Genomic DNA, 57,671 nt, shown 5'->3' with positions numbered 1-57,671 from the left:
AGAATATTATAAAAGACTGATTGATTTCAAACCTGAAAGCAGACAAGTAATCCTACATCCAAAAGAAGGAGATTATAATTCTCAATACCAGAAAGTTAAAGTATTCTTTCATGGTTTTGAAGGCAAATTAAATGGTAAAATCCATATTAATCAACAAACCATACCGTTAGAAAAAGAAGACTTCAATTTTGTTGATCAAATTTCTAATTTCGATCCATTGCCTGAAAATGAAAGGATAAACTTAAAGGTAAATGATTTGCCTAATGCTATTTTCAATTTGGAAGATGGAAGAATTAATATTGAGTATTAGTCCTTATTTTATAAGTTAATTTTACATGCAGAAAAATATTTTTTTAATCGCAATTGCCCTATTTCTATTTGCTTGCGAATCCGTTCAAGATGATCTTCAAGAGGAAATTATGCTTACATATCCTGAAAAAGCCAAGGATATGAATATTTATGAGGTCAATATCAGACAATATACTCCCGATGGAACAATTAATGCTTTTATTCCTCATATAGACAGATTAAAAAATATGGGAGTCGATATTTTATGGATTATGCCGGTGCAACCGATAGGTGAAAAAAATAGAAAAGAGCCCTTAGGAAGTTATTATTCCATTAAAGACTATACTGCCATCAATCCCAATTTTGGGGAATTAAAGGATTTTAAGAAATTGGTAAGCAAAGCTCATGAAAATGAAATGATTGTTTTATTGGACTGGGTGGCCAATCATACGGCTTATGACCATCATTGGTCTCATGAGCATCCCGAATATTATAATTTAGATTCAATAGGAAATTTGCAATCACCAGTAGCAGATTGGACGGATGTGGCAGATCTTAATTATGAAAATGAAGATTTGCATCAGGCCATGATCAATGAAATGAAATGGTGGGTTACAGAAACAGATATTGATGGTTTTCGGTGTGATATGGCGGGAATGGTTCCCAATGATTTTTGGGAGAAAGCAATAGATAGCTTAGAGGCCACAAAAGATGTTTTTATGTTGGCAGAATGGGAAGAACCTAAGATACATGATGCCGGCTTTGATATGACCTATGGTTGGGAATTTCATCATTTATTAAATGACATAGCTAAAGGAAAAGCCAATGCTGATTCATTTATTTCCTATTTAGAAAAAGATCAAGAGAGATTCGATTCAACAGATTTTAGAATGTATTTTACATCTAATCATGATGAAAATAGCTGGGCTGGAACTGTATTTGAAAGAATGGGAGATGCCTATAAAGCCTTGGCTGTCTTAACCGCAACAGTTCCAGGAATGCCTTTGATCTACAGTGGACAAGAAGCTGGCTTGAATAAAAGACTTTCCTTTTTTGATAAAGATACCATTGACTGGTCAAATCTAGCTTATGAAGATCTTTACAGCCAATTATTGAGGCTGAAAAAAAATAATCCTGCTTTGTGGAATGGTGCTTTTGGTGGAAATTTCCAAGAAATCAATAAAAACCAAAAATCATCTGATATTTTAGCATTTAGCAGAAAAAAAGATGACAATGAGGTATTGGTCATCATGAATTTATCAGATACTACCCAATCATTTGTGATCGATAAAAACTATACGGGAAAGACTTATCAGAAAGCTAATAATAGAGAAGTAACGGTCACCTTTTCTGAAAGTCAAGAACCACTTACCTTTGACCCATGGTCATATATGATTTTAACTCAAAACAGTTTGAAAGATAAATAATGGACAATATATCAATAGCCTCCGAAAAACCTAAGTTAAGTTTTTGGGAAATTTGGAATATGAGTTTTGGTTTTTTAGGTATTCAATTTGGTTTTGCCCTTCAAAATGCCAATGTCAGCCGAATATTTGAAACTTTGGGAGCTGAAAAAGATAGTTTGCCGATTCTATGGTTAGCCGCACCTGTTACAGGGCTAATAGTTCAGCCCATCATTGGATATTATTCCGATAGAACTTGGATTCCAAAATGGGGAAGGCGAAGGCCTTTCTTTGCTATTGGAGCTATTCTAGCCACTATTGCCTTATTTATCATGCCCAATTCTCCTAGTTTATGGATAGCCGCTGGCATGTTGTGGGTAATGGATGGCTCTATAAATGTCAGCATGGAGCCATTTAGGGCATTTGTAGGAGATGTTTTACCCAATGAACAGCGAACCAAGGGGTTTGCTATGCAGGCATTTTTCATCGGTATTGGAGCTGTGATAGCCTCCATCCTTCCCTATGTTTTGACCAATTGGCTAGGTTTTGACAATACCGCCCCTGACAATCAAATCCCTGATTCTGTGAAATGGTCTTTTTATATTGGAGGTATAGCATTTTTTTCTGCTGTCATGTGGACGGTATTCAATTCAAAAGAGTATCCACCAGAGGATATCGAAAAACTCAAATTGGAAAATAGCGAAAGAGGTGTATTTACGGGATTGGCAGAATCTTTCATAGGAATATTTAAAATGCCCAAAACCATGGTACAACTGGCATTTGTTCAATTTTTCTCTTGGTTTGCGCTATTTGCCATGTGGATTTATTCCACTCCTGCCGTAACAGAACATGTTTATGGAACCACGGATACTAAATCTGCCCTTTACAATGAAGGAGCCAATTGGGTGGGGATCATGTTTGGGGTTTATAATGGAGTAGCAGCACTTGCGGCCTTTTTATTGCCCCAATTAGCAAAATATTTCGGAAGAAAAGGCACACATTTAATCGCTTTATTTTGTGGTGCACTAGGATTGATTTCTATATTTTATATCAATGATCCTGATTTATTAGTGTTAAGCATGATCGGAGTTGGTATAGCCTGGGCCAGTATTCTTTCAGTGCCTTATGCCATGTTAAGTAGTGCATTACCTTCTGATAAAATGGGCTACTATATGGGTGTATTTAATTTCTTTATAGTAATACCACAGATTGTGGCGGCAGGTATTTTAGGATTTATATTGAAGAATTTCTTTGATAATGATGCTATTTATGCTTTAATAATTGGAGGAGCTTCGTTATTTCTCGCTGGGATTTTAAGCCTTTTTGTTAATGATAACGATAAAGAAAAAATAAGCTAAAGTCGTATGACAGGAATCAGCTTTTAAAATTGATTTCAAAATCATCTAATCAATACTTTGTCATATTTTTATTTTTATCAAATTAAACCAGCTTTTTAACCCAGGCTTAAATGGTTGGTGTGCCACCAACCATGGGAACTACCTCGGTCGGTGGCACACCGACCGAAATCCATGATGATAATTTAAGTAAAACTTACAAAGAAGGATTAATTTAATCTAAAAACCTGAGTTCGACTTTAAATCCCTGCAAAACATCTTCAAAGCGTCATTTCGGTCCCGATAAATCGGGATTACATTTTAAAAAAAGAAAATTATCCGAAATCTTAAAATAGCTTTTGGAAGGAGATACCGGACAAATTAATACTTTTTGGAGATTTAAGTATTAATTTTCCGGTATGACGGTGCTTCTATTAATCGAACTCAGGTTAAAAATAAGGAGTACATTATACTCTGAAGTTTCGAGATGTATTAAATCCTTACATTTTGATCAAAAATGCTTAGCATTATTTATTAAATTTATATTTTAAGATGTCATCAATATTGACATTTGTGAAATTATTTATTTGATCGAGATGAGGATACAATTATTTCTAATTATTACTATCACTTTTTTTAGTAGCATTTTTGCAAATGCTCAAAATTCCACAAAGCAATTTTGGACGGAAGGTAATGCTACATCTTCTGAAAGACTAATTCCTCTTGAAAAACAAAAATTTTTGAAGTTAGACATCACTCAGTTAAAAACAGTATTAAATCAAAACCCTGAATTAAGCTTTAGCATCCCCTACCCTGACGGAACATTTCACGATTTCAAATTGCAGGAAAGCCCCATTATGGCATCGGCCTTAGCTAAGAAATATCCCACCATTAAAACTTATAGCGGGAGGAATCTTAAAACGGGTGAAACTGTACGCTTAGATATAAGTAAAAAAGGCTTTCACGCCATGGTCTATTCCGACAAAGGAGTATTCTTTATTGATCCAATACAAAATCAGAACCAAGATTACCAAATCTACTACAAAAGGGATTTGAAAAGAGATCCTAAAATAGCAGGATTTGAAGATTTAGATCCCATTATTGTGGATGAAGCTCAATTTCAACGGATGCAATCCATGGTGGAAACAGGAAGCATTCAAAAGCCTTCCGGCACTCAATTAAGAACTTACAGAATAGCGGTGGCCGCTACTGGGGAATATACTCAATTTCATGGGGGTACTGTAGAAGACGGATTGTCTGCCATAGTGACCACTATGAATAGAGTCAACAGCATTTATGAAAAAGAAATTGCAGTTAGGATGGTGTTGGTGGGAAACAATGATGAAATCATTTTTACCGATAGTGATACAGACCCGTTTACTGTTGATGATGTTGGGATATTAATTGATGAAAATCAAGCAGTAATAGACAGTATAATTGGCAATCAGAATTATGATATAGGACATAACTTTTCAACTGCAGCTGGAGGACTTGCCGGATTAGGAGTTGTTTGTAGAAATTCTTCAAAAGGAAAAGGCGTAACAGGAATAAACCAACCCATAGGCGATCCCTTTGATGTAGATTATGTATCACACGAAATTGGTCATCAATTTGGTGCACCACATACTTTTAACGGAACTGTTGGTTCTTGCTCTGGTGATAATAGAAATGCTGACTCTGCCTATGAACCCGGTAGTGGTTCAACTATTATGGCTTATGCCGGAATATGTGGTAGCGATAATATTCAAAATAACAGTGATCCTTATTTTCATACTGCTAGTTTAGATTTCATGAATGCTTATATTCAAGATAATGTAGGGAACAACTGTGCGGCTATTACGGAAACGGGTAACAGCCTTCCGATTGTGGAAGCTGGCCAAGGTGGTTTTACCATTCCTATTAACACCCCTTTTCAGCTTAGTGGTACAGCCTCCGATCCAGATGGTGATCAGCTGACCTATGCTTGGGAACAGTTTGACTTAGGCCCTGCAGGTTCTCCAAATTTACCTGAAGACAATGCACCATTGTTCCGATCTTTTTCGCCTACTGCTGATAGCTTTAGAATCTTCCCGCAAATTTCGGATATCCTTAATGGCACACAGACTAAAGGAGAAATATTACCGGATTATGCAAGAGACTTGAATTTCAGGCTCACAGTAAGAGATAATCAAGTCATTGCTGCGGTTGATTATGATGAAGTCAGCTTTAGTGTAACAGATCAGGCAGGCCCTTTCACGGTAGATTCTATTTCTGGAGATTATAGTGGTTTCAATATTATCACAGTCAATTGGGAAGTAAACAATACCAATATTGATCCTGTAAATGCGGAATTGGTGGATATTTACCTATCTACTGATGGGGGCCAAACCTTTACTGAAAAATTGTTGGAAAATACAGCAAATGACGGTTCAGAACCTATTGAATTACCGAATATCAATACCAATCAGGCAAAAATAAAAGTAGTAGCATCTAATAATATTTTCTTCAATATTAGCCCAGACGTCTTTACTATTTCAGAAACTACTGAACCCACCTTCACTTTGGAAGCTGAACTTGATGGTAATCAGTACTGTCCGGAAGATGAAATTACATTTACCATTAATACGACCTCAATTTTAGAATATGATGAAAGCATTAATTTATCAGTAAGTGACTTGACTGATTTTGAGGTCTCTTTTGATAAAAACCCTCTTACGCCTGGTGAAAGTACCACCTTAAGAATTACCAATACCAACCAAAATACAGGGGAATTTAATTTCACATTGGATGCCAATACTGTGGACAAATCAAAAAGTGAAAATTTGAGCTTTAGTATATCTGCATTTCCAACAACACCCAATATTACTTTTCCTTTAGATGGCGATAATGATATCAATTTAAGCCCAACCATAATTTGGGAAGACAGCAATTTGGAGGCTAGCTATATAATTGAAATTGCTTCAGATAATAACTTTAATAGTCTAGTAGATTCTGTTGAGGTTGTAAATGCAAAAGAGTATAAAGTACAAGAAAACCTGCAAAAACTCACAAGCTATTTTGTCAGAGTAAAGGCCATGAATAATTGTGGGGAAAGTGATTTTTCAAATGTTATTTCTTTTTCAACTGCAGATATTATCTGTGATATATACGAAGCAGGAGATCTACCTCTATCGATTTCATCTGAAAATGCGGATACAATTGAATCTATCATCAATATTCCATACTCAGGAAAAGTTGAATCCATTTCCGTTACCAATTTAGTGGGCACACATTCCTATATTAATGATTTAAGTTTCATATTAGAAAGCCCTAGTGGTACTCAAATCACATTGATTTCAAATATTTGTGATGATCAGGATAATTTTAATGTTTCCTTTAGTGATGAGGCCGCATCTTCAGTTTTACCCTGTCCACCAACCGATGGAGGAACTTATAAGCCTGAGGAAGCCCTCGCTACCCTAGAAGGAGAAAATTCAGAAGGGAATTGGAAACTTATTATCATTGATCGGTTTGCCGCGGATGGCGGAGAATTGGAGTCATGGTCGCTTGATCTGTGCTTATTGGATGTTGTACCACCTGAAATATTAGCGCCCACAAACTTAATTGCAGATGAAAATGTAACCGGAACTATAGAACTATCATGGTCAGATAATTCCGATAATGAGACTAGTTTTATGATTGAAAGATCAACTGATAACAATACCAATTATCAGGAATTCGCAGAGGTTGATTCCAATATCTCAACTTATACTGATACAGATATAGAAGGACAAACGCAATATTTCTATAGAGTGAAGGCAGTCTTGGATATTTTCTCATCAGAATATTCGAATGAGACCAATATTACTACCCAACTTCAGGTTCCTCCTGCACCTTCTACAATATCTGCTTCTAATTTGGAAAGTGGTAATGTGTTAATACAATGGACAGATGATACTGATTTAGAAGAGGGTTATGTACTGGAGAGATCCCTGAATGATAATTCAAACTTTAGTGTTTTGGCCGAATTGGAAGCGAATTCCTTTGATTATGTTGACGAATCAGTAGAAGAAGAAACTGTATATTTCTACAGATTAAAAGGATTTAATGAAAATGGAGATGGCAATTATTCAAGTGAAGTAGAAATTGAAACTTTGATTGGATTTCCACTTGCCCCCACTGATTTGGACTTTGAGCTATTGAATGATAGTACCATAAGGCTCAGTTGGATCGATAATGCCCAAAATGAAAGTTCATATAGAGTCCAAAGATCTGACAACGGAAATGACTATATCTCGGTGGCAGAATTGGAAGCGGATAGTGAAAGATATGAAGAAATTTTAAATTCAGGCAATTACAATTATAGGGTATTGGCCAGAAATTCAAGGGGTAATTCAAATTTTAGCAATGAAATTACTGTTGAAATTGATTTAGAAAATGGGGTACTGGGCGTAGGAGATGAATGGAAATCAAAAATAATTATATTTCCTAATCCTGCTCAACAAATTGTATATCTGAAAAATGAAAGTCAACATACACTTGAAAAAATTCAGATTAGAAATAGCTTAGGACAGATCATTAAAAACATCAATTTTAATGATACAAAGGAATTAGAAATTTCTGTGCGAGATTTAAATAGCGGAATCTATTTCATTTATCTTGAGACCATTGATAATCTACTAATCAAACAATTGATCATCAAATAGATTTATACTTTAGTTTTTAAATCATGAATACTTCAGAGCGTTATTTCGGTAACTCAATTAAAATACCACATGCCCTTCAAACCACATAAAATCTTGATCGAAGATTGCGGGGAGGAGGACAAAAATGCGAGCCAGACGAGGATGTGGGTTGAAGCTTATTTTTGTCTTGAATTTTTGTTTCTTTTTGTTCAAGCAAAAAGAAAAAGTAGAAACTGCAAAATATAATTTGATACATACTTTATTAAATAGCATATAAAACCCCAGATCTTGTCAATATCCTTCGATTTTAGGGTTTTATATATGATTGTAATCTGTAAAAAGACTTTCTAAATTTGTTTAGAAGTAATTTTAGAGTTTTTTTTTAAAATCAAGAGTAGCCTAATTTCCCTTTATAGCCTCTTCCACTTTGAGGAAACAGTAGATTTATTAATTGAACTCTGGTTTTTAACGTAAAAAATATTGAATCTTCTTCAAGCCCTAGGATGAAATTCCTTTAAGGTCTGACTTAAAAAATCTCTATCTAGATGGGTGTAAATCTCTGTAGTGGTGATAGATTCATGCCCCAACATTTCCTGCACTGCCCTTAGATCTGCCCCACCTTCAATCAAATGAGTGGCAAAAGAATGACGGAAAGTATGCGGACTGACTTTTTTTTTCAATCCTGCCATCATCACTTGTTTTTTGATCATGGTGAACACCGAAATTCGGCTTATGGAACCTCCAAAACGATTGAGGAACACAAAATCCTTTGCCTCTGGTTTTGGTTGTTGGTGAACCCTCACTTCATTAATATAAATTTTCAATTGTTTAGACGCAGAATTTCCCATGGGGACCAATCTTTCCTTACTGCCCTTACCGATAATCCGTAAAAAGCCGATATCAAAATAGGTATTGGATATTTTTAAACTCACCAATTCACTTACCCTCAGTCCGGAGGAATACAATACTTCCAGCATAGTCCGGTCTCTTTGACCATTGGGTGTACTTCTATCAATAGAATTTATAATTGCATCGATCTCTTCAAGGCTCAATACATCTGGTAACTTCCGCCCTAATTTGGGCGCTTCTAATAATTCGGCAGGATTTTCAGAAATGATATCCTCAAATAATAAATATTTAAAAAAGCCCTTTATTCCAGACACCACCCGAGCTTGAGTATGAACCGTCATGCCCAATTCATTTACATATTCCAAAAAATCATGTAAATCTGTGGCAGAAACTGTGAGTGGATCCACATTTCGATTGGAGATATCCAAAAACTGTTTTAGCTTTAAGACATCATGTACATAAGCCGCAACTGAGTTGTCAGCTAATGAACGTTCCAATTGCAAATAATTTTTATATTCAGTTAAAAATATGTCCCAAGCCATAATCGAATGTAATGGATAAAAAGAAAATCATTATCATCAATGGTCCAAATTTAAACCTTTTAGGCAAAAGAGAACCGGAAATTTATGGTGCTTCAGGATTTGAGGAGTATTTCTTAGAATTGCAAAAACACAATTCCGATTTGCTAATCGAATACTACCAATCCAATATTGAAGGAAAATTGGTGAATAAAATCCAAGAAACTGAGGGTAAATTTGATGGCATTATTCTCAATGCGGCTGCTTATACCCATACTTCTGTGGCCATCCATGATGCCATTGGAGCCATCTCAGTGCCTGTACTAGAAATTCATATCTCCAATATTTACAAAAGAGAAGAATTTAGACATAAAAGTATTATTTCGTCTAAATGCGTAGGGATGATTTCAGGTCTTGGCCTTAAAGGCTACCAATTGGCACTGGATTACTTTAAAACCATTAAAAGAAAAAAATGAAAATCGCTATAATAGCCCACGATGGAAAAAAGCCCGAAATGGTTTCTTTCCTCAATAAAAATAAAGACAAACTAAAGGAAATAGAACTTGTAGCGACAGGAACTACGGGTAAATATGTTGAAAACACTGGATTAAATGTAGAAAAACTGCTTTCTGGTCCCATTGGCGGGGATGCACAAATAGCCGCACTTTCTGCTGAGAAGAAATTAGAAATGGTACTCTTTTTCAGAGATCCGCTGGGCAAACATCCGCATGAACCTGATGTACAAATGTTAATGCGAATTTGCGATGTCCATAATATTCCCATTGCCACTAATCCGGCTACAGCACAATTATTAATTGATGCCTTTTGGAATAAACAGATGAGGTGATGCATATTTAATATAAACATTCAAAAAAACTAAATACTCCTTTTTGAAGATCTATTCACCTTCCATAAATTACTCCCCCTTGAAGCAAACTACTCCCCTTGATGCAAACTACTCCCCTTGAAAGTGTTTTCACCTTCAAGTTTCAGTGACCTTTCAACGAGTCAATGATAATGTTTGGGTGAATACATCCAAAAGCGGTGCGAGCTTATAGATTGATAACCAGATAATTAATTCCATATATTTCGACCAATGCTATTGCTAAGATTTATAGATTGTATTATATTACCAATAACTATAAACTTTTTACGCTATGGCAGAACGCGAATTTATTCAATCAGGCACAACCGGTCCCCGCTTAAAGTACATTTTCAAAATCTTTAATAGCTATACAAGTGGCTGGATAATTTCCGCTCTTATTTTAACCGCTGCTTATGGCTACTTTTTCCAATACGAATTTTTACAAGAATCGGGTCCAGTAAAATTAGCTCTTACATTAGGTGGCGAATTTCTTCTAGCCCTTCTCATCACGGGCTTGATCACTTTATACATTTATGATAAAAGACAGACTGATACGCCTATACAACGTGTTTTTCCAGTAGTGATTTGGGGTAGAAAATTTTTAGTAAAAGTGGGTCCCCTATTAAGGCAGTATTTATTCTCCAATGACCAAGAAGAAACGCCTTACAATAGAATCACCAGAAATTGGATTTACGCCACTTCTGCAGGAGTGAGCAACACCATCGGCTTTGGAAGTCAAATCGATATGGATAAAGTAGGCACCACGCTTATCATGCCTGCCACTTTTACAAACACTAAGACTAAAACAGGAGATGAAACAGGACACTTTTATAAGAAGGTAATAGGTGAACATACAGGCGTTCAGACTTACACTTTAAATCATTTTGTACACATCAGTGCCATGTCTTACGGAGCACTTTCGTATAATGCACATGCTGCATTAAGTAAAGGAGCTAAAATGGCAGGAATTCTACACAATACAGGGGAAGGAGCATTAGCTCCATGCCATGAATATGGTGGTGCAGATTTAGTCTTCCAGATTGGAACCGCTAAATATGGCATTAGAACAGAAGAAGGGGATATGGATGACAATTTGTTGAAAGAAATGGCCGATCATCCGCAAGTGAAAATGTTTGAAATTAAACTGGCACAAGGAGCTAAACCTGGTAAAGGCGGTATGTTGCTGAAAGAAAAAATTACTGCCGAAATAGCCCAAATAAGAAAAATCCCCATGGGAAAAGATGCCTATGCCCCTGCCCGACATAAAGAATTTTCTGATGTGGCAGGACTTTTTGATTTCATTGATAAAGTAAGAAAAATCACCAACAAACCTGTCGGGATTAAAATGGTAATAGGTCATACCGTAGAGATTGAAGACATCGCCAAAAAAATGAAGGATGAGCCTGGCCGAGGCCCTGATTACATTGTTGTAGATGGTGGGGATGGTGGAACAGGAGCTTCACCACATGTCTTAAGTTCTTATGCTGGATTACCTATGAAGCAAGCTTTGGCAGTAGCCGATTGGGCTTTACGACATCATGGCGTTAGAAATAAAGTAGTGTTGTTTGCCAGCGGTAAAATCGCTACTACCATCGATATTGCCGTTGCCATGGCCTTAGGTGCCGATGCGGTTTACATTGCCAGAGGCTTTATGCTTTCATTAGGCTGCATTCAAGCCTTGGAATGCCATACCAACTCCTGCCCTACTGGCATAGCTACTCAAAACAAAAGATTACAAAAGGCATTGGATATAGAATCGGCAGCCAAAAGAATAGCCACTTATGCCGATGCACTCTATAAAGAAACTCAAATGTTAGCAGAATCATGCGGCTATGAAAGCCCTAATCAAATCACCGCTGATGACATCATGGTAGTCACCTCCCCGGGCCACTTAGATTATTTATCGGAATTGCAAGGCATATCAGCCTTTGAAGCCAGCCAGGAAAGAAGATTGGCCAAAGAAAAAAATATGAGTGTTGGGGAAATGAAGATGAGGCGGGAGGAGGTTTGATGAAATATTATTAAAGTCAGTCTTCAATTTGATCAAATTATCGATTTTCTATGCTTTAGGCTGATTTAGACACAAGCGACACGCGTGCGCTAGCTTTAGGAAGATACACTATTCCTTAAACACAATAAATTAATTGTCTTTTGTCGGCTATGCAAATTCATTAATTACATTGCAATTGGAAATCAAATGAAATTAACAAAGGCAAGCAATATGGAAGAACTATTAAAAAAAGTAGAGACGACAATTGAAACTCATTATTATGGTTTAAAAGCTGATTTTAGTTGTATTTTAGAAAAATCAAAAAGTCTTGATCCAGAATTTATTGAATTCTTTAAATCTCTTTTAACCAACTACTATAAAAACAGAGATGAAAATTCAGACCCACTTATTATCAATGATTATTTGGCAACCCTAAATAAAGACAAACTAAAAAGTCTAAATGATTTTACCATATTTCTTGATTGCTATTTACAACAGAACGACTTCAAGCCAATTAAAAATTCTTTAAATTACAAAAACACAGAATTGTTAAAATTAATATTCAAACTTGAAGAATTAATCAATCCATACATTAGTGATGATCAAAAGGATGTAAAAGAAAGGCTATATATTCTGCGAGATATTATAGAATTTAGAAGTGATTTAAAAAAAGCAATTATAAAAAATTAGTTTCCAAGTGACGTAGTAAAAATTAAGTAAGCCTGAGTAATAAGCTTATTAATTTGTATGATTTGAGTTTATTCAACCTTAATATTATAAGTAAAAACATACATTAGGAAAAGATAGACTGCAATTTGTTTCGTTCAATTATTATTTAATTACTATAATTTTTCTTTAAAAACGAATTAATAACAAGCAAGAATCCAAAAACACCTAACCCAGATGTCAATGCAAATTCATGGTTAAATCTATTTTCAGAATAAACGTATTTTTTGTCACTGCCTCTTTTTTCCTTGTATTCTTCATAACTAATCTCAGTCTGAGATATATTATATACAGCTCTATGATAATAATTTGTTTTTTGAAAGTAATAGCCAATTGATAGCCCAATTAAAATGGATATCCCAGCTGAAAACATTAGCCTTCTTATTAAAAGAATTTTAAAAAATCTATCATTACCCTCTTTCATAATTGCCTTTTTTAAGTTCATCCCAGCTGGCACCCCAACTGGCGCACGCATTTTTGCGTGTGCCTATCTGCAACAAAGCCTATATTTGCTAATTTACAAAATCAATTTCCAAAACACCCTTTCCACCACTATAATCAATAGCACTACTATATTTCCAATGATGAGCCTCATTTACAAAACCTGCAACTACTGGATTCTGATGAATATAATTAACTTTTTGATCGATTACTACATTACTGTACAATTCTATCGGTTTATTATTATGCTGCCACAATTGACTTCCTGTTACATTACTGCTCTTTGAGCCTGCTCTTTTAATCCCGATAATAATCGGGACAGGCTATCCAAAGTATCCACTCCTTACGGCTTTCTTGAATATTTTCTTTTATGGATGCTTGTAATTGCTTAGACGTAAATTCTTTAAACCTTCCTAAAACTCTATCTGGATTATTTTCTTTAGCTCTGAAAATCAAATATAAATGACTTGGTATAATACAATAACAATAAATTTCCATTCCTTTATTTTTTCTACAGTAATCTAGGCTATCAATAAGGATTGAAAAATACTGCTCTCGTACCATCAAATCAATCCAATATACCGTGGCAAAGCTGACAAAATATAAGCCGTCTTTATTGTGGAATTTATACTTTCTACTCATATACAAGCTGGGCTATGGTTGATAATATATTTTCTGACTTTGGTTATAGACACACACGACACGCGTGGGTTCAATGTCGTTAAGTTAAGAGATAACCATAGCACATGAATTAAGGATTAATTAAATATATCTTTCAGTTAAATGTATCAAATTGCTGTTTGCCTTTAGGCCCGAAGGGCTGGTATATCATAAAGTAGGGTGAAGCCCTACATATATGAATAAACAAAGAAAAAGCTCTGAAAGGGCGTAATATTGCGCCCTTTCAGGGCTTTGAAGTCATTTGTATTTTTTTCACAGGGCTTCACCCTGTGTTATAATAGGACGTCCTTTCAGGACTAAAACGACAGAAATATAAGTAGTTTGCTTGATTCAAAAGACAAGACATTATAAAAAGCTTAACTTACTGTCCGGTCAAAGGTAGCAGGTTCAATTATCAGAATGAAATTCGCAAATAATTTTAAACTAAAAATTAATTAAAAGTATTAAGAGAAAAGAGGTGTCTAACTTAGTTGGTAATTAATAGTATTTGCTTGGCTATTGCCAGCAGTAGATTAGAAAGAGGTTTTAAGTGGACTCCATCTCATTTTATCGAAAATTTTAGTTTCAACCATACATTAATACCAAATTCCACTAAATTAATCTTAATTTTAAAATCAAAACTACGATATTACAAAATATTGTTAAAACTATTATAGGGTAATAAATTGATTATCAAAATTATACAAACTATAAAGTACTTTTCTCCTGCTATAAATGGGGCTAAAACTCAATCAAGAATTCTGGTTCTTTTAGTGATTTTATCTTTGTTGAGTAGTAAAGCTTTGGGTCAATTTTACCCCGCAAAATTATATTCACTTCGTGATGGAATGCCAACAAATGCTATTTATGATATCACCCAATCTCCAGATGGAATCATGTGGTTCATGACCTCCAAAGGTATTGTCAATTACAATTCCCTAAATTGGAAACTTTATCCTGATAGCCTAAAACTTCCTAATTCTCCATATTCTTTTATAAAATCGCTTGACGATGGGTCTATTTGGGTGGCCGGACAAAATAGTGACGGCTTTACTGTTCGTTACTTGAAAGATGAGCAATGGCATTCGGTAATTTCTAAAGATATAGAAGGAAAGTTTACTTTTGATGTCAAAATGATTGACAATGGGTATATGATAGTAATAGCTGACCGAAACAAATTGAATCTAATTAATACTTCGGCTGGTACGGTTCAAAAAATATCCCTCTCCGACAAACGCACATACCGGATAAATGCTGTAAGCTTTAAGGAGGAAAGTATATATGTATCAACAAAAGAAGGACTATATGTTTATAATAAATCCTTAAAGCAACATCCAGTTAATGCACTCTTAGACGATAAAAAAGAAATCCTAAAAATTAGCTTTAAAGAAGATGAATTATATCTGTTGGGAAGAAATTGGTTAGGGCTCTATAAAAATAGTGAATTCAAATATTTAAACGAAAACACAGGTGTTAATGAAATTAGTCGTTTTAATAAGCATAACTTAACAATAGACCAGTTTGATAGAATTTTTTTTAGTAGCATGAGTTCTGCTCGGTACTTGGACAAATCATCTGGTAAGAGCGAAATATTATACATTAACGGACGAATTTTTAATGCACAAAGCAATAAAATATTTGTTGATGCTGAAAATAATATATGGGTAGGTGATCACAGAGGGCTTTTTAAATTCAATGTACTAAGATTTCAGAATTACAATCAAAATATCGGCTTAGCCGATGACGAAGTCACCGCCATTTCAAACTATCAAAATCAGCTTGTATTAGCGAATGAGAACCACTTGAATTTTCTAAATCAAGGAAGTATTGAAAAAATTATCACAATTGAACATAACAGTGATTTTAGAATACTAGATCTTGCAAATGATGGAAAAGATAAATTGTATATCGCAGCATATTCAGCCGGTTTAAAAAAGTACGATGGACAAAAAATTACCAATATATCGTTGCCCGATAAAGGTCAAGCCAATTACGTTAACTCAGTAGAATATATCGGTGAGGATCTATTTTTTTCTACAAATCAAGCCTTATACTCCTATAAAAATGAAATTGTTAGAAAAGAAGCAGACCTACCCTACATTAGAAATATTAATTATTTACAGCTCGATTCCATTGCAGCTCTCAATACATCAAATGGACTATTTCTTTACAACCCAAAATCAAAAGAAGTTAAGAAAATTACCTCCGAATCACTTAATTACAACAATGTATATAACATTTGTAAATGGAAAGGCCAGTTTCTAATTGGAACAAGTGGCGGGTTGGGAGTGATCAAAAATAATGAAATTGTGCCCTACTCTTTATCTGATAAATTAAATAGAGTTGCCGTATATGGCCTATTTGTAAGTAAAAATAATGAACTATGGATTGGAACCAATGAAGGAGTATTCATTTGGGATGGGCACAAATTAATCAATTACAATCGTGCCCATGGTCTTATTGGAGATGAAATTAACAGAAATGCTTTCCTTCAATTGAATAATGGAAAGATTTGGATAGGTACTGAATTAGGTGCCTCTGTTTATGATTTTGATAAAGACATCAGCATTGATATTGTTCCAAATCTTAAAATCACAAGTGCCATCACTACGGAAGGAACTAGCTTAAATGAACAGGAGAATATTCTAAACTACGACAATAATACGGTTGAATTCAACTTTATCGGTATCTCCTATTTTGATGAAAATCAGATTAAGTACAGATATAAACTGGAAGGATTTGACAATGATTACATCTTTACAAACCGACTCAATTCTAACTCCATCCGTTACACGAATTTAAGACCAGGAAATTATAGGTTTTTAGTAGAATCCAGCATAGATAACAATACTTGGAGCAAACCACAAGTTATAGATTTTACAATTCAAAAACCATTCTATTCTACTTATTGGTTTCTGCTATTAATAACCATTGCTGTCCTCATTATTCTGTATTCCATCTACAGAATTCGATTCTATTTTATTCTAGAAAACCAGAAAAAACTCAAAAAAGAGGTGGAACTAAGAACAGAAGAAATTCAAAGAATGAATAACGAAATTCAAGCTAAAAATGAGGAATTAATTAATCAAAGCGAACAAATAGCCAACAACAATGAGCGATTAGAGGACATTGTTCAAGATAGAACTCAGAAATTGAAGGAGCAAAATGAAAGATTATCAAAATATGCTTTTATGAATTCGCATGAATTAAGAGGCCCTATATGCAGAATGACTGGACTATTGAATCTATTAAAGCTGACAAAAAATGAGGAACATCATAAAATCTTATTACTGATACAAGAAACAGGATTAGAGCTTGATGCCGTCACAAGGAAAATAAATGAAACACTCGATAATGTTGATCTTAAGGAGTTTTACAAAGCCAACAGTATTGAAATTATTAATGCTGAAATTAGAGAGAAACAGGGAACTAGAAAGGTAAAGGATTGATGCTGGTCTAATGATTTTTCGGTTTGTCCTTATTTTAAATCTAATCCTAATTTGGCTTCATATCTCTCTACAAAAAGTTAGTCTGTTTCAATATTGAAGCACATTTACAAGGTGTTTTCTATTGCCAATATAATATTGCTAAAATGGTCAGACCTAACTATACTTTACAATTTAGCTTCAAGATCTTTAATTATATTTTGATTTTCAATCATCGATTTTTCAATACTAGCTAAGTAGAAACCCATTGACATTCTTAGTTGCGAAAGGATGGGTATAAAATGTGGGTGCTGCATAACTTTCTTAAGTTTTGTTGTATCAACGGTTGTAATGCCTAATAGTGGTGGGAATGTTCTATTTTTAGCATTGAAGACTGTTTCATTTTTAAATATTTCATTTTCTAATAAGAAGAAAGGCCTGCTAAAATGACTAACCAGTTCATTAAACTCATCAGTGGCTTGATTCACTTGTTCCAGTTGTCCGAAATAGCTATTAATTTGTTCTCTCACCAGGTTGTTTCTTAATTTTTCAATGGTGGTTTGGTGATTGTTTTGAGTCACGGGGCTAAATTGAATGTTGCTCACCAAAAAGTCCGTGGTCAATCCTTTAAAATCACCACCGCTTTTATCAATCTTATTTAGCTTAAAATATGTATTCAGATAGGCGGTCCCCCTTTGATGATATTGGCCAAATAATGCGGAATCTCTCTTGAGATCAACTATTATTAATCTATAATTTTCAATTTCTTCCTTTTTAAGCTGACTTTCTCTATTCAAATCATCAATTTTGATTGCTATCAAAATGCCTATGACAACTAAAACAATTTCCCCAATTGCATAAAAAAGATAACTCTTGAATTTTCCCTCACTTAGTAATTTACGCTTTACTTTATTAAAGATCTTAATCACAACAGAATTAATTAAAGAACGAACACACTTTTAAAAATAACGATAGCAAACGCTATATACAAATTACACTTGAAATCAATAAGAAGTTAAGAGGATGGGTTTAAAATGTATAGCTTTTATCTTAGCGAACCGAGCGTTTCTCATCCGCTGGAAAATTCGTGCATAAAAAAACCTCCAACAGAAAAAATAACTGATGGAGGTAAAAAAAAGAGGTCACGAGCGGATTACTCATACCCGCTACCATGCCGCACTACCCCTCGTGAACCAATTCATTGTTAATGAATTGGTTTCGAACCTGCGGTTCTCATCCGCGGGAAAATTAGTGCATAAAAAAACCTCCTGCAGAAAAAATAAACTACAGGAGGTAAAAATAATGAGGTCACGAGCGGATTCGAACCGCTGTAGATGGTTTTGCAGACCACTGCCTAGCCGCTCGGCCACGTGACCTTTTTCGCTATTGCGATTGCAAAAATAGACATATTATTGCGCTTGTCAAATACAGAACCATAATTATTATTAAATAATTTTAGAAAAATCAGGGAGTGAAAAATAATGTTATTATTCACACATCTTTAATCCTTTTAAAAGACCATATTAATTGATACTAAATGAGATCGATTGATGTAGTTTTAGCCTAGACGAAAAATGTTATTAATTTTCAAAATATATAATGTCTAGAAAATTTATATCAATACCCACAGGACATACCTGCTTATAAATAAAAAAAGAGGCTAACTCAATGAGATAGCCTCTTTTACAAATTAAATATTTATGAAATTATTAATTAACATCCCAATATGGGGCAACATTCATTTCATTATTGATACCAGCATTTGAAACAGAATTGCCATTATTACCCAATTCATCAGAAGTATATAGTGCTCTAACTGGAATATAAGATCTAACACCAGCAGCTGGAACCTCCAGTTGCGGATAATCTAATCTTCTCCATTCTGCCCAAGCTTCTAAACCATTAGTGTAAAGCGCTAACCATTTTTGAACACCAATTGATTCTTCCCAGTTAGCAGCATCATAAGGATTAGCAGCTAAATAGTCAGAAATCGCTCCTTCTGAGTCATCAAATCCCCATTGGTTCATTGAAGCAGTAACTGCTTCATTATAGGCTTCCTCAGCAGTACCCGATCCACCAAAATCTCTTTCAATAGCTTCCGCTTCAAAGAATTTAACTTCAGCGTATGTAAGCAAGTAAGCTGGTGCAGTTGCCTCTCTAATTGCTGGATTAGGACGTGAAGCAGTTGCAAATAAATTAAAAGACTCACCATCAGGTAATCCATAAGGAAGGCCAGTATAATCACCTGTGATAGAAGTATCAGCAAAAGCCATTAACCTCGGATCATTTAATTCTTCAAGCTTTTCAACTAATACATCAGAAACAGCAAAATCATCCCTGTTATTGATTGAATTATCTACGAAGAAAGGATTTGCAATTCTTTGATCTGATGCAAAATTGAAAATGAATCCTTCGTCATTGGCTGTGAATACACCTGCATTCAAAGCTTGAGAAACCAATGTAGAAGCCGTTCCAGCATCAACATCAGCAATTCTCATTCCGATCTTCAGTTTCAATGAATTGGCAAAACGAGCCCAAGCCGCCATATCTCCACCGTAGAAAATATCACCTGATGTAAATCCTGGTTCACTAGCTGTAATGCTAGATATAGCCGCATTTAATTCATCAATTAAGCCATTATAAACATCCTGTTGACTATCATAAGCAGGGTTAGCAAACTCATCAGGATTAAAAGCTTCAGAGTAAGGTACATTTACCCAAGTATCGGTCACAATTTGCATGGCCCATACCTTCAAAATGTCCAATACAGCTGTCTGATTGCCTTTAATCGCATCGTTTAAGCCTTCATTTGCTTGAACGATTTCTCTGGCTGCTACCAAGTCATAAAGACTATTAGCATAAAAGCTATTCCATGAGGTGTTAAAAGTACTTACATTCTGATTATAGCGAGAGTCCTCAGCATATTCACCTTGTGAAAAATGTTGAACCATCAACATTCCGAATTCAAAGTTCATAGCCCTACTCCATACTCTGTTCGCCAAGTTAAACTGTGCTTGAGTAAGTAGTGTTGAGGCCGGTACTTCAGTAGGATTATTGGGATCAGTATTGATCTCCTCAAAATCCTGCGTGCACGCTGCTAGTCCCACAAAAAGTGAGACCAACATTATGTATAATTTTGATATATTTTTCATAAAAAGTTATTTTAAATTAATGTCAAAACCTGTTTTAGAATTTGAAGCTTAAGTCAAAACCTAATGATCTTGAAGTAGGTACCTGAGCATTTTCCAATCCTTGGATATTACCTGCACCGTTTACTCCTTGAGGATCTAAGTAAGGCAAGTTGCTGAACAAGATAGCTAAGTTTCTTCCCAAGAATGAGATTCTTGCATCTTTGATAGCCAAATTACCAAATACACTGTTTGGAATGTTATAACCAACAGTTACCTCTCTTAACTTCACAAATGAAGCATCATATACATTTGGTCCTGCTACACTCCAAATTGTTTGGTAATAGGTTTGAGGATCAACAGCAGTTGTGTTAGTCTCACCGGTTTCAGTAACACCGTCAACAACTAAACCATCTTCTCTGATGCTTCCCTCAGCAGTTTCTGGCAACATACCTGAATACTTAGCCCACTGCAATGATGTTGAGTGAATAACACCACCACCTTGGAAGTCAATCAATGCTCCTACTGAGAAGTTTTTATAAGTGAAAGTATTTCTAAATCCACCAGCAAAGTCTGCAATAGTACTTCCTAAAAATTCTCTATCTTGGTTAGCCAAAGGAATACCGTTAGCACCTACAATAGTGTTACCGTCTTCGTCTGTTTGTAAAGTCTGTCCAAATAATGACATATAAGGGAATCCTTTTTGAACCCTAACATCAGCAGCCCATGTTGAACCTGCAATAATGCTTTCAACACCTGCTTCTTCGTTTAACTCCACAACCTCATTATTGAAGGTGGCAAAATTCAAGTTCATATCCCATCTGAAGTCTCCTGACTCAACTGGAGTAGCATTAACCATTACCTCAAATCCACTGTTTCTCATAGAACCAGCATTCAACAATCTGGAAGTAAACCCTGTTGCAGATGATGATGGCACGTTAAAGATTTGGTTAACAGTAGTTCTGTCATAATAAGATACATCAAACCCAACTCTGTTGTTCAAGAAATTCATTTCCAAACCAACTTCAAATTCATTAGTAATCTCTGGCAATAAGTTAGGATTTCTTCTTGAATTTGGCACCGTATATCTTGGGAATGAACCAAAGTTTGGTACTACGTTAGAATAAACATTTCTTAAATTATAAGGGCTCGCATCGTTGGCCGCCTGACCATAACCTGCTCTTAACTTACCAAAAGAAATTACTGAATTATCCGCTAATGCATCCAATTCACTGAATACAAAACTTGTGGAAACTGATGGATACCAGTAGTTGTTATTTTCCTCTGGTAAAGTAGAAGACCAATCACCTCTTAATGCTAAATCAACATATACTGTGTAGAACAATCCTAATGAAGCGGTTGTAAACACACTGTTAATCGCTCTGTCTTCAAAATCGGTATTAATCTGAGGTGAACCTGCCGAGTTAGCAATGTTGTAGAAGTTTGGCAATACCAAACCACCTACTGTCGCAATTCTATTGAAAGTTCTTCCTTGACTCATCAAGTTACCCCCAACCATGGCATTTAATGTGATATCCTCATTGAACTGAGTATCATATAAAATCTTACCTTCTAAATTGGTCTCATTGAAAGTTCTAGTCACCTCATTGTAGCTTGGCTGATTGATACCACCAACAGGAACTCCTTCTCTTGATCTAAAGGTGAAACCATCTCTCATGGCTTTTAAGTTTACACTTAGGCCTTCTGTCAATTCGTAATTTAAATTAAAGTTACCGAAGAAACGGTCTCTTGTATCTTCCTGTAGGTAATTTCTTCTAACCCAATAAGGGTTATCAAAGAATCTAACACTAGGATCAAAGCCTATTAATTCACCAGTATTTGGATCAACTTGTGCTCCAACTGGATTCCAAGTCTGCTGGGTTCCGTCAGTGAAAGTATCATCTTTCAATCTGTCGAAATCCAATTGTGTTTGCCACCATTGGTAGAAACCTTGCATTGGATTAGCATTCGCATAACCAGTAGCATTTCTACCTGAAGCATCTTGTTTAATCAAACTACCTGCAGCAGAAACATTCAACTTATCAGTTAAATTGTAAGAAGAATTAAAACTTACCGTATTTCTTCCTAATTCAGAATTAGGCATCATACCTTTTTGATCCAAATTGGTATAAGATAATCTGAAATCACCTTCATCGTTGGCTCCAGAAACTGCTACCGAGTTGGTAAGCGTTACACCAGTTTCAAAAAACTCTTCATACTTATTTTCAGGTTCAACCCATGGTCTCGTCTCGCCATAATTGGCAGCATCCGGATCCCATGAATCCCAGTGACGTACATTGATGCTTGGATCATATTTTGGTCCCCAAGCGCCATCCTTCGAATATACAGGTGCTAAATAATTAGTCCCGTCTTCTGTAAACTCAACAAAACCTGAAGGTGAACCTGTTGTGGCACCTCCACCATATTTCTGCTGGTGCTCCATTAAAGCCAAAGGATCTTCAAATGTTGCCGATGAATTTACAGAAACACCCAATCCTTTTTTCCTTGAGGCTGATTTAGTAGTAATTAAAATTACACCATTAGAACCCCTAGTTCCATATAATGCAGTGGCTGCAGCACCTTTCAATACTTCCATTGACTCAATGTCATTTGGATTGATATCTGATGCAGCATTACCGTAATCATATGCACCACCGCCAAAACCAGATTGTTGGTTGGCATTTGAATAGTTATCATTGTTGATCGGCATTCCGTCCACTACGAAAAGTGGTTGGTTTTCTCCCAAGAAAGAGTTGGCTCCACGGATAGTGATACGAGATGATCCACCCATTGCACCTTGAGTACCCTGGATCTGAACACCTGCTACTGCACCCTGTAGGGAATTCACGATATTAGTTTCTCTGGATTCAGCCAATTTTTCGCCATCTACTGATTGAGTAGAGTAACCAATTGACCTTTTTTCTCTAGAAACACCTAAAGCCGTTACCACGACTTCTCCTAATTGTTGAACATCAGGCTGAAGGGTTACATCAATCACTGATTGTGAACCGATTGCAACCTCCATTTTTTCAAAACCGATATAAGTAAATACAAGAGTCTCAGCATCTGAAGGTACTGAAAGTTTGTAATTACCGTCTAAGTCGGTTGTAGTACCTAATGTACTACCTTTCACAATTACGTTTACACCTGGTAAGGGACCATCTTCGTCCACTACTTTACCAGAAACCGTTCTGTCCTGTGCCCATGAATAAGAGGCAATCAGGAAGAAACTGAGCATTAGTAATAGTTTCTTCATCATATTATGTTTAGGTTATAAATTTATTAACTCTCTAATATAAAGGATATATATGTTAATTGACAAAAATGATTAAAACAAATCAACTTAAAATTAGCAATTATTTGTTTTGTTAAAATAATTCAAGGTATAATTATATAAGGATTAAACTTATACCCCAAAAAACATACTTATGTGTCTTTTTTATTTAAAACTATCGAAATCATATACTTTTGCATCTTTTTCGATGATCACAACATGAACTCTCTCTTTGTTTGCTAACCTATCATCACTGTAATCCAATGGATAATAAATTAAATCATCGTTTTCTGCATAACCTCTATAAGGTGTTGTATCATAATCCCTCGCATAACCTGTTTCTGTAGATAATAGCTTTGTATTGGGATACATCGTGCTCCATGTACCCCAAGTAGTTTCAGTTAAGCTAAAAACATCCAGTTTTTCATCTCTCAATTCACCATTTACAGCAGTTGCAGTCATTTGAGACCATAAGCTTTCTGTTTCTCTATCATACGCTATTAAATTGCTATTGTATAATAAGCCGCTTACCCCAAAACTACTACCACCTTTCCAACCAATTCCTGTTCCGGTAAGTGGACAAAAGCTAATGGTAATATTATCATCCTCAATTTTATGATTTAAGACTTCATGCCAATTTAAAATGCTATGTGGATAAGCTATCGGTTCTCCGTCTGCTATCATTCCAATTATTAAATCATCTGATGCTGGTATTTTTGATTGATCAATGTTTGGGCCATCATCATTTACCAATATATACTTTGGTTCATCGATAGCTGGAATAGCATCAAAACCTGTACCTACAAACAAATTGCTAGTAGGGATTGACCATTCAGGATTAGACTTCAAATCTAAATTGATTTCTTCACCTCCCCTATTATGTATCTCAATTCCTGGGAAAAAGGCGGCAATCGCAAACCAGTACGATTGATATGATAAAATCGGTAAAAGATACTCGCCTTGATCTTCGCCTTCCACTATTCTGCCAAAAACATCATAAAGATTATCCTTATTATCACTCATGATAATGGGTAACTTACCGTTCACTATTTGCAAATCTGGAATAATTCCATTGGAAAGTTGCTGCTCAAATGACACAACAAAATTTGATGCCGGATTTCCTACAATTACTATATCCTTCCCACCAACTTCATCAAAAAGCAGGGTGCTTGATGCATTAGGATTAGCGCGTTCATCTTCTTTAATGATTTCGTCTTCTTTACATGAAAACCCTATAACTATAAAAATTATGGGCAATAAATAAATATGTACAATTTTACGCATAGTATTAATTTCAAAAATTAAAATTTCTTTCTTTAGATTCTTCTTTACCTCCAAAGAACATATTGATTCCAAATCTAAATCTCGAGGATGTAGTGAGTTGACTACCATTTAATCTTCTGAAAACAGGTGATTCATAAGCCATCATAAATGTTAGATTATTAGGTAAAAGAATATTAAGACCCAACATGTTATATAGCCAAATACCTCCACTGCTTTTAACCAAAGCATTATCAATTTGATCTTGATTGGTATATTTCAGCCTTAAGCCTGCTTGTGGGGCTAATAAAATGTTATTGTTTAAAAATATATTATATCCCAATCCTTGATAAAACTGATATTCAGATCCTTGTTGAAAAGCTTGTGATGTTTCTGGTTTTTGATTTTTAAATAAATGCTGATAAACCAATAATCCGAAGTAATTTAAATTATCTGTAATAATCCTTCCATTTTGATATTGTGCCATTATAATACCTCCCCAACCACCATAGCCAGGTTGCAAATCCCAAGGCAAAAGAATGTCAAAATTCTCATCGCGCGTATCATTTTCCCCTGTCGGAAGCACTAGTCCTACCCCTATTTGGACATTATGTTTGCCTTTTTTCCAAATATTGTAATTTGATGTTAATACCAAATCTCCAATCCCTTTGCTTTTGGTTTCCCTATCTACATTTACATTTTGCCTATTTAAGTAATGGGATGAGTGATTTAGCATCAATCCAAATGAAAAATTTTGGTTTAACGCCCATGATATTTGTAGGAAGGTCGAAGAATTATAACGGTCGTAAGAATCATCATCCAAGACTTCTCCTCCAGACACAAAATCATTCATAAGATTATGATCATATACAATTTGTACAGATAAGCCTGAATCCAAATTCGATAAATTAAGGTTATTGGCCAAAGGTGAGCCTCCTGTACAACAGTTTTGGCTTTGTGCTGATAAAGCAACAGCCACAAATATTATGATAATTAATACCCTCATATTGTAATATTAACAATATAAAGGGTAAAATAATGTCAATTTGCTTACATAAGGATTGATACTTAATTGAGTAGCATGATAATTAGTGAAAACCTAGAAGATGGTTATAAAAGCAATAAAAAATAATTTGGCTGCTATAATGTAATTTTATTTCAATTCTTCTTCTGTCTCAGGATTAACAAAAACAAAGCCCCTAGCATCATTTCCTTCATGAAACCGGACCTCCATACCAATTATATACATCACATGGCCTTTATCTATATAGACAGGGATACCCTCTATTTCAAAAGTTTTATCAGATTCTTTGGGTTTATCAAAGCCCAACATATAATTCATTCCTGCAGCACTACAGCCACCTCCGCCACGAACTCCAACACGCAGTCCATATCCATCAGGAATATTTTTATTTTGCATTATATTTTTTACTTCTTTTATTGCCTCTTCTGAGATTTTTACCGGAATCATATTTATCAAATTTAATTCAAGAACGAATGACCCAAAACAAAAGTTTGCTCAACCTCCTTGCTTTTATTTGCTGCGAAATTAACTAAATTTGGGCATCACCTTCAAAAAATATTGAAATGGAGCCAATTTGGGACTTAATAAAAATCATTATTCCGGCTGGAATAGTTTTATATGCCATGTTTTTGACCGTTAAAACGATGTTGCAAAAACAAAACGAGGCAAAAATCATTGAAATTAAAGCAAAAAACAAAGAAATCGTTTTGCCCATTAGGTTACAGGCTTACGAAAGAATGAGCCTTTTTCTGGAAAGGATTTCTCCTGACCAAATCATTAAGCGAGTTCAAAAAAATGACATGAACGTTGCTGAACTTCAATATATGTTATTAAATGAGATAAGAGAAGAATTTAATCACAATCTCTCACAGCAAGTATATATGAGTGATGAGGCTTGGAAAATCATCAAAAATGCTAAAGAAGAATTAATAATGGTGGTCAACCAATCGGCTAAAGAATTGGATCCTGAAGCCAAAAGCATCGAGTTGGTTAAAAAAATCTATGAAGAGTCCCTTGATAAGAAAATTGATAGCATTGAATATGGCTTGAGTTTCTTGAAAAATGAGATTCAACAGGAGTTTTGATTTATTGGTTTTAAGTTTTAAGTCAATACCTAATCATCATTATTGGTCAATTCTAGGAAATTATCTATTTTATCATTATCAATAGTTACGGACAAATCATAGAGGGCTATTTTCCAGCCATTCTCTTTTAAAACCAAAACAGCAGTTCCTTTACAGACTCCCATCCAAGTATCCAATTTTTCATTGAGCCAAGCAGTTTTGCCGTCCTCAGAAAAATAAATGTCTCTTTCAGTGGGTGTAAATGACCAGGCAGATTCTTTTTGAAAATATTCGTTTGCCCATTCCGCCATTTCATCTCTTGTCCACTTTTCGGTTTTATCGGTACCCAAATAAACCCCATCTTCCGTCATACTTCCAAAAAACACCTTCTCATCGGCTGTGGCTGCAGCCTTATGCCAATTATCCATGAATTGATTAATTGTTTCAATAGGAGGTTGAGCCAATGAGGCAAAAGGACCCAAAACCATAAGAATTAATATTATACTTTTCATAATTTCGTTATTAATTTATTTATAATTTAACTGTGACCGCAAAAAATGGAATCCCAAAAGGGATTACATCCGCTATTTCCTGATTATAGAAAAAACCCAAATCATAGCTGGCAGTTTCAGTCAGATATCTTCCACCGTAAAAAATGAAGCTTAGATTATCCTCAAATTCAGTTGGGATATAAAAGCCTTCTGATACTACCATCAATTTTTTTGATATTCTTGCCATTCCAGCCAAAGAATAGAAAGGATTTAATCTTTCCGCATCACTTATGGCGCCATAATAGACAGTAGCAGTCAAATTCAAATCAGGTTCACCAACAGTGACCCCGGTATTTACAATGGCTCCAGCTGCACCTTCCCCAGCCTCTAATGAAGTTCCAGCAAATGCATCCAATCCAAATTTATAATGTACATACTTTCCTAATTGAGTTGTAATTTGGGGATTCACATATATAACAGGTACTCGTAAAACCAATGCCCAAAGACTGGTTCCCACTCCAACTGAAAAATTATCGGTTATCCCCCTATGATAGGTCATAGGGTTATTTCGAATATAATTACCACCCTTTTTGTAATTAAAAGCACTGGTTCCCAACATATACCTGACTGGATTAACCTGCTCCAATTGCTCACCTTCCTGCTTTTTTCCAGAATTGCTTTCGTCCAAAGACTCCACTTTTTTGATTCTTTGGGTTGGTATTCTTACCCTACCTACACTTTCTGTTTCCAATTCAAGAAAATCTTTATTTTGACTTATGAAAAATCCTTTGTATATCTCACCTGCTTTGGTGTAAACAATTATTTTAGATTTGGATTTATTTTGTGGATTTTCAATTTTCGGATCTTCTATTTGGGCAAATGAAACAACATTTGTAATCAAAAGGAGTAAAATGATAAAGTATAATTTTTCCATATGAAACTGCTAAAATGGTTCAAATTATTATAAATTTACCTAACGTTTAAATTGTTAAAAGTATTATGAATAATCCGCATAAAAGTAGTCAAATAAAAGCAAACAATATCAGATTATGGGTTGGTATCATTAGTTTAATAGTTGCTTGGTCACTATTCATTTATAAAGGACTTTTACAAGATTTATATTTTATATTGATTGGAGCATTTACGTTATACACAATATTTGTATATATATGGAAGCCTATTAATCAAAATAAAAAGTTGAGAGAATCTGAAGATGAGTAAAAGATTAAACCATAAAAATGCTTTTAAAAGGGCTTATAGAGTGCTTGCCGATAAAAGACTGAGCAATAAACTGGTCACGGAAGTAAGGGAAACCTTAACAAGTCGAGCTAAGGCCTCAGAGAAAATTTCACAATTGAAAAATAAAATCTTTACGCTGATAAGGTTAGTAAAAGCCTATACAAAAGGAAGTTATAGAAACATATCCTTTAAAAGCATGATTTATACCGTTGGAGTATTGATATATTTCATTACCCCTACGGATATTATTCCTGATTTCATCCCTGTTTCCGGTTTCTTAGATGATGCCTCTCTAATTCTTTGGCTTTACAATCATTTAGGCTACGAATTGCAACAATTTAAGGCTTGGGAGAGTAAGCAAGAAGAAAAGTAAATATGTTAGAAAATACTACTTCTAAAAAGTCAGAAATATTCAATAAAGCCATTGACTATCCTGCCTACAGAAATTTAATAAAATCTCTATTAGCTGAAAATAAAACCACTGGTCCAAATCATTCTGAAGCCATGATCAATTATACTTTTATGAATGACAGGCGTATGGACAGATGGGATAAAAAAATTGTGGTAAATCCGGATCTTATAGAAAAGGTCAAAGAATTGCCAAAAATGAATTGGATGGTTATTACAGAAGCCTGGTGCGGAGATGCTGCCCAAAACATTCCTTTTATTGCCAAACTAGCAAAAGATAATCCCAATATAGATTTGAGATTCATCATGAGAGATGAAAATCCTGACATAATGGACAATTACCTCACTAATGGAGCCAGGTCAATTCCGATTTTAATTATGATGGATCAGGATTTTAATGATTTAGCTGTTTGGGGCCCTAGGCCAGAGCCCGTTCAAAAGATGATAATGGAAGCCAAGAATAAACCTGATTTGGATCAATCCAAATTTATTGAAAGTATCCACAAATGGTATGCTGTAGATAAAAATCAAACGATCACCCAAGAATTTAAACTATTAATCAAAACTATACAATAATGGCTAAAACGGCATTAATTGCGGGCGCAACCGGATTGGTAGGTGGGCATCTTTTAGATTTGCTTTTAGAAGATGATCATTATGCTCAAGTAAAAGTTTTAAGTAGAAGAAGTCTTGGCGGTGATGACGGAAAACTAAAAGAAATCATTATTGAGGATTTTGATAATATTGAAAACCATATCAATAATTTAAAAGCGGATGATTATTTCTGTTGCTTGGGTACGACAATTAAAAAAGTAGGTAGCAAAAAAGCTTTCAAAAAGGTAGATTTTGAGTACCCTGTTAGTTTGGCAGCCATTGCAAGAGAGAACGGTGCAGATTCCTATCATATAATTTCAGCTATGGGAGCTGATCCAAAATCCTTAATATTTTATAATAAAGTAAAAGGGGAAGTTGAAGCAGCGATTAAAGCTATGAAAATAAATAAAGCCTATATTTATAGGCCATCATTTATTGAAGGGGAAAGGGCTGAAAAACGGGCAGGAGAAAAAGCAGCACTATGGTTTGCCGATAAGTTTGATTTCCTTTTCTCTGGTCCATTTAAGAAATATGCGGCCGTTCATGCCAAAACTATTGCCAAGGCAATGCTTAAAACTGCAAAAAAAGAAAATGAAAAGTTTAAAATTATACAATCAGATGAAATTGAAAAAATAGGGAAATGATAGCAGTCCTTCAGCGCGTAACAGAAGCATCGGTTAAAATTGAAAATAAAATTAAAGGTGAAATCAGGAATGGACTCATGATTTTGCTAGGAATTGAAGAAGCGGACAATGAGGAAGATATTGAATGGCTTTGCCGAAAAATTGTGAACATGCGCATATTCAATGATGAAAATGGCGTGATGAACAAAAGCTTGATTGATGTTCATGGAGAAGTTCTATTGATTAGTCAGTTTACTTTACACGCCAGCACTAAAAAAGGAAACCGACCTTCGTACATTAAGGCTGCAAAACCTGATATTGCCATTCCGCTCTACGAAAAAATGATTAATTCATTAGATTTTGAAATTCCAACAAAAATTCAGAGCGGTGAATTCGGTGCTGATATGAAAGTCAGCTTGGTAAATGATGGACCTGTGACTATTATTTTGGATAGTAAGGATAAGAAATGATAAATTGAAAGTTGACAACTTCAACTGACAAAGTCAACTCGACCTCTTCAACAACAAAGGCAATAGAATCAAGTCCGTAAGCAATGCAAAAAGCATGGCCATGGAAAGAAAGAAGCCTAAATAGAAGGTAGTTGCAAATGAAGAAAGAGTGAACAACACAAACCCACCAATAATTAAAACGGAAGTAATTAAAATAGCCAATCCGGCCGATTTAAAGGTTTTGATAATACGCCATAACGGACTTTTGGCTTTTTGTTTCTTATAAGCTCCTAAAAAATGAATGGTATCATCTACCGCTATTCCGAAAGCCACCACAAATATTATGGCAGTGGTTAATTTTAGAGGTACTCCCATAAATCCCATAATTCCTGCGGTGAACAGCAATGGAATGAAATTAGGGACTAAGCTAATCAACAACATTTTAAAAGATTTAAAATAAATACCTAATGTAATGGCTATCATCAAAACGGCTAATAACAATCCTTTCAAAAGCTCTAAGGATAAGCTCTCGTTACTTTTATCAATCAGATAGGTGGTTCCGGTGATTCTAGCCGCTAAAACATTACCATCAATTTCCCTCGCAATAAAATCCTGTAAAGCATAATTTCTATTTTGGGTGTCATGAGAGCCCCATTCGGGAATAAAACCTGCAAATCTTGCATATTTCCTACTTGAATCAATGATACCTTCTGTGACTCCCCTATTGCTCAACTGATTTCTGATAGGTTCTTGCATTTCAAAATCTTTCTTAGATGGAAATTGATAGAATTTTGTAAGGCCTCCTTTATCAATTTGATTGGCGTATTTCACCAAATCCAAAGGTGATAATACTTTTTTGATACCAAATGAGTCTTTTAAAAAATTCTCAACTTTCAAGGCTTCCTTTAAGAATTCATATTCTAATATATCTTTATTTTCATCAGCAGGATAAATAGCTAACTCCCAAGGTTTGGAACCTCCAAAAGCGGTATCCAAGTATTGAAAATCATTTCGAACCTCTGAATTTTCCGGTAAATCTTTTAATAAATAAGCATCAGTTTTAAGTTGAAAAATTCCAAAAATGGAGACTATTATAAGTAGTACATATACTGTTATCACAATTCTTTTATATTGAATTAAACGAACTGCCCAACGCTTATAGGGTAGTTTAATGAATTGCTGCCTATAATTTCTTCGAATTAAAAGTGGGCCAAACAAAAAATTCACAACAAATGCGATCAAAACTCCCAATCCCGCAAAAACTCCTAATTCTTTGATGGGCTGAGTGGGTAAAATCAACAAACTAAAAAAACCTAAAGCTGTAGTAATGGAAGTTAACAAAGTGGGTGAAAAGACTTTTTTAATGGAAGATTTTAATCTTTTGAGAAAATCTTCTTCCTCATTTTGCCTGAAGGCATTCACTAAATGGATGGCATCAGAAGTAGAAACAAAAAGAATTATAGGCGGAATTAGTACACTTAGAATACTTAGTTCAATCTGTAGCATTGCCATAAAACCCAACAAATAAATGAGGGAAGTGACACTCATTAAAAGTGGTAACAACATAATATTGAAAGAACGGTAAATCAATAATAGCAGAATGATGGTCACTAATACCCCAAGTCCTAAGAAAATACTAAAATCGGAACGGATATGGCCTATAAAGCTTTGCTGGGCAACTAATTTACCTACTATTCTAAAATCTTTTATTTGGGATTGGTTTAAAGTTGATTCTAAGGAATTGAAAAATGCCCACTCACTCTTAGGTGTTTTAAAGTGCTTATGATTGATTTGGACAATAAGTGATTCGGAATTTTCAGAAATAAAATTACTGTAGAGCGGATGACTTATGATTCTTACACTATCCCTTTTTAACTTTTCAGCATCTTGAGTATGGATTAATGGAATCGCTGTAATTCCATAAGGTGATTTGATTAAATGCTTTAAATCAAAAACAGATTGCGTGCCAAGCAATCCTGAAATTGTATCAATTTTATTTTCCCAATGTTCAATCTTGCTTAAGAAATTTGGGTCAAAAACGGAGGGTTGACTTTCAAAAGCAATCAGCAAATAATCATTATCATAACCGAATCTCTTTACATGATTTTCAAAAAAGACCTTGTCTTCATTATCGTCTGCAAAGAATTTTTCGAATTCAAAGGCTACGGAAAGTTTGGGGAATTGGGATATGAAAAATGCAGCGCTTATCAACCATACGGCATATAGCATGAAGCGGAATTCCTTGTCCTTAAAATTACTATAAAATTTTTGTACTAATTTTTTCAAAGGTTAATAAAATCTAATTTTCTAAATTAATCTAATCATGTCAGGTTTCGATCAATCTAGCTGATATAGTTTTTCCAACAACATCGTATATATTATCACTTATAAACCTGACAGGATTTCTAATATTTAATAAACGAATCAAAGCAGCCGTTCGGATTGCCAATTAATTATGGTCTTCGGTTCGCAACAGTGTGCTTAGCTAATATTCTTTTAGATTCTTTTTTCACCTCTGGTTCTTTTCGCATATCCCAAATCACTTTTCTGGCTTTCTTTCCTGCATCTTCCAAATCAATAATGGGAATTGGATAATCTTTACCCAATTCAAAATGGATACTTTTTCGTTCTATATAACTTAACTTCCAAGGTTCATGAATAAAAGCAATCGGTACATTTTTTAATTCTGGCACCCAAAGCTTGATAAAATCGCCATTCGGATCATGATCAATAGATTGCTTTACAGGATTGTACATACGGATAGTATTAATACCGGTAACACCAGCCTGCATCTGAAACTGTGGGTAATGAATGCCGGGCTCAAAATCCAGAAATTGTCTTCCTAAGTGCATAGCACCTCTTTTCCAAGGTTGCCATAAATGATACACCAAAAAAGAAACCAACATAGCCCTCATTCTGAAATTGAGAAAACCTGTTTCAATTACACATCGCATGCAAGCATCCACCAAGGGGAAACCCGTCTGACCTTTCTCCCAAGCTTCATATAAAATATCATTTTCATTTTGGCGGATGCTATCATATCCCCTATTGATATTTTCAAATTCGTAACGTTCTTCCATTTCAAATTTTTGAATGAAATGACAATGCCATCGCAAGCGAGATCCAAAATTATTTAAAGCACTTTTGTTACCATCTTCCTTAGCATTGATCATGGATTGAAAAACCTGTCGCATACTAATATTTCCATAAGCTAAATAGGGGGATAATCGACTACATGACCTTCTGGCTTCAGTAGGCTTACTAATATTTTTATTATAACCGAAATGTCTTTCCGATAAAAAGCTGTTTAAATATTTATATGCTTGGGCAGTCCCACCAGTTTGCGCAATACCTTGTTCTTTATAAATATTCAGTTCTTTAGAATCATTAATGAGTTTAATTCCAACTAGTTCATTTAAGTCAATGGTTTTTATATGATTAAAATCGTGTTTGATAATTGGCTTTGACATAAATTCATACCAGGATTTTGACCAATCCTGTCTATTTTTTCTACCCCTTTGTAAACCAAACTGCTGAAATTCTTGCCATTCTATATTTTGATTTTCACAAAAGAATTTGACTTCATTATCTCGCTCATAAGTTATTTTTAATCCAGTTTCCTCATGAGAGAATAAATAGTTAATATCAAACTTTTCTTGTACGGCTTTCAAAAAGTCAATGACTTCAGTATGAACTTGAATGAGTGACATTTCAAGTTCTGATAATTTACTTTGCATTTCTTTTAAGGATTCAGCGATAAAATTCCAATGCCGATTGCTGAAATCAGAGGATGCTAATAAACTTGGTTCCCAAGCATAAAATATAATAGTTGGTAAACCGATAGTTGATGCTTTTTGAAGTGGTGCATGGTCTTCCAGCCTTAAATCTCTTTTTAGCCAAACTAAAGTAACCGGATTTCTCATATTACAACTTTTGAAATTGATTTAATGGAAAAACCGTATGATGTGGGCTTTGTTTATACATATTGGAATAACAAAAGCTTATATTTAACTTTAGAAGTAGTAAATAGGATATATTTATAATTAAATTTAATAGAGCTCAGTAGGCAAGTACAAGTGAAGATTTTGTATTTATCTTATATTCAGCACCAAATAATCAATATTTGTGAAATTAATTATTAGATTCCGAATAATACTATTCAATAAAAACCAATAGTCATTCCAACCCTTTTATAAGTTTATACGTCTCAGAACAGCTTGGAAAAAATGTAAAATGGAACCAAAAACTTTATCATACTTAGTCTTTATTTTATCACTGTTCATGTTTATATCATGCGATGAAATAGACGAATCACCAGCAGAAGTTAATATGAAAATGTCATTTGATGGCAATGTAGATAACAATCTGCAGTTTTCGAACCTCAATTTAGTTATAGATGAGATCACTGTAGAGGCAGATAAAGAAAATGGTGAAAAATTTACTTTTACAGAAAATTTAAATCAGGAAAACTTTAGTTTATCTAACGGAACAACAGAAAGTTTATTCAAATTTAATTTACCTCCAGCAATTTATAGTAATATCACAGTTGAAATCAGTTTAAGAGAAAATCAAGATGATAATTCAATAGTCTTTACAGGTTCTTTGATGAGTAGAAATCCAATGCAATCAGATCTTCCCATTTTATTTGAGCAGCCTGGTAGAGAACTGGTTGATTTAAAAATTAAGCCAAAATCTGGTGGTAATGAAATTGTTGTACAAAGAGGAGAGAACATTGAAGCGTTAATTAAAATTGAAGCCTCCTATATTTTTCAACCTATCAATCCCGGTCTGCTGATAGCAGCAGAAAATATTCCAATTGATGGCATTAATACTGTTTTAATCAATAGAAATAATAATCCAGAAATCTATAACCTTATTTCTTCAAGAATAAAACAATCATTTTCAGCAAGTTTCTAAGCATTGGATAATAAAAAACAAATAGAGCAAGAATTAATAAAAGGCTGTATTAATGATGACCGAAAGAGCCAAGAGGAGTTTTACAGGCTTTTTGCTCCAAAGATGTACACTATTTGTTTGAGCTATGCTACAAAAAAAGATGAAGCCATGGACATACTTCAGGATGGATTCATTAAGGTTTTTCGTAATATTAAAAAATACAATGGTGAAGGTTCCTTGGAAGGATGGGTCAGAAGAATTATTGTAAATACTGCTATTGACTATTACAGAAAATATAAAAAGGAAATATCATATTTGGATTCAGCCGAAATTCAAATTAGTGATCAAGGGAAAGAAAATGTTTTTTCTAACTTAGGACTTGAAGACATTCTTGCTTACTTAAATAAATTACCGGAAGGTGCTCGCTTAATTTTCAATTTGTATGCAGTTGAAGGTTATAATCACCGTGAAATAGCCGAAAAATTAAATGTAACAGAAGGAACTTCAAAATCTCAATTTAATAGGGCACGAACATTATTAAAAGAATGGATGGGGCCTGAATTTGCAAGATGAAAGACCGCTTTACCATATGGATCAAAAATATTATTGATAAGGGTAGCATAAACCCTCCTGATGAAACTTGGGATAATATTTCCAAAAAATTGGATATTGAAAATTCATGGAACAATATTGATAAAGAACTTGATATCGATACTGTTTGGAACAGACTTGATCATCAATTGAGCCAAGATGCGAAAATGAGAACATATGAAAAGCTAAGTTATGTCCCCATTATTGCATTAGTTCTTTTATTCAGTTGGTTGGGTGTGAAAAATGAATTTTATAAAAATGATTTCAAAAAAGATCATTCAATAGCTCAAGTAGAAATCTATGATGATAATGAAATGAATTTTCAGAATAAAAACATACTTCCAGAAGAACCGAAAACTGTTGATTTGCCAGTTGTAAAACAAAATGAAAATTATGAACAGAAAACAGAAGAGCAAGATATAGAAAGTCAGAAATCAGAAAATAAATTCATCAAAAGCGAAGATTTAACTATTGAGGAAAACAATGCTAAAGATTCACGTCTTGATGCAAAAAACGTATTTACACATAGAGATCAATCAAAAAATAAACATTCATTACCTGATTATCTTAACTCGATGCCAGGTGGTTTAATAGTTAATTTTAATAGTACTAATATACTAGCTCCAGAAAAAATAAAATTAGCAAATGATTCCGTTATAAATGAATCTGATAAAAAACAATGGTATTATGGCATTGGTGTTTCTGGTAATAGAACTTGGTTAAATGATAATAGGTTAAAAAGAGCATCAGAAGGATCACGTCTTTATGATGCAATTGCCACCAATAATATGTCATTTAAATTGAATGCTGGATTAGAAATAAATCAACATTGGGCGATACAGGCTGATATAAACATTTTAGGAAATATTGGGCAGTCTTACGGGGAATATATTAACGGTAGATACCGAATGGGGGAAGTCAATGTGAATTATAACGGTATTCAAATTGGAATCAAAAGGAATCTGCCTTATATATTAAACGGAAATGACTTAATAAGAAAACAAATAGTAGCGGGAGGTTATGTAAATCACATCTATCAAGTCAACCAAACTGAAAATGTGTTTATCTCAAACGAAATAAATCAGTTCATAATCAGTGATACTTATAAAAATTATGATGCAGGGATATGGGCAGGAATTGAAATGTTTTATCAGTTAAATGAATCTTATCAGATCGGAACCTCCTTACATTATAAATATGGAATAAATAACATATACAAAGGAAATAGTGAAATCCCTGCTTATCTGAGAGAAACAAATACCTCAGAATTAAGCCTTAGTGTCATTTTAAGAAGATATTCAAAATAAATTTAATTTACTTCCAACCCTTTTTCCCTAGGCTTCGTCTTGGGGCAAATCTTAAATAATTAAATTATGAAAAAGCAAAGTAAATTATTATCCAAATTATTATTAGCCTTTTTCTTTGTGGCTACTACATTGTTAATTGTTTCATGCGACAGCTCTGAAACAAATGGAGATGGAAAATTAGTATTAAACGTAACAGACGCACCAGTAGATGAAGAAGGTGTGACCGGAGTATATATCACTTTCACAGGAATTGAGTATCAAATAGAAGGTGAAGCTTGGCAAGAAGCTGAAGAGTTTGGTGATCCTGTAACTATAAATTTATTGGATCTTCAAAATGGTACAACTTCATTATTAGGTGAATTTAATGCGGGAGCAGGAAATTACACAGGATTAAGATTCAAATTAGATGCTGCAACTAGAGATGGTTCAAACTCTTCCAATGCAGGATGCTATATTACTTTTGAAGACGGGACTGAAACTCCATTATTCGTTCCTAGTGGAGAACAAACTGGTTACAAGGCTGTAGGAACATTCACCGTTCCTGTTAATGGTACAGTGGAAGTAACGGCAGATTTTGATTTAAGAAAATCAGTTACTAAAGCAGGTGCTACAGGAATGTATATTTTAAAGCCAACAATTAGAGTAATTGTGAATAATCAAGCTGGTGAAATTGCCGGTTCTATTGCCAATACTGTAGAAGAAAGCAATTATGTAGTTTATGCTTATGATGCAGGATCATATGATGAAAGCGAAAGTGCTGATCCAGCTGAAGGTGATACAAGATTTCCTAATGCTGTTTCAGGAACTGGCGCTCAAGAAAACGGAGACTATGTACTAGCTTTCTTAGCGGAAGGTGACTATGATGTAGTTTTTACTAGTATTGATGCGGAGGGAAATGTTACTGTCAACGGTATAGTAGAAGGTGCTACTGTAGAAAGCAACAGCACTACTCAAGTAGATTTTGAGTTATAATATAAAAAATCAAAGTACATATTACTGGTTATAAATTGGGGCAAGGAAACTTGCTCTTTTTTTTGCTTAATTTAAATTAATTTAGGTGAGTTTTTTTGGATGTTATTGCCTGAAACCTATACTTCAACTTGCATAGCGTTAATTATCATAATAAAAGCAAGACATAAGATAATTCGGTGAAATTAATTATTGATTTTCGACTTGACTGTAATAATCATAATATCAATTAAAAGAAGTTTTATCGATATTGCACATCAAACCTATCTTCTTTGATTCGTATTGTATCACATTCGTTTCCAATTGTAAATTCAAAGGTTCCCGCCAAAATTAAATCTATAGAACTTTATTCTAATAGTTCAAATTGCCCTGCACCTTTATCAGTTTCAAATCTAGACTTTAATCCTTATAAAGCACTGGCTGAACTATTTATATAAATATTAATATCTTAATCCATTTTTTCAGAACGATAATTCTTTATGTACAGCTACATTTTTTCATCATCGCTATCTTTAAAAACTTTTATAAGAGAAGTCATAGAAGGAGAAATATCAGAGAGTATGTCAGGATGATTCATCCCTCCCTTTGAAATTCAAACCTCTCCATTTACCAAATAGCCAAAGGTATTTTTAACTTCTGATGTAATAGGTGGTAATTCTGGTTCAGGACTAATTGATAAATCACATGAAGTGAATATGAATAAAAGTATTAGTTTGGGAAGGATACATTTCATTAGGTGTTTTTTGGTTTATAATTCTCTGAATTTAAATGACATTTTCAGTTAAACAAAGATTAAAAAAAAACCACAAAAAAAGCGGTCAACTTTCATCAACCGCTTTAATGCTGAATAGTATAAAAACTTATTTAATTACCAATACATTAAAAATACCACTACCTAGGTTTTTCTGAGTAGCCTGAGGATTAAATATAACTACCTCAATCTGATTATTATTTCTTACATAACCTGATAGCAAACATCCCTGTAAAGGATTTGAGTAAGAAGCTACTACAAAATCTCCAGGCTCTACCCCTTGTAAAGTAACTTGCTCAATATAAACTTCACCTCCTAGTAAGTTTCCAACATTAACAGTACCAGTTTCTTGAGTATTAACACCTTGGACACCTGAAGAAATTTCAATACCACCGGCTGTATTATTTACAATAATTCCTGTTCCTGCTGTAATATTAGCTAAAACAGGAGCCCCGCCAGTTGCACCAATAGGAATCTGACCATCAGCAGCTTGACCAAGGGAAGTCAATGAATCTGTACCGTTTCCTAATATTAAGCTATTTGCAGTTAAAGAATCTGTTCCAGTACCTCCATTAGGAACGGGAAGAATATCAGTCACTTTAGATGTCAGATCTATAGTACTATCTGCAATATCTTCATTCACAATACTTTCATCCAAAATAGTCCTTGAATCTACTGCTGAAGTGGCTACATCTTGATTGATAATAGTGGAATCCATAATAGTTCTTGAATCTACTGCTGAAGTAGCTACATCCTTATTGATAATAGTAGAATCCAAAACCTTATGTGTAGTAATAGCATTATCAGCTATATCATCCGTATAGAAAGAATAAGGAACCGTCATAAACTTCTGCAAACTTACCATTCTATATCCTCTACCTTCAATGGAAATCTCCACTTTTAACCACTGATCTGCATCAATCCAAGGAATATCCATAAGGTGAGTATATTCACCACCTGTTATTTCACCTTTTCCTATCGTCAATGAAAAAAGTCCATTTTCATCAGTATTAGTAGTATGTACTTCCTCATATTCCACAGATCCAGATTCTCCTTTTTGAATCGTAAAACGAACATCAATTGATTTTTCATTTACAGGATTTCCTTCAATATCAACCCCAACTATTTCCTTACCTTGATCATCAATGGCCACAGCCTGATAGCTTATACCATCTAAATTTCCGATATTCTGGGCCAGCGCTGGCTGAACTGCCATCAATGCAAATAATACTACACTTATATATAAATTTCTCATATGTCTTAGATTTTATTTTTGATTACTCTATTATAAATAAAACTCCCAATGTGATAGCTAATCCAACATTATAGCTTTCCTGCCCACTAGCATCTGCATTTGCTTCAATATTTTTTAAGCCAAATAAATAATCAGCTTCAGCATAAACATTGATAAAGTCCGATACATTATACTTTACACCCGGTGATACTACAATGCCAAAATCCCAGGTATTGATTTCACCATTTTCTTTCAAATTATAATCAACATCATTTCTAGTTTGTGATGCCCTCAATAGTAATGCTGCGTAAGGTCCAGCTGTCATATAAACACCCAATTTCCCTAATTCATATTCATAACCAGCAGCGGCTCTAAAATCCGCATATTGAAATGACCAAGTGTTTACAATATCTTCAAAAACTAAGCTAGCTCCTGCCCTTCTCATGCCTAAACTTCCTCGGATTATGATATTATCCAAAGTATTCAATCGGTAACCTAAGCTATAACCTCCAGCAAATATCCCTGTATATTCTTCACTACCTAAAAAGCTCTTACCTCCTATGCCTTCACTATCCATATAGCTAAAATTCGCATATTGTTGAGAAGCGTCTATAGAGATACCTGAGATTTGTGCTTGAGCTATTGACGCCATCATTAAAAAAGCCATCAATGCAATCATTTTTTTATCTAGTAGAAATATTTTTTTCATAATTTTAAAATTTAATGTTGAATGTTGATTTTTGAAGTAGAAATACTGCCTGATTCATTTGTTAATGAAATGATGTACAATCCTTCTTCCCAGTTTGAACAGTCAATTTTCTGAGTATTTCCTTCTAAACTATAAAAAGCTGAACCGTTAATTGAATAAATTTTCATCGATACTATTTCTTTACTAGAATCATGTCCAATGGAAAAAGATTGATTAGCAGGATTTGGAAAAGCTTTAAAGCTGAAAGGAATTTTTTGATCTTTCTGGTTTTCAAGCTCTTGATTTGCTTGCTGAAAACCTGGGCGAAAACTCAATTCCTTAACTTTAAAAACGTTAGTACCGTAAGGTTGTCCTACCGTGAAGTGCACCTGAGAATTATTAATCCCTGATGACCCCATAGAAGAAATCACCTGTCTCTTTACGCTTTGTGCTTGAACCATTCCGTGCAGGAACAGAAAAGCACTCAGGAAAAGAAAAATCATTTTACTTGATGTAATTTTTTTCATAAAGTGGTTTTTTGGTTAAACAAAATTTCCACTCAGACGAAACAGGCTAAAAAAGGGTTGGAAATAAATTTAAATTAGACGAAATTAAATTTCACAGTTTATACATTTAACAGGTTAATAAACTGATCATCAAAATATTAAGAAAGAATTTTGAAAATAAAAAAAGGGATGCTTCTCTGCATCCCTTTTTAATTTTTACTAAATAAATTTATTTACTTCCTTAAGAAATCTCTCAGCACATATTGTAGAATACCTTTGTTCTTATAATATTCCACTTCTATTTGAGAATCCAATCTAGCTAAGACCTCAAATTTCACTTCTTTGCCATCTGATTTTTTAGCTACAGCAGAGAGCTTTTTAGAAGGAGATAAGCCTTCGCTTATTCCACTTATTGAGAATTTTTCTGAGCCATCCAAGCCTAAAGATTCGGCCGTTTCTCCGTCAGCATATTGCAATGGCAACACGCCCATACCTACTAAATTACTACGATGGATACGCTCATAACTTTCAGCAATCACTGCTTTGATACCAAGCAAGTAGGTTCCTTTAGCTGCCCAGTCTCTGGAGGAACCACTACCGTATTCTTTTCCACCCAAGACGACTAATTGAGTATTCTCTTCTTTGTATTTCTCAGCTGCATCAAAAACAGTCATTTCCTCGCCAGAAGGAATGTGTTTGGTATATCCTCCTTCTTTTTCAGCCAACTGATTTTTAATTCTCACATTGGCGAATGTACCTCGTGTCATCACTTCGTCATTACCTCTTCTGGAACCATAAGAGTTGAAATCCTTTTTCTCAACTCCCCTACCTTTGAGGTATTTACCGGCAGGACTATCTTCTGCAAAAGCTCCTGCTGGTGAAATATGGTCTGTGGTAATAGAATCACCTAATTTTAATAAAACATGCGCATCCTTAATATCTTCAAAATCTTCCGGATCAGCACTTATGCCTTTGAAAAATGGAGCTTCTTTGATATAGGTAGATTTATCATCCCATTCATAATCCTCTGAATCAGGTGCTTTCATGCTTCTCCACTGCTCATTTCCATCGAAAATCTCTCCATAATTCTTTTTATAGGAATCAGGCGAAAGCACTTTTCGCATCACCTCAAAAATCTCATCTTGAGTAGGCCATAAATCTTTCAGATAAACTGGTTCTCCATTAACATCATAACTTAATGGATCATTATTTAAATCTATATCTACTCTACCTGCTATGGCATAAGCCACCACTAGCATAGGTGACATCAAGAAATTCATCTTTACATCAGGATGAACCCTAGCTTCAAAGTTTCTATTTCCTGAAAGTACGGAAGAAACCACTAAATCATTTTCTTTCACTGCTTTGGCAATATGCGGTGGCAAAGGACCTGAATTTCCAATACAAGAAGTACATCCATAACCTACCACATGGAATTTCAAGGCTTCCAAATCATCTAATAAGCCAGCGGCTTCAAGATAATCCGTAACAACTTTAGAGCCCGGAGCTAAACTGGTTTTCACCCAAGGTTTTACATCAACTCCTCTTTCGATGGCTTTTTGCGCTACCAAGCCAGCTCCCAGCATCACACTTGGATTGGATGTATTAGTACAGCTTGTAATGGCTGCAATTACAATAGAGCCATCGCTTAGGCTAAACTCATCATTATGAGTCCTAATTTTTACCGTTTTCAAGCCATTGCTTTCGCCTTCTTCAATGGCAACATCATCATCCACTTTTTCTGGTTGCTGAACGGGTTGAGAACCACCTTCAGAATACCATCTGCTTACAGGTCTTTCAAAAACATCAATATATTGGCGACCATGTTCTTCTTTAAGTAAATCTTTAAATTTATTTTCAAATTCTCTTACCAAAATTTTATCCTGTGGTCTTTTCGGACCGGAAACTGTAGGTTCAACAGTACTTAAATCTAATTCCAACACAGTGGAATAATTGATTTTATCTTCATTTTCCCTCCATAACATATTAGATTTAGCATATTTCTCTACCAAATCAATTTGTTCTTGGGAACGATTAGTTTTATCCATGTAGGAAAGTGTTTGGTCATCAATTGGGAAATAAGTGACCGTGCAACCAAACTCAGGAGACATATTGGAAATAGTTGCTCTATCAGGAATTGTTAATTTATCTAATCCTGGACCGAAAACCTCCACAAATTTACCAACTACACCATGGCTTCTCAATAAATGAGTAATGGTTAAAACCAAATCAGTGGCGGTAGTACCTAAAGGCATTTCTCCGGTTAATTTCAGTCCGATTACCTCAGGCATAATGAAATAAATAGGCTGACCTAAAATAGCAGCTTCTGCTTCTATTCCGCCAACTCCCCATCCTACAACTCCAATTCCGTTGACCATAGGTGTGTGGGAATCAGTCCCTACCAAAGTATCTGGAAAGACATACCCATCTCTTTCAATTGCACCTTTTGCCAAATATTCTAAATTCACCTGATGGCAAATCCCCATACCCGGAGGCACCACGGAGAAATTATCAAAAGCTTTTTGTGCCCATTTCAAGAATTGATAACGTTCGCCATTCCTTTCATATTCTTTATCAACATTTTTGGCATAAGAATAATTGGTTCCGAAATAATCCACTTGAACCGAGTGGTCAATGACCAAATCAACAGGGATTAATGGATTGATTTTTTTCGGGTCTTTGCCTTTTCTAACTGCTTCAGCTCTTAAGGATGCAATATCCACAACAGCCGGAACACCTGTGAAATCCTGCATCAAAACACGAGCAGGTTTATAAGGAATGTCCTTATCAGATTGCTCGGGTGTCCAGTTTAGTAAAGTTTCTACATTTTCTTTAGTGATGGCAAAGTCATCAAAATTTCTTACCGCATTTTCCAAAAGAATTCTAATGGAAAAAGGCAATTTATCTATCTCATGTCCTTGTTTTTGTAATTCTTCAAGGCTGTAATATTTCAGCTTTCCTTTTTTGCTTTCAAGCTCTTTAACAATTTTATATGGATCTTTATGCATGGTGAAAAAGTTTTAGTTCTAATTTTGTATTTAGTAAATAGGTATTTACAGTAAGCAGTTGCAGCGAGACGCTTGCGCTAGTTATCAGGTGTCAGTAAAAAAGCTGTCAAAAACTGATAGCTCTATTTCTGACCTATCAAACGAGATTTTTTCGCAAGTTGATTATCCAAATAAGCTCTAAGCTCTTGAAAACTCATATCCTTTATTTCAAGACTTATATCTTTACGAATATCTCGCATCATTTTAACTGCGTCAAAATCTTTCTTTTTTTTATCAGTCTTCATAATTAATTAAATCTTTTGGATTTCTAATTTCAAGTAAATTATATCCATTCTTAATATTCACTGAATTATATCCTTTAATTCGTTGTAGATTCACAATATGCTTAAAATTCCAACTAGCTAATACATCTACATTTTCAATTGTAGCTAAAACGATATGAAAACAATCTTCTATACTAGTTTCTCCAACAACTCTTTCTTCTACATATTTGCTTCCTAAAATTTTTGCTTCTTCCGTTAAGTAAACTTTTTCAAAAAAATCAGAGATTACAAATATTACTTCTTGATTTTCTAAACGTTTAAAAAGTTTCTTAGTCTCATATTCAAATTCTACATCAAAAAAACCACCAACTATTGAAGTATCTATATAAATTTTATCTTTCTTCATTTTAATTGATAGAATTTTAAACAACTAAATCAGTACTCCAATACTATATTAAACCATAGATTTATAAAATAGTTACTCCAAACTCACCACCAAATCATCCTGTTGTACCATGTCTCCTGATTTTAAATGTACTTCTTTTACAACACCAGCTCTTGGAGCGGTGATGGAAGACTCCATTTTCATGGCTTCTATTACAAACAATGCCGTGTTTTCAGTCACTTCATCTCCTGGTTTCACCTTGATAGAAGCCAGCTTTCCTTGCAGAGGTGCTCCAACCTCATTTTCACTAGAAATCTTTTTGTTAGTTACTTTATCAACCTTAGCAGAATTGTCCTTTATTTGAACCCTTCTGGTTTGTCCATTCAGTTCAAATGAAACTGTTCTTAAAGCTTCTTCATTTGGTTCGGAGATATACAATAATTTAATGATGATGGTTTTACCTTCTGATATTTCCACCAAAATCTCTTCTCCATTTTTCATCCCATAGAAAAAGGCTAAGGTCGGGATGTAGCCTACTTCACCATATTTCTGCTGATGATTATAGAATTCTTCATATACTTTTGGGTAAAGCAAGTATGCCAATAAATCAGCTTCATCTTCATGACCGTCAAATTTCTGTTTGAAGGCTTCCATTTCCTTATTGAAATCTATTGGTTCCAGATGCTTATTAGGCTTATCCGTAAATGGTTTTTCGCCCTTCAAAATGATTTTACTCAATTTCTCTGGAAAACCACCTACAGGCTGACCTAATTCACCTCGGAATAAATCTACCACAGAATCTGGAAAAGAAAGCGTATGCCCTTTTTCAAAAATATCATCTGGTGTTAAATTATTAGAGGTCATATAAAGTGCCATATCCCCTACTACTTTGGAAGAAGGTGTTACTTTTACCAAATCCCCAAACATATGATTAACCAATGCATAATTCTTTTTAACCGTTTCGAATTTATTGCCCAATCCTAAAGCTTCAGCCTGCGGTCTTAAATTTGAATACTGTCCGCCAGGAATTTCATTATCATAAATCTCAGCAGTCCCCGCTTTTAAACCCGACTCGAATGGATAATAATACTCACGAACATATTCCCAATAAGTAGAATAATCATTTAAAGAGTTGATATTCAATTTCTGCTCTCGCTCATGGCCTTGCATATAGCTGGCTACTGAATTAAAATTAGGCTGAGAGGTTAGGCCAGACATGCTACCTAAAGCCACATCTACTACATCTACTCCTGCTTCAATGGCTTGCAAATAAGTAGCGGATTGAACAGAGGAGGTATCATGTGTATGCAAATGAATTGGTAAATTAATTTCAGATTTCAAAGCAGAGATTAATTCTTTGGCGGCATACGGTTTCAACAAACCTGCCATATCTTTTATGGCAATTATATGAGCCCCTTCACCTTCTAGCTGCTTTGCAAAGTCAATATAGTAATCCAGCGTATATTTCTTTTGCTCAGGATCTAGAATATCTCCTGTATAACAAATAGCAGCTTCCGCAATAGAATTCGTTCTTTCCCTTACGGTTTTAATGCTGACTTTCATTGCCTCTAGCCAATTAAGAGAATCAAAAATTCTAAAAATGTCTATTCCCGTTTCAGCAGATTTTTCAATGAATTTCTCAATCAAATTATCAGGATATGCTTTATAACCTACCGCATTGGAGCCTCTCAATAACATCTGCAATAAAACATTTGGCATTGCCCTTCTGAACTTCGCTAAACGCTCCCAAGGATTTTCATGTAAAAACCGCATACAAACGTCAAATGTGGCACCACCCCAAACTTCCATGGAGAAAATTTCAGGATTGTTTTTAGCATAACCTTCTGCTACTTTCATCATATCAATCCCGCGCATCCTTGTTGCTAATAAGGATTGATGTGCATCTCTAAAAGTAGTATCGGTATAATGAATAGCTTTTTCTTTTTTCAACCATTCAGCAAATTTTTCAGGACCTAATTCTGTAAGTATATTCTTGGTTCCCTTTGGATAGGTTCCATATTTATCATAATCTGGAACTACTGGGTGTCGGAAAGTTTTATTCTCTTCTTTAGATTTCACATCTGGATGTCCATTTACACTTACATCAGCTAAGAAGCGAAGTGTTTTGGTTCCTCGGTCAAATTTTTGGGTGATTTTGAATAAATCAGGATGTTCATCAATGAATTTAACCGTGCATTCACCATTATAGAATGTCGGATGCGAAATCACATTTTCTAAAAATCCGATATTAGTTTTTACCCCTCTAATCCTAAATTCTCTTAATGCCCTGTGTAATCTTTGAGCAGCTCCTTTTAAAGTTCTCCCATGAGAAGAAACTTTCACCAACATAGAATCAAAGAAAGGAGAAATATTCACTCCTGCGTAAGAACTTCCTTCATCAATTCTAATCCCAAAGCCACCAGCATTTCTATAAGCTATGATGGTTCCATAATCGGGCTTGAAACCATTTTCAGGGTCTTCTGTTGTGATTCTACATTGAATAGCAAAACCATTACACTGCACATCTTCCTGACTTTGAATATAAATCCTAGGATCATCCAGAGCGTGACCTTTGGCAATAAGGATTTGAGAGCGGACAATATCAACTCCTGTGATTTCTTCTGTAATAGTATGTTCTACCTGAATCCTTGGATTTACCTCAATAAAGTAGATATTCTCCTCTTTATCGACCAAAAACTCGACCGTACCTACATTATTGTAATTGACCTCTCGGGTTATGGCTAGTGCATATTCATATAGTTTATCTCTGGTTTCTTGTGATAGGTTGGCTGAGGGAGCCACTTCCACTACTTTTTGGAATCTTCTTTGAACGGAACAATCCCTTTCAAATAAATGGACAATATTCCCATAATTATCGCCCATAATTTGCACTTCTATATGCTTAGGATGGTCGATATATTTCTCCAAAAAAATCGTATCATCACCAAAAGCATTCCCAGCCTCACTTTTAGAATCTGCGAAAGCGGTTTTTAATTGTTCTTTATTCTGAACTACTCTCATACCGCGACCACCGCCACCAGCAGCAGCTTTTACCATAATGGGGTATCCAATTCTTTCTGCTTCTTTTAAAGCAGTTTCGGTGTCCACCAAATCAATTTTACTATCTTCAATAATGGGAACATTGGCTTTAACAGCAATATCTTTAGCTCTAACCTTATCTCCTAAGGCGTTCATCACTTCAGGCTCAGGCCCTACGAAAATGATGCCTTCTTCCCTACATCTTCTGGCTAATTTTACATTCTCCGACAGGAATCCATAACCCGGATGAATAGCATCCACCCCTTTATGTTTAGCAAGGCTAATGATTTCTTCAATATCCAAATAAGGCTTAAGTGGATCATCATCTTTTCCAATTTGATAAGCTTCATCTGATTTATATCTATGGAGTGAATAGCGGTCTTCATAAGTATAAACAGCTACTGTCCGGATTCGAAGTTCGGAAGCAGCACGCAACACCCGAATTGCAATTTCACCTCTATTCGCTACTAGTAATTTATTGATTTCAAATAATTTTGTTGTCATGTTGATAAGTTGTAATGTCTTTATTTAAGCTTTTTTATTAAGGATGCTGAATTTAAAAAGGGATTCTGAGAAAGGGAAGGAAAATGATGGGAAATTCGGTTTTAAGATAGAGATAGTGGTAAAATTTCATTAAATCTAAGGTATTAGCTTTTTAGGTTTCACTAAACATGAATTATAATCGAAAATTGAAATATCTGCTAAATCTAATACTTAAGACAGGCTATCTCTTGCTTACTTTCCTCCTAACTTTCCTATATTTGCCACAAATTACAAGCAATGCAAAAATTGAATAATAGATATACCATTACAGCGGCATTACCTTATGCCAATGGACCTTTACATATTGGACATATAGCAGGCGCTTATTTGCCTGCGGATATTTTCGTGCGCTACCTCAGATTGCGCAAAAAAGAAGTGGCTTTTATGTGCGGAAGTGATGAGCACGGTGCTGCCATCACTATTCGCGCTAAGAAAGAAGGTATTACGCCCAATGCCATTATTGATAAATACCACGAACTCAATAAAAAGACCTTCGAAAAATTTGGGATTGCTTTTGATATGTATCATAGGACATCAGAACCTTCTCATCATGAGCTTTCGCAAGAATTTTTTACAAATCTTTATGAGAAAGGTGAGTTTGAGGAGCGAGAAAGCGAGCAATATTACGATGAAGAATTCAATCAGTTTTTAGCCGATCGCTATATAACCGGAAAATGTCCAAAATGTGGAAATGAAAGCGCTTATGGTGATCAATGTGAAAAATGCGGGAGTTCTTTAAATCCTACTGATTTGATTAACCCGGTTTCTACCTTGAGCGGGAAAACACCTATATTAAAAAAAACAACCCACTGGTTCCTGCCATTAGATAAATATCAGGAATGGATGGAAAAATGGTTGGTTGAAGGCAAAAAAGGCAAGTGGAAATCCAATGTTTATGGTCAGTGCAGTTCTTGGCTCAATCAAGGTTTGCAAGCCAGAGCCATGACCCGTGATTTGGATTGGGGAGTTGATGTACCGCTTAAAGGAGCTGAAGGAAAGAAATTATACGTTTGGCTGGATGCCCCGATAGGCTACATTTCAGCCACCAAACAATGGGCAAAAGATACCGGAAACGATTGGGAGAAATTCTGGAAGAAGCAGGAGAATCCTGAAGATGATAGTACGCTAATTCATTTTATTGGAAAAGACAATATTGTATTCCACTGTATTATTTTCCCGGTGATTTTGCATGCACACGGTGATTACATCTTACCGGAAAACGTGCCTGCCAATGAATTTTTAAATCTGGAAGGCGATAAACTTTCCACCAGTAGAAACTGGGCGGTTTGGCTGCATGAGTATTTGGAAGATTTCCCTGGCAAAGAGGATGTTTTGAGATATGCACTGGCAGCTACTTTACCAGAAACAAAAGACAGTGAATTTACTTGGAAGGATTTTCAAACTCGCAACAATAGTGAATTGGTGGCCATTTTCGGTAATTTTATCAACAGAGCTGTAGTACTAACGCATAAATATTATGATGGGAAAGTACCGGAAAGAGGTGAATGGTTTGATTACGATCAGGAAATTTTGGATGAATTGAAAGGCTATCCTGATTTGATTGAAGAGAAAATCGTGAATTATAAATTCAGGGAAGCCTTGGCTGCTATGATGGAATTTGCCCGTTTGGGCAATAAGTACTTAGCAGAAACTGAGCCATGGAAGCTTCAAAAGGAAAATCCAGAAAGAGTAAAAACCATTATGAATCTGGCCTTACAAATTGCAGCCAATTTGAGCATCGTTTGTGAGCCATTCTTACCATTTACTGCGACTAAGCTGAGGAAGATGTTGAACATTGAAGCTTACGAGTGGGATTTGGCAGGAAGTGCTGATTTACTGGAAGCCGGACATCAGATCAAGGAAGCAGAGTTATTATTTGAAAAAATAGAAGACAAAACCGTGGAAGAACAAGTAAATAAATTAGAAGAAGCTAAAAAAGCGAATGCTGGAGGAAGCCCTAATGTAGAACCCATGAAAGAAGAAATCAAGTTTGAGGATTTCATGAAAATGGATATGCGCATAGGAACCATTTTAACTGCTGAAAAAGTTAAAAAATCAAATAAGTTACTGAAATTGACTATTGATACTGGTTTGGACAAACGCACTATCTTAAGTGGAATAGCAAAGCATTTCAAAGCCGAGGAAGTAGTCGGTAAGCAAGTAACAGTCTTAGTAAATCTGGCACCTCGACCTATGATGGGAGAAGTTTCTGAAGGTATGGTTTTGATGGCAGAAGATTCGGAAGGTAATTTGCAGTTTGTGCAGCCGGGAAAGGAAGTAAATCCGGGAAGTACGATTGCGTAGTGTGTAATGGGTAGAGAGTAGTGAGAAATTGAACGGATCTGGATAATTGAAATAGAGCTAAGGTTTTAAGTTCTAGGTCTTAAGTTGTAAGTTTAAAATCCAATACTGAATACTAGATACTTGAAACCAGCTACTAGATACTAAGAAATATGAACATCAATGAACTAGAACATAAAATCAAACAATACCAATCAGAAGGGAAGAAGTATTTCACTACTTCTTCTTTTCAATCGCATAGTCTGGTATTGTTGCACATGTTGAGCAAAATAGATGCTAATATCCCCGTTTATTTTATCAATACAGGCTATCATTTTCCTGATACGGTTGCTTTTAGAGATAAAATCATGGCTGATTTTGGCTTGACTAATTTAATTGATTTAAAGCCTTTGACTCCGAAAAATATGCAGCGTGATGCCAACGGAAAGATGTTCTTCACTTCCGACCCAGATTATTGCTGCTATCTTAATAAAACCCAACCCATGGATGCGGTATTGATGCAACATGATATTTGGATCAATGGTGTCCGTGCTGACCAGAGCAAAACCCGATCTGCCATGAAAGTGGAACAACAGGCTCCCCATGGTGCTGTTAGACTTCATCCTATGTTGGATTGGAATTCCAAAATGATTCATGATTACAGAAAAGAACATCAACTGCCCGAGCATCCATTAGAGGCTAAAGGCTATTTCAGTATTGGTTGTGAGCCATGCACCCGCAAATTCGATTTGGATATGCAAGAACGAGAAAGCAGATGGTACGGAATGAACAAAACAGAATGCGGTTTGCATACTGATTTGGTGCAATAAATCATTTCTGTGTAGCTACATACAAATATTACAGAGGTGGGATTTGTTAGGTATGCATAACATTTGAGTGATTTATTTACATAATATAAACCAATCTGCAATATTTTCTGGATTCATGTAAAATATCCCCTATAATTTAGACCTCAATGTAAATATTCTTCTTTTTCTGTTCATCCAACAAAACGCTTAGTTGGTTTTGCCATTTACTAATTTCATAGAAAATCAGAAACTTAAGATTTACTATTAATCTTTAAAAATTCCTCTACAAGCATCATTATTACTAAATCCTCTAACATATATGCTTCTTGTACTTTTTAAAGTGAAAAGCAAATCCATATCTTTGAAACAAGTATTAATTTTGCATTATAATTATTACTTGACTCTCCTATTGGAGAAAATTAATTATGTGGAAACAGACAATACCCTTTCTAATCATTTTTTTCACCATTACATCTATAAGTTATGGCCAGCAAAGTATATTCAATTTTCAAGACCAAAATTTAAATGAGGAAATTGTATTACTTCAAGGTGAGTGGCAAATTGAATATGGGCAATTACTTACAGCCGAGGAAATGCAAGCAATTGATTCCCCGGTTTATGCGGAAATTCCACATACATGGACAGGCATGGAATTTAGAGGGGTAAAACTTCCTTCCACGGGTTATGCTACTTATTACACAAAAATAGTTATTGATAAAAATTCTACTGAATTATCAATAAATGGAAAAGTTCAAAGCACTAATTATAAACTATTCGTAAATGGCAAAGAAATAGGTGAAGTAGGCAAACTAGGGACCTCTTCGGAAACTGCTGAACCTGATTATCGAAACAAAATCTTCGAAATATCAACCAATCAAGACACCTTAGAAATCATTATGCAAATCTCTAATTTTCATTACAGGAAAGGTGGAATGTCTAGACCGCCTGAGATGGCTGAAAAAGAATTACTTATTGAGGATAGAGGAAAAAATATTTCACTTTCATTTTTCTTAATTGGTTCTATTTTCTTTATGGGATTATATCATTTAGGTTCTAATTTTTTTCGCACACGAAATAAAATGAACACTTATTTTGCATTGGTTTGCTTATTTACAATCCTACGATCATTAAGTGTAAATGAATATCTACTTATTGACTATTTAAATTTTCCATGGTGGCTAAGCACTAGGATAGAATTAACAAGCTTTTATCTGATTTTTGCCTTTACAATTCGTTTTATATACTACCTTTTCCCAGAATATATCCCTAAATTTTTTGCCAATATCCCTTATTATATAGGCATATCAGCTACTATCATTACCCTTTTCACCCCTATTGTTTACAATTCTAATTTGGTTCCAATTATGCAGATAGTGACCGTAATTACTGGGGTTGCAATACTGTATTATATCTTTAAAGCCAGTCTAAACGGTAATAAAGAAGTAATAATAGCGCTTATTGGATTTATTTTACTTTTTGCCGTTACAGTAATTGAAATACTTATCCATCAATCTCAGATAGTGGGTGATTTGGTATTTGCTTTGGGTATTTTCTTTTATTTATTCAGTCATGTGATCATACTAGCCAACAGGCAAAATCAAACTTATATTAGAAATCAAGATCTGAGTTTGGCACTGCAGCAATCTAATCAGAGACTGGAGCAAACAGTACAAGAAAGAACAAAAGAATTAAATGAGCGAAATAAAGAACTTGTTCAAAACAATCAGGAATTAAAGGAAATTCATGATGAAAAAAATGGGCTTATACATGTATTGGCCCATGATTTAAAATCTCCTTTGAATAATAATAAAGGCCTTATAAAACTCATTAAAATGGCTGATAATGTATCGGATCAACAAAAAGATTTCTTAAATAAGCTTGAAAAATCCAACCAACAAGGTGTACAGTTAATAGAAGATTTGTTGCAGCTTTACCGTATGGAATCACAGCAAAAAGCCGAGGTAGATGAAATTAACATTCAATCCTATTTTAATGAATTGATCAAAAAACATGAGGATGCTGCTAAACTGAAAAGCATAAAGATTGAGAAAGAAATTTCTGAAGATACAAACAGGTTCAGGACAGACACTGATAAACTGCAGCGAATTATGGATAACCTTATTTCCAATGCCTTGAAATTCTCTTATGAAGACAGTACTATATATATAAAAGCAGTACAAAAAGGGAATCAACTTCAAATTGAAGTGAAAGATCAAGGAATGGGTATTTTAAAAGAAGAACAATCCAAAATTTTCCAGAAATTCCAGAAAATGAGCAATAAACCCACAGCCGGTGAAAGTTCTTCTGGTTTAGGCTTATCCATAGTAAAAACCTTAGTAGAGCAATTAAAAGGAACTATAGAGTTTGAAAGTAGGCCAGGAAAAGGGACTAGTTTTAGAGTGGTTTTGAATGATTTGGGGTAATATCACCATTTTACTTATCCTCCCATTGTGTAATAATAAATTTCGTTACTTATAATTCATAGTTGAACATAAAAATCATTTTTTTAATACTTTTCAATCTCAATTTCATATTTTTCAATTTTACTATCGACAGTATTAAATGCAAAAAATTTACTATTTTCAACAGCTATGGTTTTATACCAATCACCATTTAAATTAAAGCTTCCAAGAAACTGAAAGTCATTATTCAAATCTAATAAGCTGACTGCATTGCTTCTGGGACTATTTTCCCCCGCTATTGATAAAATGTACAATATTTCATGAGTTGAATCAATATAAGCATCTTGAATCATATTGTAATATGATGTGCTTCCCAATTTGCCATTAGCTTTAATGAATTTCAAACGTTCTTTAAATGGCTTGAAATCCGCCAAATTAATACGATCAACTTCTTCATTTTGCTTAAAAACTCTTATCTCAGCTTTGTTATCTGATAAATGAAGAATCTTATCTTCAAATTTCAAGAGATGTGCCCCGCTAGTCACATAAGCTTTATTAATATCATTATAGGGTTCTGAAAAAGGAACGCCTCCTTTCAATTTACCTTGATGGGATAAATTATAAAGCGTGAAATCAAGATTTTTATTATTTAAAAACACTCCATTATTAGAAACAATAAATCGATATTTAAAGGAGGTATCATAAATTTCTCTATCATATTTTAGTTCACTAATAAATTTACCTCTTTTTGAGAACTTCATAAATGCACGCTTATTACTGGAAATAGCGTAAATTGTATCTCTGTAAATTTGAATCTGAGGCGTAATAAATATCTCTTCAGGGCCCTCCCCCAATTCACCAATACAAGAAATAAAATTTAGATCAGTATCCAACAGCTTTATTCCATTCTCATATTCTGCAACATATAGTTTCCCCTGATCAATCAACAGACTTCTTATGTCATAAACATATAAGCTGTCTGAAAATTTTCCTTTTGACTTTATAAAATCAGTTCTTAATTCAAAACTTTGGGATGAGTTTTTATTGCTACAGCTGTGAAAGACTGTAGCAATAAAAACGATTAAAATTAAATTTCTCATTATTCTACTATTTATCTACTACCACAAGGATTTAGGTTCCGGACGTTGCAAGGGTGCTGGACACATATATGTTACGCCATCACAAGTTACACTCATGTCGTAATATGAATTTGAACAAGTCTTAGCGCCTGAGCAACTAACTGCATCTTGGCCATCACCGCATGATTGAGAGACTGTGCAAGCATAAATATCATAAACTTCACCAAAACTAGCCAAGACAAATAATAGAATTGTTAAAAATATTGTTTTTCTAGATTTCATAATTCAAATTTTAAATTAGATTAAGCTATTGATTTTTTTTCTTTTGAAAACGGACAAGAAGTTGTAACACCATCACACGTCACAGTCTTATCATCATCACTTGAAGAACAATTGAAATCTCCTGTACATCCCATGGTTTCATTTCCTCCGCATTCAATTGACGTAGAACATTCTGCTGAGGCTTGATTTTGCAAGCCAAATAACATACAGAATGAAATGATTAATATCAAATCTTTTTTCATGATTTTAGATTTTAAATAATTAAAAATTGTTTAATGTGATCACGTCTCAAAGTTGAATATTAAATGAGCTAAAAACATCACCCCTAGGGGTGACTTTGGGGTGATTTTTCATGTTGCAACAGCAATTCTTCAGCAACTAAATCCAATAAAAACTTCCTGAATTCTTGTTTTCCTTGCAATCCAAGTTTCTTAATGATCTTTTTTCTGTGTGTCTTTATGGTTTCAACACTTACGAACAGATTTTCACTAATCTCCTGACAACTCATTCCTTTTTTACAGAGCGATAAGATTTCGGATTCTTTAAAGGTCAATTGGCCGTTAATTATTCTTTCACGACAGGATGGTTCATCTTTTTTTACTGGCATAACTTTAGGTTTTGGTTCTTTGAATAAATAAAAACTAAATATATAATGTTCAAATACATTTTCAAAATATACACTAAATATTCCTATATATTTAGTACTTTAAAAAGAGCACCCTCTAAATTATTACAAAAACTATAATCCAACAAAAGGAACTCCTTATTTTCACAACCCCCAATTATACATTACTTTTGCTGTCTTTAAAAGTATTTGACCCATGAAGAAAATATTGATTACCGGAGGAGCCGGCTATATTGGTTCGGCCTTGATTGAAAAATTATTGCCATCAGAAGAAGTGCAGCAGATCTTAATTTATGATAATTTAAGTCGAAATAATTATCACTTCTTTTTAGGCGAAAAACTTCCTAATCAAGAAAAAATCAAATTTATTCAAGGGGAATTGCTGGATACTCGTAAGCTAAAAAAAGCTTTAAAAGGAATAGACACCGTCATCCATTTGGCCGCTAAAGTAACCACTCCCTTTGCAGATGCTGATCCACATTACTTTGAGCAAAGTAATCATTGGGGCACGGCCGAATTGGTCTATGCGGTGGAGGAGTCTGATGTTGAGCATTTTGTTTTTGCCAGCAGCGTTTCCGTTTTCGGTTCGTCAAAAGAAATGATTAATGAAGATCATCATCCTAATCCTAGAACTATTTATGGTATCTCAAAATTAAGGGGCGAAGAGCATGTGGCACGCTTATCTGATAAAATCAATACGCAGATATTAAGATTAGGCAACGTTTATGGTTATGCCAATGCCGTTCGTTTTGATGCGGTAATCAACCGTTTTATGTTTGATGCCAACTTCAACAAACGCATTGCTATTAATGGGAACGGAAAGCAACACCGGCCCTTTATATCCATTCAAAAAGCCTCGGAAATATTAAAGCAGGTCACAATCAAAAGCGATATTCCTTCAGGCTACTATAATATAGTGGACAAAAATTTAGAGGTATTGGACATCGTTGATGCATTAAAAGCCATATACCCTGATATGGAATTTACTTTCATTAACCAACATTTGAAACTGAGGGAGTTATTGGTCAACCCAGAAACGAAACTGCAACAATATATTGATTTCCCTAATGGGAGCTCCAGCGTGAAAGATGATCTATTGCTTTTTAAGGAGCATTTGAGGTTTTAGGAAGTTAGAAGCTCGAAGTGGGAAGTTTCGAACTACTTCTAACTTCCATCTCTAAATCATTTATTGACACTATCCCAAAAAGTGTGTAACTAAAAATTTTGTAGATAGGGTTAAGATTCATTCAATCTGACCCTATCTTCAAATATAATAAGAAAACTGTTAAGTATTACTCCCCAGTTTCTAATAGGCTGA

The 57,671-nt window shown here is 34.6% G+C and carries 46 protein-coding genes and 1 tRNA gene (1 of these 47 running past the window's edge); 22 read left to right on the top strand and 25 right to left on the bottom strand.

The window, feature by feature from the left end; translation table 11 throughout:
- The 4 genes from ACFE0M_RS11630 to ACFE0M_RS11615 all read left to right on the top strand — a co-directional run.
- A protein-coding gene (locus ACFE0M_RS11630; RefSeq protein WP_434545934.1) for a glycoside hydrolase family 31 protein crosses the window boundary here: on the top strand, positions 1–310 show its final stretch. 2,123 nt of this gene lie to the left of the window's left edge; only the last 310 of its 2,433 coding nucleotides appear in the window; its start codon lies beyond the left edge, outside the window; the stop codon is at positions 308–310.
- A gap of 25 nt (positions 311–335) precedes the next feature.
- Positions 336–1,715, top strand: coding sequence for an alpha-amylase family glycosyl hydrolase (locus ACFE0M_RS11625; RefSeq protein ID WP_434545933.1), 1,380 nt, complete (start codon positions 336–338; stop codon positions 1,713–1,715).
- The gene (locus tag ACFE0M_RS11620; RefSeq protein ID WP_434545932.1) at positions 1,715–3,049 is read left to right on the top strand and encodes an MFS transporter; all 1,335 of its coding nucleotides are present in this window, start codon (positions 1,715–1,717) and stop codon (positions 3,047–3,049) included. Before ACFE0M_RS11625 ends, ACFE0M_RS11620 begins: the two co-directional genes overlap by 1 nt.
- A gap of 572 nt (positions 3,050–3,621) precedes the next feature.
- Positions 3,622–7,689 (top strand): reprolysin-like metallopeptidase, encoded by a 4,068-nt coding sequence (locus ACFE0M_RS11615; protein WP_434545931.1) that lies wholly within the window; start codon positions 3,622–3,624, stop codon positions 7,687–7,689.
- A 470-nt stretch (positions 7,690–8,159) separates the two neighbouring features.
- Here ACFE0M_RS11615 and xerD read toward each other — a convergent pair whose 3' ends face one another.
- Positions 8,160–9,059: a site-specific tyrosine recombinase XerD gene (gene xerD, locus ACFE0M_RS11610; protein WP_434545930.1), complete on the bottom strand. Its 900-nt coding sequence runs from the start codon at positions 9,057–9,059 to the stop codon at positions 8,160–8,162.
- Positions 9,060–9,070: 11 nt separating this feature from the next.
- Here xerD and aroQ point away from each other — a divergent pair, with 11 nt between their 5' ends.
- The 4 genes from aroQ to ACFE0M_RS11590 all read left to right on the top strand — a co-directional run bounded on the left by aroQ (position 9,071) and on the right by ACFE0M_RS11590 (position 12,580).
- Complete coding sequence (gene aroQ, locus ACFE0M_RS11605; protein ID WP_434545929.1) at positions 9,071–9,511, top strand: type II 3-dehydroquinate dehydratase; 441 nt, start codon at positions 9,071–9,073, stop codon at positions 9,509–9,511.
- Positions 9,508–9,882, top strand: coding sequence for a methylglyoxal synthase (locus ACFE0M_RS11600; RefSeq protein ID WP_434545928.1), 375 nt, complete (start codon positions 9,508–9,510; stop codon positions 9,880–9,882). The genes aroQ and ACFE0M_RS11600 overlap by 4 nt, the downstream gene beginning before the upstream one ends.
- Positions 9,883–10,192: 310 nt before the next feature.
- Positions 10,193–11,911 (top strand): glutamate synthase-related protein, encoded by a 1,719-nt coding sequence (locus ACFE0M_RS11595; protein WP_434545927.1) that lies wholly within the window; start codon positions 10,193–10,195, stop codon positions 11,909–11,911.
- Between the two features lie 186 nt (positions 11,912–12,097).
- Positions 12,098–12,580, top strand: a complete 483-nt coding sequence (locus ACFE0M_RS11590) for a hypothetical protein (protein WP_434545926.1) — start codon at positions 12,098–12,100, stop codon at positions 12,578–12,580.
- 145 nt (positions 12,581–12,725) lie between these two features.
- On the opposite strand, the gene ACFE0M_RS11585 is transcribed toward ACFE0M_RS11590, so the two are convergent.
- The 3 genes from ACFE0M_RS11585 to ACFE0M_RS11575 all read right to left on the bottom strand — a co-directional run bounded on the left by ACFE0M_RS11585 (position 12,726) and on the right by ACFE0M_RS11575 (position 13,699).
- Complete coding sequence (locus ACFE0M_RS11585) at positions 12,726–13,040, bottom strand: hypothetical protein (protein WP_434545925.1); 315 nt, start codon at positions 13,038–13,040, stop codon at positions 12,726–12,728.
- A gap of 88 nt (positions 13,041–13,128) precedes the next feature.
- A complete protein-coding gene (locus ACFE0M_RS11580) occupies positions 13,129–13,284 on the bottom strand; it encodes a hypothetical protein (protein ID WP_434545924.1) in 156 nt (51 codons plus the stop codon).
- A gap of 70 nt (positions 13,285–13,354) precedes the next feature.
- Positions 13,355–13,699: a transposase gene (locus ACFE0M_RS11575; protein ID WP_434545923.1), complete on the bottom strand. Its 345-nt coding sequence runs from the start codon at positions 13,697–13,699 to the stop codon at positions 13,355–13,357.
- 806 nt (positions 13,700–14,505) lie between these two features.
- Here ACFE0M_RS11575 and ACFE0M_RS11570 point away from each other — a divergent pair.
- Positions 14,506–17,166: a ligand-binding sensor domain-containing protein gene (locus ACFE0M_RS11570; RefSeq protein ID WP_434545922.1), complete on the top strand. Its 2,661-nt coding sequence runs from the start codon at positions 14,506–14,508 to the stop codon at positions 17,164–17,166.
- A gap of 164 nt (positions 17,167–17,330) precedes the next feature.
- Here ACFE0M_RS11570 and ACFE0M_RS11565 read toward each other — a convergent pair whose 3' ends face one another.
- From ACFE0M_RS11565 to ACFE0M_RS11535, 7 genes are all read right to left on the bottom strand, one after another.
- A complete protein-coding gene (locus ACFE0M_RS11565; RefSeq protein ID WP_434545921.1) occupies positions 17,331–17,939 on the bottom strand; it encodes a hypothetical protein in 609 nt (202 codons plus the stop codon).
- 508 nt (positions 17,940–18,447) lie between these two features.
- Positions 18,448–18,518 (bottom strand) — tRNA-Cys (locus ACFE0M_RS11560).
- 333 nt (positions 18,519–18,851) lie between these two features.
- Positions 18,852–20,294 carry a SusD/RagB family nutrient-binding outer membrane lipoprotein gene (locus ACFE0M_RS11555; RefSeq protein ID WP_434545920.1) on the bottom strand — a complete coding sequence of 481 codons (1,443 nt, stop codon included), beginning with the start codon at positions 20,292–20,294 and terminating at the stop codon, positions 18,852–18,854.
- Positions 20,295–20,328: 34 nt separating this feature from the next.
- A complete protein-coding gene (locus ACFE0M_RS11550) occupies positions 20,329–23,526 on the bottom strand; it encodes a SusC/RagA family TonB-linked outer membrane protein (RefSeq protein ID WP_434545919.1) in 3,198 nt (1,065 codons plus the stop codon).
- 183 nt (positions 23,527–23,709) lie between these two features.
- Positions 23,710–24,828, bottom strand: coding sequence for a DUF3179 domain-containing (seleno)protein (locus ACFE0M_RS11545; protein ID WP_434545918.1), 1,119 nt, complete (start codon positions 24,826–24,828; stop codon positions 23,710–23,712).
- A gap of 10 nt (positions 24,829–24,838) precedes the next feature.
- Entirely contained in the window at positions 24,839–25,810 is a 972-nt protein-coding gene (locus ACFE0M_RS11540) for a hypothetical protein (protein ID WP_434545917.1), read from the bottom strand.
- A 147-nt stretch (positions 25,811–25,957) separates the two neighbouring features.
- Entirely contained in the window at positions 25,958–26,275 is a 318-nt protein-coding gene (locus tag ACFE0M_RS11535; protein ID WP_434545916.1) for a HesB/IscA family protein, read from the bottom strand.
- A gap of 116 nt (positions 26,276–26,391) precedes the next feature.
- Here ACFE0M_RS11535 and ACFE0M_RS11530 point away from each other — a divergent pair, with 116 nt between their 5' ends.
- The gene (locus ACFE0M_RS11530; protein WP_434545915.1) at positions 26,392–26,913 is read left to right on the top strand and encodes a hypothetical protein; all 522 of its coding nucleotides are present in this window, start codon (positions 26,392–26,394) and stop codon (positions 26,911–26,913) included.
- A gap of 29 nt (positions 26,914–26,942) precedes the next feature.
- Here the strand turns inward: ACFE0M_RS11530 and ACFE0M_RS11525 are convergent, their stop codons facing one another.
- A complete protein-coding gene (locus ACFE0M_RS11525; RefSeq protein WP_434545914.1) occupies positions 26,943–27,404 on the bottom strand; it encodes a nuclear transport factor 2 family protein in 462 nt (153 codons plus the stop codon).
- Positions 27,405–27,423: 19 nt separating this feature from the next.
- A complete protein-coding gene (locus tag ACFE0M_RS11520) occupies positions 27,424–28,317 on the bottom strand; it encodes a hypothetical protein (RefSeq protein ID WP_434545913.1) in 894 nt (297 codons plus the stop codon).
- Between the two features lie 279 nt (positions 28,318–28,596).
- On the opposite strand from ACFE0M_RS11520, the gene ACFE0M_RS11515 reads away from it, so the two are divergent.
- The 4 genes from ACFE0M_RS11515 to dtd are packed head-to-tail and all read left to right on the top strand — an operon-like array spanning position 28,597 to position 30,717.
- Positions 28,597–28,995, top strand: a complete 399-nt coding sequence (locus ACFE0M_RS11515; RefSeq protein ID WP_434545912.1) for a YkvA family protein — start codon at positions 28,597–28,599, stop codon at positions 28,993–28,995.
- Between the two features lie 2 nt (positions 28,996–28,997).
- Positions 28,998–29,606 carry a thioredoxin family protein gene (locus ACFE0M_RS11510; protein WP_434545911.1) on the top strand — a complete coding sequence of 203 codons (609 nt, stop codon included), beginning with the start codon at positions 28,998–29,000 and terminating at the stop codon, positions 29,604–29,606.
- Positions 29,606–30,268, top strand: a complete 663-nt coding sequence (locus ACFE0M_RS11505) for an NAD-dependent epimerase/dehydratase family protein (protein ID WP_434545910.1) — start codon at positions 29,606–29,608, stop codon at positions 30,266–30,268. Before ACFE0M_RS11510 ends, ACFE0M_RS11505 begins: the two co-directional genes overlap by 1 nt.
- The gene (dtd, locus tag ACFE0M_RS11500) at positions 30,265–30,717 is read left to right on the top strand and encodes a D-aminoacyl-tRNA deacylase (protein WP_434545909.1); all 453 of its coding nucleotides are present in this window, start codon (positions 30,265–30,267) and stop codon (positions 30,715–30,717) included. The genes ACFE0M_RS11505 and dtd overlap by 4 nt, the downstream gene beginning before the upstream one ends.
- 33 nt (positions 30,718–30,750) lie before the next feature.
- Here dtd and ACFE0M_RS11495 read toward each other — a convergent pair whose 3' ends face one another.
- Both ACFE0M_RS11495 and ACFE0M_RS11490 read right to left on the bottom strand, forming a co-directional pair.
- Entirely contained in the window at positions 30,751–32,982 is a 2,232-nt protein-coding gene (locus ACFE0M_RS11495) for an efflux RND transporter permease subunit (protein ID WP_434545908.1), read from the bottom strand.
- A gap of 167 nt (positions 32,983–33,149) precedes the next feature.
- Positions 33,150–34,619 carry a deoxyribodipyrimidine photo-lyase/cryptochrome family protein gene (locus ACFE0M_RS11490; protein ID WP_434545907.1) on the bottom strand — a complete coding sequence of 490 codons (1,470 nt, stop codon included), beginning with the start codon at positions 34,617–34,619 and terminating at the stop codon, positions 33,150–33,152.
- Between the two features lie 358 nt (positions 34,620–34,977).
- On the opposite strand from ACFE0M_RS11490, the gene ACFE0M_RS11485 reads away from it, so the two are divergent.
- The 4 genes from ACFE0M_RS11485 to ACFE0M_RS11470 all read left to right on the top strand — a co-directional run bounded on the left by ACFE0M_RS11485 (position 34,978) and on the right by ACFE0M_RS11470 (position 38,462).
- On the top strand, positions 34,978–35,613 hold the full coding sequence (locus ACFE0M_RS11485) for a hypothetical protein (protein ID WP_434545906.1): 636 nt from the start codon (positions 34,978–34,980) through the stop codon (positions 35,611–35,613).
- A gap of 3 nt (positions 35,614–35,616) precedes the next feature.
- Positions 35,617–36,165, top strand: a complete 549-nt coding sequence (locus ACFE0M_RS11480) for an RNA polymerase sigma factor (protein WP_434545905.1) — start codon at positions 35,617–35,619, stop codon at positions 36,163–36,165.
- Positions 36,162–37,490: a hypothetical protein gene (locus ACFE0M_RS11475; RefSeq protein ID WP_434545904.1), complete on the top strand. Its 1,329-nt coding sequence runs from the start codon at positions 36,162–36,164 to the stop codon at positions 37,488–37,490. Before ACFE0M_RS11480 ends, ACFE0M_RS11475 begins: the two co-directional genes overlap by 4 nt.
- A gap of 66 nt (positions 37,491–37,556) precedes the next feature.
- Complete coding sequence (locus tag ACFE0M_RS11470) at positions 37,557–38,462, top strand: DUF4382 domain-containing protein (RefSeq protein WP_434545903.1); 906 nt, start codon at positions 37,557–37,559, stop codon at positions 38,460–38,462.
- 857 nt (positions 38,463–39,319) lie between these two features.
- Here the strand turns inward: ACFE0M_RS11470 and ACFE0M_RS11465 are convergent.
- The 7 genes from ACFE0M_RS11465 to ACFE0M_RS11435 all read right to left on the bottom strand — a co-directional run bounded on the left by ACFE0M_RS11465 (position 39,320) and on the right by ACFE0M_RS11435 (position 48,837).
- Positions 39,320–40,465: a hypothetical protein gene (locus ACFE0M_RS11465; RefSeq protein ID WP_434545902.1), complete on the bottom strand. Its 1,146-nt coding sequence runs from the start codon at positions 40,463–40,465 to the stop codon at positions 39,320–39,322.
- A 22-nt stretch (positions 40,466–40,487) separates the two neighbouring features.
- Positions 40,488–41,153 carry an outer membrane beta-barrel protein gene (locus ACFE0M_RS11460; RefSeq protein ID WP_434545901.1) on the bottom strand — a complete coding sequence of 222 codons (666 nt, stop codon included), beginning with the start codon at positions 41,151–41,153 and terminating at the stop codon, positions 40,488–40,490.
- 11 nt (positions 41,154–41,164) lie between these two features.
- Complete coding sequence (locus ACFE0M_RS11455) at positions 41,165–41,659, bottom strand: T9SS type A sorting domain-containing protein (protein WP_434545900.1); 495 nt, start codon at positions 41,657–41,659, stop codon at positions 41,165–41,167.
- A gap of 212 nt (positions 41,660–41,871) precedes the next feature.
- Positions 41,872–44,646 carry an aconitate hydratase AcnA gene (gene acnA, locus ACFE0M_RS11450; protein WP_434545899.1) on the bottom strand — a complete coding sequence of 925 codons (2,775 nt, stop codon included), beginning with the start codon at positions 44,644–44,646 and terminating at the stop codon, positions 41,872–41,874.
- Positions 44,647–44,768: 122 nt separating this feature from the next.
- Entirely contained in the window at positions 44,769–44,930 is a 162-nt protein-coding gene (locus ACFE0M_RS11445; protein WP_434545898.1) for a hypothetical protein, read from the bottom strand.
- Complete coding sequence (locus ACFE0M_RS11440; protein WP_434545897.1) at positions 44,920–45,315, bottom strand: hypothetical protein; 396 nt, start codon at positions 45,313–45,315, stop codon at positions 44,920–44,922. The genes ACFE0M_RS11445 and ACFE0M_RS11440 overlap by 11 nt, the downstream gene beginning before the upstream one ends.
- A 72-nt stretch (positions 45,316–45,387) precedes the next feature.
- Positions 45,388–48,837 (bottom strand): pyruvate carboxylase, encoded by a 3,450-nt coding sequence (locus tag ACFE0M_RS11435; RefSeq protein ID WP_434545896.1) that lies wholly within the window; start codon positions 48,835–48,837, stop codon positions 45,388–45,390.
- Between the two features lie 276 nt (positions 48,838–49,113).
- Between ACFE0M_RS11435 and metG the strand changes: the two genes are divergently transcribed.
- The 3 genes from metG (at position 49,114) to ACFE0M_RS11420 (ending at position 54,388) form a co-directional block, all read left to right on the top strand.
- A complete protein-coding gene (gene metG, locus ACFE0M_RS11430; protein WP_434545895.1) occupies positions 49,114–51,180 on the top strand; it encodes a methionine--tRNA ligase in 2,067 nt (688 codons plus the stop codon).
- A gap of 149 nt (positions 51,181–51,329) precedes the next feature.
- Positions 51,330–51,986 carry a phosphoadenylyl-sulfate reductase gene (locus ACFE0M_RS11425; RefSeq protein ID WP_434545894.1) on the top strand — a complete coding sequence of 219 codons (657 nt, stop codon included), beginning with the start codon at positions 51,330–51,332 and terminating at the stop codon, positions 51,984–51,986.
- A 404-nt stretch (positions 51,987–52,390) separates the two neighbouring features.
- Positions 52,391–54,388 carry an ATP-binding protein gene (locus tag ACFE0M_RS11420; protein WP_434545893.1) on the top strand — a complete coding sequence of 666 codons (1,998 nt, stop codon included), beginning with the start codon at positions 52,391–52,393 and terminating at the stop codon, positions 54,386–54,388.
- An 83-nt stretch (positions 54,389–54,471) separates the two neighbouring features.
- On the opposite strand, the gene ACFE0M_RS11415 is transcribed toward ACFE0M_RS11420, so the two are convergent.
- From ACFE0M_RS11415 to ACFE0M_RS11405, 3 genes are all read right to left on the bottom strand, one after another.
- Positions 54,472–55,467 carry a hypothetical protein gene (locus ACFE0M_RS11415; RefSeq protein WP_434545892.1) on the bottom strand — a complete coding sequence of 332 codons (996 nt, stop codon included), beginning with the start codon at positions 55,465–55,467 and terminating at the stop codon, positions 54,472–54,474.
- 281 nt (positions 55,468–55,748) lie between these two features.
- Positions 55,749–55,970, bottom strand: a complete 222-nt coding sequence (locus ACFE0M_RS11410) for a hypothetical protein (RefSeq protein ID WP_434545891.1) — start codon at positions 55,968–55,970, stop codon at positions 55,749–55,751.
- 83 nt (positions 55,971–56,053) lie between these two features.
- Positions 56,054–56,335, bottom strand: a complete 282-nt coding sequence (locus tag ACFE0M_RS11405) for a helix-turn-helix transcriptional regulator (protein ID WP_434545890.1) — start codon at positions 56,333–56,335, stop codon at positions 56,054–56,056.
- A gap of 214 nt (positions 56,336–56,549) precedes the next feature.
- Here ACFE0M_RS11405 and ACFE0M_RS11400 point away from each other — a divergent pair, with 214 nt between their 5' ends.
- The gene (locus ACFE0M_RS11400; protein ID WP_434545889.1) at positions 56,550–57,479 is read left to right on the top strand and encodes an NAD-dependent epimerase/dehydratase family protein; all 930 of its coding nucleotides are present in this window, start codon (positions 56,550–56,552) and stop codon (positions 57,477–57,479) included.
- Positions 57,480–57,671: the final 192 nt, after the last annotated feature.

This window comes from Marivirga sp. (assembly GCF_051117495.1).
Lineage (GTDB): Bacteria > Bacteroidota > Bacteroidia > Cytophagales > Cyclobacteriaceae > Marivirga.
Note: the sequence above shows the minus strand (reverse complement) of the source record. Positions and strands in the feature narration are given on the sequence as shown.

Coding starts and splice junctions, on each gene's coding strand:
- acnA (WP_434545899.1), bottom strand. CDS start 44,646: ATGCATAAAGATCCATATAAAATTGTTAAAGAGCTTGAAAGCAAAAAA.
- ACFE0M_RS11505 (WP_434545910.1), top strand. CDS start 29,606: ATGGCTAAAACGGCATTAATTGCGGGCGCAACCGGATTGGTAGGTGGG.
- ACFE0M_RS11400 (WP_434545889.1), top strand. CDS start 56,550: ATGAAGAAAATATTGATTACCGGAGGAGCCGGCTATATTGGTTCGGCC.
- ACFE0M_RS11550 (WP_434545919.1), bottom strand. CDS start 23,526: ATGAAGAAACTATTACTAATGCTCAGTTTCTTCCTGATTGCCTCTTAT.
- ACFE0M_RS11455 (WP_434545900.1), bottom strand. CDS start 41,659: ATGAAAAAAATTACATCAAGTAAAATGATTTTTCTTTTCCTGAGTGCT.
- ACFE0M_RS11475 (WP_434545904.1), top strand. CDS start 36,162: ATGAAAGACCGCTTTACCATATGGATCAAAAATATTATTGATAAGGGT.
- ACFE0M_RS11440 (WP_434545897.1), bottom strand. CDS start 45,315: ATGAAGAAAGATAAAATTTATATAGATACTTCAATAGTTGGTGGTTTT.
- ACFE0M_RS11590 (WP_434545926.1), top strand. CDS start 12,098: ATGAAATTAACAAAGGCAAGCAATATGGAAGAACTATTAAAAAAAGTA.
- dtd (WP_434545909.1), top strand. CDS start 30,265: ATGATAGCAGTCCTTCAGCGCGTAACAGAAGCATCGGTTAAAATTGAA.
- ACFE0M_RS11460 (WP_434545901.1), bottom strand. CDS start 41,153: ATGAAAAAAATATTTCTACTAGATAAAAAAATGATTGCATTGATGGCT.
- ACFE0M_RS11600 (WP_434545928.1), top strand. CDS start 9,508: ATGAAAATCGCTATAATAGCCCACGATGGAAAAAAGCCCGAAATGGTT.
- ACFE0M_RS11435 (WP_434545896.1), bottom strand. CDS start 48,837: ATGACAACAAAATTATTTGAAATCAATAAATTACTAGTAGCGAATAGA.
- ACFE0M_RS11490 (WP_434545907.1), bottom strand. CDS start 34,619: ATGAGAAATCCGGTTACTTTAGTTTGGCTAAAAAGAGATTTAAGGCTG.
- ACFE0M_RS11585 (WP_434545925.1), bottom strand. CDS start 13,040: ATGAAAGAGGGTAATGATAGATTTTTTAAAATTCTTTTAATAAGAAGG.
- ACFE0M_RS11410 (WP_434545891.1), bottom strand. CDS start 55,970: ATGAAAAAAGATTTGATATTAATCATTTCATTCTGTATGTTATTTGGC.
- ACFE0M_RS11540 (WP_434545917.1), bottom strand. CDS start 25,810: ATGAGGGTATTAATTATCATAATATTTGTGGCTGTTGCTTTATCAGCA.
- ACFE0M_RS11535 (WP_434545916.1), bottom strand. CDS start 26,275: ATGATTCCGGTAAAAATCTCAGAAGAGGCAATAAAAGAAGTAAAAAAT.
- ACFE0M_RS11465 (WP_434545902.1), bottom strand. CDS start 40,465: ATGAGAAATTTATATATAAGTGTAGTATTATTTGCATTGATGGCAGTT.
- ACFE0M_RS11415 (WP_434545892.1), bottom strand. CDS start 55,467: ATGAGAAATTTAATTTTAATCGTTTTTATTGCTACAGTCTTTCACAGC.
- ACFE0M_RS11510 (WP_434545911.1), top strand. CDS start 28,998: ATGTTAGAAAATACTACTTCTAAAAAGTCAGAAATATTCAATAAAGCC.
- ACFE0M_RS11470 (WP_434545903.1), top strand. CDS start 37,557: ATGAAAAAGCAAAGTAAATTATTATCCAAATTATTATTAGCCTTTTTC.
- ACFE0M_RS11625 (WP_434545933.1), top strand. CDS start 336: ATGCAGAAAAATATTTTTTTAATCGCAATTGCCCTATTTCTATTTGCT.
- metG (WP_434545895.1), top strand. CDS start 49,114: ATGCAAAAATTGAATAATAGATATACCATTACAGCGGCATTACCTTAT.
- ACFE0M_RS11425 (WP_434545894.1), top strand. CDS start 51,330: ATGAACATCAATGAACTAGAACATAAAATCAAACAATACCAATCAGAA.
- ACFE0M_RS11405 (WP_434545890.1), bottom strand. CDS start 56,335: ATGCCAGTAAAAAAAGATGAACCATCCTGTCGTGAAAGAATAATTAAC.
- aroQ (WP_434545929.1), top strand. CDS start 9,071: ATGGATAAAAAGAAAATCATTATCATCAATGGTCCAAATTTAAACCTT.
- ACFE0M_RS11485 (WP_434545906.1), top strand. CDS start 34,978: ATGTTTATATCATGCGATGAAATAGACGAATCACCAGCAGAAGTTAAT.
- xerD (WP_434545930.1), bottom strand. CDS start 9,059: ATGGCTTGGGACATATTTTTAACTGAATATAAAAATTATTTGCAATTG.
- ACFE0M_RS11525 (WP_434545914.1), bottom strand. CDS start 27,404: ATGAAAAGTATAATATTAATTCTTATGGTTTTGGGTCCTTTTGCCTCA.
- ACFE0M_RS11555 (WP_434545920.1), bottom strand. CDS start 20,294: ATGAAAAATATATCAAAATTATACATAATGTTGGTCTCACTTTTTGTG.
- ACFE0M_RS11515 (WP_434545912.1), top strand. CDS start 28,597: ATGAGTAAAAGATTAAACCATAAAAATGCTTTTAAAAGGGCTTATAGA.
- ACFE0M_RS11545 (WP_434545918.1), bottom strand. CDS start 24,828: ATGCGTAAAATTGTACATATTTATTTATTGCCCATAATTTTTATAGTT.
- ACFE0M_RS11445 (WP_434545898.1), bottom strand. CDS start 44,930: ATGAAGACTGATAAAAAAAAGAAAGATTTTGACGCAGTTAAAATGATG.
- ACFE0M_RS11530 (WP_434545915.1), top strand. CDS start 26,392: ATGGAGCCAATTTGGGACTTAATAAAAATCATTATTCCGGCTGGAATA.
- ACFE0M_RS11420 (WP_434545893.1), top strand. CDS start 52,391: ATGTGGAAACAGACAATACCCTTTCTAATCATTTTTTTCACCATTACA.
- ACFE0M_RS11595 (WP_434545927.1), top strand. CDS start 10,193: ATGGCAGAACGCGAATTTATTCAATCAGGCACAACCGGTCCCCGCTTA.
- ACFE0M_RS11520 (WP_434545913.1), bottom strand. CDS start 28,317: ATGGAAAAATTATACTTTATCATTTTACTCCTTTTGATTACAAATGTT.
- ACFE0M_RS11575 (WP_434545923.1), bottom strand. CDS start 13,699: ATGAGTAGAAAGTATAAATTCCACAATAAAGACGGCTTATATTTTGTC.
- ACFE0M_RS11620 (WP_434545932.1), top strand. CDS start 1,715: ATGGACAATATATCAATAGCCTCCGAAAAACCTAAGTTAAGTTTTTGG.
- ACFE0M_RS11615 (WP_434545931.1), top strand. CDS start 3,622: ATGAGGATACAATTATTTCTAATTATTACTATCACTTTTTTTAGTAGC.